General features: G+C 26.7%; 45 protein-coding genes and 1 riboswitch. Of the genes, 34 read left to right on the forward strand and 11 right to left on the reverse strand.

What is annotated here, in order from left to right; all coding sequences use genetic code 11:
- Window positions 1-96: 96 nt before the first annotated feature.
- The 3 genes from SPJ33_RS06705 to SPJ33_RS06715 form a co-directional block, all read right to left on the reverse strand.
- Window positions 97-1077, reverse strand: a complete 981-nt coding sequence (locus SPJ33_RS06705) for an SH3 domain-containing protein (RefSeq protein WP_321117194.1) — start codon at window positions 1075-1077, stop codon at window positions 97-99.
- Between the two features lie 187 nt (window positions 1078-1264).
- Entirely contained in the window at window positions 1265-1471 is a 207-nt protein-coding gene (locus tag SPJ33_RS06710) for a hypothetical protein (RefSeq protein ID WP_321117195.1), read from the reverse strand.
- 110 nt (window positions 1472-1581) lie between these two features.
- Window positions 1582-1938 (reverse strand): helix-turn-helix domain-containing protein, encoded by a 357-nt coding sequence (locus SPJ33_RS06715; RefSeq protein WP_321117196.1) that lies wholly within the window; start codon window positions 1936-1938, stop codon window positions 1582-1584.
- Window positions 1939-2140: 202 nt separating this feature from the next.
- Between SPJ33_RS06715 and SPJ33_RS06720 the strand changes: the two genes are divergently transcribed.
- Window positions 2141-2962, forward strand: a complete 822-nt coding sequence (locus SPJ33_RS06720) for a nitroreductase family protein (RefSeq protein ID WP_321117197.1) — start codon at window positions 2141-2143, stop codon at window positions 2960-2962.
- Between the two features lie 42 nt (window positions 2963-3004).
- On the opposite strand, the gene mscL is transcribed toward SPJ33_RS06720, so the two are convergent.
- Both mscL and SPJ33_RS06730 read right to left on the reverse strand, forming a co-directional pair.
- On the reverse strand, window positions 3005-3487 hold the full coding sequence (gene mscL / locus SPJ33_RS06725; RefSeq protein ID WP_321117198.1) for a large conductance mechanosensitive channel protein MscL: 483 nt from the start codon (window positions 3485-3487) through the stop codon (window positions 3005-3007).
- Between the two features lie 135 nt (window positions 3488-3622).
- The gene (locus SPJ33_RS06730; protein ID WP_321117199.1) at window positions 3623-3754 is read right to left on the reverse strand and encodes a hypothetical protein; all 132 of its coding nucleotides are present in this window, start codon (window positions 3752-3754) and stop codon (window positions 3623-3625) included.
- A 291-nt stretch (window positions 3755-4045) separates the two neighbouring features.
- Here SPJ33_RS06730 and SPJ33_RS06735 point away from each other — a divergent pair, with 291 nt between their 5' ends.
- The 5 genes from SPJ33_RS06735 to SPJ33_RS06755 all read left to right on the forward strand — a co-directional run bounded on the left by SPJ33_RS06735 (window position 4046) and on the right by SPJ33_RS06755 (window position 8729).
- A complete protein-coding gene (locus SPJ33_RS06735; RefSeq protein ID WP_321117200.1) occupies window positions 4046-4321 on the forward strand; it encodes a TipAS antibiotic-recognition domain-containing protein in 276 nt (91 codons plus the stop codon).
- A 171-nt stretch (window positions 4322-4492) separates the two neighbouring features.
- Window positions 4493-5803 carry a ClC family H(+)/Cl(-) exchange transporter gene (locus SPJ33_RS06740; RefSeq protein WP_321117201.1) on the forward strand — a complete coding sequence of 437 codons (1311 nt, stop codon included), beginning with the start codon at window positions 4493-4495 and terminating at the stop codon, window positions 5801-5803.
- A gap of 32 nt (window positions 5804-5835) precedes the next feature.
- A complete protein-coding gene (locus SPJ33_RS06745) occupies window positions 5836-6219 on the forward strand; it encodes a VOC family protein (RefSeq protein ID WP_321117202.1) in 384 nt (127 codons plus the stop codon).
- 215 nt (window positions 6220-6434) lie between these two features.
- The gene (locus tag SPJ33_RS06750) at window positions 6435-7184 is read left to right on the forward strand and encodes an FkbM family methyltransferase (RefSeq protein ID WP_321117203.1); all 750 of its coding nucleotides are present in this window, start codon (window positions 6435-6437) and stop codon (window positions 7182-7184) included.
- A gap of 87 nt (window positions 7185-7271) precedes the next feature.
- Complete coding sequence (locus SPJ33_RS06755) at window positions 7272-8729, forward strand: hypothetical protein (protein WP_321117204.1); 1458 nt, start codon at window positions 7272-7274, stop codon at window positions 8727-8729.
- Between the two features lie 175 nt (window positions 8730-8904).
- On the opposite strand, the gene SPJ33_RS06760 is transcribed toward SPJ33_RS06755, so the two are convergent.
- Together SPJ33_RS06760 and SPJ33_RS06765 are read right to left on the reverse strand one after the other, a co-directional pair.
- Complete coding sequence (locus SPJ33_RS06760; RefSeq protein ID WP_321117205.1) at window positions 8905-9378, reverse strand: hypothetical protein; 474 nt, start codon at window positions 9376-9378, stop codon at window positions 8905-8907.
- Between the two features lie 85 nt (window positions 9379-9463).
- On the reverse strand, window positions 9464-10081 hold the full coding sequence (locus SPJ33_RS06765; protein WP_321117206.1) for a hypothetical protein: 618 nt from the start codon (window positions 10079-10081) through the stop codon (window positions 9464-9466).
- Window positions 10082-10254: 173 nt separating this feature from the next.
- Here SPJ33_RS06765 and SPJ33_RS06770 point away from each other — a divergent pair, with 173 nt between their 5' ends.
- From SPJ33_RS06770 to SPJ33_RS06830, 13 genes are all read left to right on the forward strand, one after another.
- On the forward strand, window positions 10255-11046 hold the full coding sequence (locus tag SPJ33_RS06770) for a hypothetical protein (protein WP_321117207.1): 792 nt from the start codon (window positions 10255-10257) through the stop codon (window positions 11044-11046).
- A 272-nt stretch (window positions 11047-11318) separates the two neighbouring features.
- Window positions 11319-11606 carry a DUF503 domain-containing protein gene (locus SPJ33_RS06775; RefSeq protein WP_321117208.1) on the forward strand — a complete coding sequence of 96 codons (288 nt, stop codon included), beginning with the start codon at window positions 11319-11321 and terminating at the stop codon, window positions 11604-11606.
- Between the two features lie 97 nt (window positions 11607-11703).
- Window positions 11704-11879, forward strand: a riboswitch (SAM riboswitch).
- A 144-nt stretch (window positions 11880-12023) separates the two neighbouring features.
- Window positions 12024-12986: a methionine ABC transporter ATP-binding protein gene (locus tag SPJ33_RS06780; protein ID WP_321117209.1), complete on the forward strand. Its 963-nt coding sequence runs from the start codon at window positions 12024-12026 to the stop codon at window positions 12984-12986.
- Complete coding sequence (locus SPJ33_RS06785) at window positions 12987-13625, forward strand: methionine ABC transporter permease (protein ID WP_321117210.1); 639 nt, start codon at window positions 12987-12989, stop codon at window positions 13623-13625.
- Between the two features lie 43 nt (window positions 13626-13668).
- The gene (locus SPJ33_RS06790; protein ID WP_321117211.1) at window positions 13669-14481 is read left to right on the forward strand and encodes a MetQ/NlpA family ABC transporter substrate-binding protein; all 813 of its coding nucleotides are present in this window, start codon (window positions 13669-13671) and stop codon (window positions 14479-14481) included.
- Between the two features lie 167 nt (window positions 14482-14648).
- Window positions 14649-15734 (forward strand): YkvA family protein, encoded by a 1086-nt coding sequence (locus SPJ33_RS06795; RefSeq protein WP_321117212.1) that lies wholly within the window; start codon window positions 14649-14651, stop codon window positions 15732-15734.
- 12 nt (window positions 15735-15746) lie between these two features.
- Window positions 15747-16412, forward strand: a complete 666-nt coding sequence (locus SPJ33_RS06800) for a ribonuclease H family protein (RefSeq protein ID WP_321117213.1) — start codon at window positions 15747-15749, stop codon at window positions 16410-16412.
- A 102-nt stretch (window positions 16413-16514) separates the two neighbouring features.
- Complete coding sequence (locus tag SPJ33_RS06805; protein ID WP_321117214.1) at window positions 16515-16685, forward strand: YtxH domain-containing protein; 171 nt, start codon at window positions 16515-16517, stop codon at window positions 16683-16685.
- A gap of 252 nt (window positions 16686-16937) precedes the next feature.
- Complete coding sequence (locus SPJ33_RS06810) at window positions 16938-18242, forward strand: helix-turn-helix transcriptional regulator (RefSeq protein ID WP_321117215.1); 1305 nt, start codon at window positions 16938-16940, stop codon at window positions 18240-18242.
- Window positions 18243-18255: 13 nt separating this feature from the next.
- On the forward strand, window positions 18256-19518 hold the full coding sequence (locus SPJ33_RS06815; protein ID WP_321117216.1) for a helix-turn-helix transcriptional regulator: 1263 nt from the start codon (window positions 18256-18258) through the stop codon (window positions 19516-19518).
- 339 nt (window positions 19519-19857) lie between these two features.
- A complete protein-coding gene (gene clpB, locus SPJ33_RS06820; protein WP_321117217.1) occupies window positions 19858-22455 on the forward strand; it encodes an ATP-dependent chaperone ClpB in 2598 nt (865 codons plus the stop codon).
- 114 nt (window positions 22456-22569) lie between these two features.
- On the forward strand, window positions 22570-22968 hold the full coding sequence (locus tag SPJ33_RS06825) for a hypothetical protein (protein WP_321117218.1): 399 nt from the start codon (window positions 22570-22572) through the stop codon (window positions 22966-22968).
- A gap of 207 nt (window positions 22969-23175) precedes the next feature.
- On the forward strand, window positions 23176-24357 hold the full coding sequence (locus SPJ33_RS06830) for a cation:proton antiporter (protein ID WP_321117219.1): 1182 nt from the start codon (window positions 23176-23178) through the stop codon (window positions 24355-24357).
- A 93-nt stretch (window positions 24358-24450) separates the two neighbouring features.
- Here the strand turns inward: SPJ33_RS06830 and rd are convergent, their stop codons facing one another.
- Both rd and SPJ33_RS06840 read right to left on the reverse strand, forming a co-directional pair.
- Window positions 24451-24612, reverse strand: coding sequence for a rubredoxin (rd, locus tag SPJ33_RS06835; protein ID WP_321117220.1), 162 nt, complete (start codon window positions 24610-24612; stop codon window positions 24451-24453).
- A gap of 56 nt (window positions 24613-24668) precedes the next feature.
- Window positions 24669-25895, reverse strand: coding sequence for an FprA family A-type flavoprotein (locus SPJ33_RS06840; RefSeq protein ID WP_321117221.1), 1227 nt, complete (start codon window positions 25893-25895; stop codon window positions 24669-24671).
- Window positions 25896-26174: 279 nt separating this feature from the next.
- On the opposite strand from SPJ33_RS06840, the gene SPJ33_RS06845 reads away from it, so the two are divergent.
- Window positions 26175-26894, forward strand: coding sequence for a Bax inhibitor-1/YccA family protein (locus SPJ33_RS06845; RefSeq protein ID WP_321117222.1), 720 nt, complete (start codon window positions 26175-26177; stop codon window positions 26892-26894).
- A 35-nt stretch (window positions 26895-26929) separates the two neighbouring features.
- Here the strand turns inward: SPJ33_RS06845 and SPJ33_RS06850 are convergent, their stop codons facing one another.
- A complete protein-coding gene (locus tag SPJ33_RS06850; protein ID WP_321117223.1) occupies window positions 26930-27892 on the reverse strand; it encodes a TDT family transporter in 963 nt (320 codons plus the stop codon).
- Between the two features lie 363 nt (window positions 27893-28255).
- Here SPJ33_RS06850 and SPJ33_RS06855 point away from each other — a divergent pair, with 363 nt between their 5' ends.
- The 11 genes from SPJ33_RS06855 to SPJ33_RS06905 all read left to right on the forward strand — a co-directional run bounded on the left by SPJ33_RS06855 (window position 28256) and on the right by SPJ33_RS06905 (window position 37548).
- Window positions 28256-30331, forward strand: a complete 2076-nt coding sequence (locus SPJ33_RS06855; protein WP_321117224.1) for a molybdopterin oxidoreductase family protein — start codon at window positions 28256-28258, stop codon at window positions 30329-30331.
- 94 nt (window positions 30332-30425) lie between these two features.
- Entirely contained in the window at window positions 30426-31619 is a 1194-nt protein-coding gene (gene glp / locus SPJ33_RS06860) for a gephyrin-like molybdotransferase Glp (protein ID WP_321117225.1), read from the forward strand.
- A 2-nt stretch (window positions 31620-31621) separates the two neighbouring features.
- A complete protein-coding gene (locus tag SPJ33_RS06865) occupies window positions 31622-32197 on the forward strand; it encodes a molybdenum cofactor guanylyltransferase (RefSeq protein ID WP_321117226.1) in 576 nt (191 codons plus the stop codon).
- A 1-nt stretch (window position 32198) separates the two neighbouring features.
- Window positions 32199-32705 carry a molybdopterin-guanine dinucleotide biosynthesis protein B gene (gene mobB / locus SPJ33_RS06870; RefSeq protein WP_321117227.1) on the forward strand — a complete coding sequence of 169 codons (507 nt, stop codon included), beginning with the start codon at window positions 32199-32201 and terminating at the stop codon, window positions 32703-32705.
- Window positions 32706-32707: 2 nt separating this feature from the next.
- A complete protein-coding gene (locus SPJ33_RS06875; RefSeq protein WP_321117228.1) occupies window positions 32708-33199 on the forward strand; it encodes a MogA/MoaB family molybdenum cofactor biosynthesis protein in 492 nt (163 codons plus the stop codon).
- A complete protein-coding gene (modA, locus tag SPJ33_RS06880; RefSeq protein WP_321117229.1) occupies window positions 33184-33957 on the forward strand; it encodes a molybdate ABC transporter substrate-binding protein in 774 nt (257 codons plus the stop codon). The genes SPJ33_RS06875 and modA overlap by 16 nt, the downstream gene beginning before the upstream one ends.
- A gap of 2 nt (window positions 33958-33959) precedes the next feature.
- Window positions 33960-34616, forward strand: coding sequence for a molybdate ABC transporter permease subunit (gene modB / locus SPJ33_RS06885; protein WP_321117230.1), 657 nt, complete (start codon window positions 33960-33962; stop codon window positions 34614-34616).
- A gap of 12 nt (window positions 34617-34628) precedes the next feature.
- Window positions 34629-35648, forward strand: a complete 1020-nt coding sequence (locus tag SPJ33_RS06890) for a molybdopterin-binding protein (protein ID WP_321117231.1) — start codon at window positions 34629-34631, stop codon at window positions 35646-35648.
- Window positions 35649-35650: 2 nt separating this feature from the next.
- A complete protein-coding gene (gene moaC / locus SPJ33_RS06895) occupies window positions 35651-36127 on the forward strand; it encodes a cyclic pyranopterin monophosphate synthase MoaC (protein ID WP_321117232.1) in 477 nt (158 codons plus the stop codon).
- Between the two features lie 18 nt (window positions 36128-36145).
- Window positions 36146-37117 carry a GTP 3',8-cyclase MoaA gene (gene moaA / locus SPJ33_RS06900; protein WP_321117238.1) on the forward strand — a complete coding sequence of 324 codons (972 nt, stop codon included), beginning with the start codon at window positions 36146-36148 and terminating at the stop codon, window positions 37115-37117.
- A 2-nt stretch (window positions 37118-37119) separates the two neighbouring features.
- Window positions 37120-37548 (forward strand): MOSC domain-containing protein, encoded by a 429-nt coding sequence (locus tag SPJ33_RS06905; RefSeq protein WP_321117233.1) that lies wholly within the window; start codon window positions 37120-37122, stop codon window positions 37546-37548.
- 78 nt (window positions 37549-37626) lie between these two features.
- On the opposite strand, the gene yjeM is transcribed toward SPJ33_RS06905, so the two are convergent.
- Entirely contained in the window at window positions 37627-39123 is a 1497-nt protein-coding gene (yjeM, locus tag SPJ33_RS06910) for a glutamate/gamma-aminobutyrate family transporter YjeM (protein ID WP_414627217.1), read from the reverse strand.
- 268 nt (window positions 39124-39391) lie between these two features.
- Between yjeM and SPJ33_RS06915 the strand changes: the two genes are divergently transcribed.
- The 3 genes from SPJ33_RS06915 to SPJ33_RS06925 form a co-directional block, all read left to right on the forward strand.
- Window positions 39392-41572, forward strand: coding sequence for a YhgE/Pip domain-containing protein (locus SPJ33_RS06915; RefSeq protein ID WP_321117235.1), 2181 nt, complete (start codon window positions 39392-39394; stop codon window positions 41570-41572).
- Between the two features lie 18 nt (window positions 41573-41590).
- Window positions 41591-43762: a YhgE/Pip domain-containing protein gene (locus SPJ33_RS06920; protein WP_321117236.1), complete on the forward strand. Its 2172-nt coding sequence runs from the start codon at window positions 41591-41593 to the stop codon at window positions 43760-43762.
- 223 nt (window positions 43763-43985) lie between these two features.
- On the forward strand, window positions 43986-44489 hold a 504-nt coding region (locus SPJ33_RS06925), incomplete at its 3' end, for an SH3 domain-containing protein (protein WP_321117237.1).

Genomic DNA, 44489 nt, shown 5'->3' on the forward strand with positions numbered 1-44489 from the left:
ATATATTATAGTTGTACAATATAAAAATATATAACTAAAAAAAGTCGCAAAAAAAAAATAACTATACGAATTCTGTATAGTTATTTTTTTTAATAATTAATTATTTGTTATATAAATATGTCCTAAATCTCCAAAAGTAGCTTTTACATGTAAACCATCATAATCTCCTTGAAAATTTTCTCCTGTTTCAAATGACTTCTTGATTTGAGGTACAGCACTTGGAACGACTTTGCTGAAAGCTTTAAATATTTGTTCTTTTTCTTTAGGTGAAGAACTATTATCTGATATAAAATGTATACTATTAGGAGTAAAGTCAAAAGCAACTTGACCAAGCCCTAACCCATTATTATATACAGAACTCCATTTACCAACACTCTTTATAGCACCATAATAATCATAAAGATTCTTCTTCGCTTTTTGTTGAGCTTTTGGTTGAATCTTAGTTGTTCCCTTAGCTACATAATCTTTAGAAACATAACCAGTTTTACCTTTATAGTTTATTTTATACCATGAACCAGTTTGTCCAATTATATCTACCTTATCGTTTTTATAAACTTTTCCTAAGACTTTACTACTTGTTGAAGCATTACTTCTTACATTTAGATATGAAGTTATATTTACTACAATACCTTGAGCTGTTGTATTTTGTGATTCTATTTTTGGTTGAGCTTTTGATTGTGATTTTGAATTAGTATTTGTTTTAGAATTATTTTGAGATTTTTGTTGTGGTTTTGCTTTAGCAGGTTGAGTAGTTTTAGTATTATTAACTTTCTTTACATAATCTGCTGAAACATAACCAGTTTTACCTTTATAATTTATTTTATACCATGAACCAGTTTGTTCAATTATATCTACCTTATCATTTCTTCTAACTGATCCAATAACTTTTGAATGAGTTGATGCAGAACTTCTAATATTTAAATAAGAACTTACATTAACTATTCCTTGAGTTTTTGATACTTGATTTTGTGTGCTTACTTTAGTAATTGGACTTGCACTTGCTATTATAGGGGTAGAACCCATTCCAGAAAATACACAAGCTGCAATTAAAAGTGAACAAATTTTCTTTTGTTTCATTAATTTCTCTCCTTATACCTTTATGTAGTATTATTTGTAAAATTTAGATTACATAACTTATTTTACAATTTTACTTTAGATTAATAAATATTGTAAAAATTAACTTTTTTTAAATTTTTTAAATTTAATACATTAATTCTTTATGATGTAAAAAAATCCTCTCTACCTATTTAAGTAGAGAGGAGGTTTATTTTATAATATTAGAAACTTTATTCATAAGCTCTAGAAATTCAAAGTGAAATTCAAATAAATTATAAAATGCAAATAAAAAACCAAATACTGATAAAAATATACAAGACATTTTGCCTAATATATCATGTCCCATATATTTATTTATTAAATATATCGTTCCAAGAATAAATAACATAAAAATATAACATTGCATCACAGACAAAATAGAACCTCCTATTTCAAAGCTAAATTAGAAAAATATATTCTATTAATTAAATAATCAGTATAAATATATTTAACAGTTTAAAAAATTATGTAATAAATTTTTATTATCTATTTGTCTGTTATATTATTTGATTCTTTATAAACTTTATATCCCCAATCTTCAAGTGCATGAAGGACAGGGCATAATGATTTCCCAAGATCAGTTAGTGTATATTCAACTCTAGGGGGAATTTCATTGTACTGTTTTCTTGAAACAAGGTTATACTCACTAAGCTCATTTAAAGAACGAGATAGCATAATGCTAGATATACCATCTAAATTTCTTTGTAATTCATTAAATCTTACAGTTCCAAGTTTTGAAATTTCCCACATTATTTGTAGTTTCCATTTTCCATTTAATATATTTAAGGCATATTTTATCGCAAAGCTTTTTTCGCAATTTGTTTTATCATTATAGTCATACATAAATTTACCTCCATAACTAAACTTTTTGTTACCTAATTAGTAAAGTTTTAGTACTTGTATTCTAGTAATTTAGTTACTATAATAGCTTATATAAAAAAATAATTATTGTAAAGTTTATTTGTGTAAGTGTTATTTTAATATTAATCATTTATAATCTTAAAATTAAAAAAGATAAAAAATGATAAGAGGAGTGTTGAAACATATGATGAAAGTAGATAAAGAAAAATGTATAGGCTGTGGATTATGTGTAAAAGATTGTTTTGTTCGTGATATAAAATTAGTAGATAAAAAAGCTGAAATTGCTAATGAAAGATGCTTTAAATGCGGTCACTGTATAGCAATATGTCCAATGAATGCTGTATCTACAGATGAATATAATATGGATGATGTAAAAGAATATGATAAAGAAACATTTAATGTAGAAGCAGAAAATCTTCTTAACTTCATAAAGTTCAGAAGAACTGTAAGAAACTTCAAAGAAAAAGATGTTGAAAATGAAAAATTACTTAAGATTATAGAAGCAGGAAGATTTACTCAAACTGCAACTAATAGCCAAAATGTTTCTTATGTAATAGTAAAAGATAAGATAAACGAAGTAAAAGAATTAGTATTAGAAGGTCTTAAAAAATCAGGAGAGTACATCTTAAATAGTGAAGATGAAAATCTTAAGAAGTATAGAATGTATGCAGAAATGTGGATATCAATGTACAATGGATATAAAGAAGATCCAAAGGGAGCTGACAGATTATTCTTCAATGCTCCAGCAATCATAGTTACTGTTTCAGATTCACAAGTAAATGCATCACTTGCTTCTTCAAACATGGAACTTATGACAGATGCTTTAGGACTTGGAACATTCTTTAGTGGATTCTTTGTAAAGGCTGCAAATGAAAATAAAAATATTAAAGAATTCCTTGGATTAAAAGAAAGCGATCAAATAGTTACTTGTATGGTAATTGGATATCCAAATGTAACATATAAGAGAACAGTTCCTAGAAAAGATGCTGTTATATCATGGAAATAACATAGATAAAAATGCTGTAGTAATATTACTACAGCATTTTTGTTATTCTTTATGTACAATTTGATCAAAGTTAGAGTTATTATTTTCCAATATAGAGGTGCAATTAGGACATCTAGTTGCCTTTATATTAATTTCTGTAAAGCAATATTTACATACCTTTGAGGTAGGTAATTCTTCTTTTTTCTTTCTTATAGCAAAGTCTTTAAATTTGTTTGTTTGTCTTATAACTATAAATATAGAGAAAGCTATAATTAAGAAGTTTATTACATTATTTAAAAATAAACCATAATTAATAGTAGCAGCCCCTACAGCCTTTGCTTCTTTAAGTGAATTGAAATTTTCACCACTTAAATTTATATAGAGATTAGAAAAATCAACTCTTCCAACTAAACTTCCGACTATTGGCATTATAATATCATCTACAAGTGAAGTAACAATCTTGCCAAATGCACCACCTATAACTACACCAATTGCAAGATCTAGTACATTGCCTTTCATAGCAAACTTTTTAAATTCTTCCCACATATTAAAACTCCTTTTATAGTATTGTATCAATAGAGCTTTAATTTTAATGATACATAGAATATTTTTCCCATTATAAGAGATATTAATCATAAAAGAGCTTAAGTTATATTATAAAAATAACTTAAGCTCTTTTTATTATTTATTTAATTTATAATGTCTATATATTAGAAATATAACAATAATAACAAGTACAATTAGGATTAATATATCTAGATTACTAAATTCATATCCAAATACATTAAGAGATACATCTTCAGCTTTCATCATAAAGAAGGACTCCTTATATTTTCTTATATATAAAATATATGCTAAGAAATTTTATATTGAGCATAATTTATGGAAAAGATAAAAAATAATTGAATTTATTTATATTAAGATATAAAATAAAGTTAATTATAATATTAATAAATATATAAAGGAGGAGATAACTAAGAATTGTAATTGGTTATAGTTTGTGAATTAACAATCAAAGTGAAAAGGGAAGAAAATATACAAAAGTCTATTATATTAAAATAATTTTTATAGTTATGATATAATGAGGATTGAGGGGATTTTATTATGAATTTGAATTTAATGGACATGAAAGTAGAATGTGAAAGCATATATGATTCATTTGCAGAGGCAATGCCATATGGTGTGAAAAGTATAAAAACAAAGAAAGTTATGGAAGATTTTCAGAATTATATGAATGAAAAATTTTCTATATTTTCTGTAGGAGAGTTTGAAGAACTTAGTCAATTATATATTAAAGATAAAAGTTTTAACTCTTCATTAGATGAAAAGAAAATGGGACTTGGAGAATTTATAGGACAAGCTATATTATATTGGTTTTAGATAAAGTTTTTAAAAAGCATTTTTACCTAGATAGGTAAAAATGCTTTTATTATATCTAGATAAAAATTTAAAGTATTCATTAAATATTAAGCTTATATTAATAATCTAGTCTTTGAGTAAGGTATTTAATGAGATATATAATTAATTTATAAAATAAGTTAGGAGGTTATTATGGATGAAATAATAAAATCATTAAAGATAAAGACTATATTAGAAGGGGTTTTTATTGGGTGTCTTGTTGGTTTTATAGTATCTTTTTATAGGCTTTCTCTTAGATATGTTGGAAATAACTTTACTATAAAGGCATATGATTTTATGAGAATGCATAAGACATATATTATTTTAGGATTTATAATTTTACTAATTATAGGATATATAGTTGGATTAATTTTAAAACATGATCCTATGATAGGTGGTAGTGGTATTCCACAAATTGAAGGCTTATTAAAAGGCTCTCTTATTATAAAAAATCCTTTTAAAATTCTTATAGGAAAATTTGTAGGTGGTGTACTTGCAATCGGTGCAGGTTTATCCCTTGGAATAGAAGGACCATCTATTCAATTAGGAGCTAGTATTGCTCATATTTATACTGATTTAACTAAAAGGTTAAAGCTTGAAAGAGATGTATTGATATCAGCAGCAGCAGGGGCAGGACTTGCAGCGGCATTTAATGCACCGTTTGCAGGAATAATGTTTATACTTGAAGAAGTTCATAAAAGTTTTTCACCAATTTTATTTATATCAGCTATATCAGCTTGTGTATCTTCTGATTTAATTACATGGATATTTTTTGGTGGACAACCAATTTTAAATGTACATAATTCATTAAGGTTACCATATCAATATTATTTATTACTTGTATTACTTGGAGTAATAGTAGGGGTATGTGGTGTTTTTTACAATAGTGTTTTACTTAAAAGTATTCATTTATATAAGATTATAAAAGCTCCTTTAGAAATAAAAGTTATGATACCATTTGCAGTAGTAATAGTATTTGGATTATTTATTCCAGATGTTTTAGGTGGAGGAAGTAATATTATAAATAATATTTTGGTAAATGGAATCATTATAAAGCTTGCAATTATACTATTAGTTGCTAAGTTTGTACTTTCTATGATTAGTTTTGCATCAGGTGTACCAGGTGGAATATTATTTCCACTATTAACACTTGGAGCATTAGTTGGAGCGATTTTTGGAGATGTATCTGTAAGTGCAATTGGTGGAGATAGTAGATTTATTGTTAATTTTATTCTTCTTGCAATGGCAGGAATGTTTTCATCAATAGTTAGAGCACCAATAACAGGAATTATATTAGTATGTGAAATGAGTGGATCATTTACTCAGCTTGGACCATTTGCTGTAGTTTGTGGTGTTTCTTATTTAGTTGCATATTTACTTAAGAGTGAACCAATATATGATTCATTGTTAAAAATTAAAATAGAAAATCAAAGAAAAATGGAAATTAAAAATAATTCTAAATAAAAATATTAAGATAAGAGAAAGGAGAAAATATTATGAATCTTAAAAAAATACATCATGTAGCTATAATAGCTTCTGATTATGAAAAATCTAAACATTTCTATGTTAATATTCTAGGTCTTAAAATTATAAGAGAAGTATATAGAAAAGAGAGAAATTCTTATAAGCTTGATCTTAAATTAGGAGATAGTCAAATAGAACTATTTTCGTTTCCAAATCCACCTAAAAGGCCAAGTTATCCAGAGGCATGTGGGCTTAGACATTTAGCTTTTGAAGTTACTAATATAGAAGAAACTGTAGAAGAACTTAAAGAAAATGGCATAGATGTTGAAGATATAAGAGTTGATGAATATACAAATCGTAAATTTACTTTTTTTGAAGACCCAGATGGACTGCCATTAGAATTATATGAAATTTAAAAATAAAGTAACCATGATTATAAGATTTTTAGACAGTTTATATGCTGTCTTTTTTTATTTACATTATTTTATATTAGAAAAAATAGAAATATATTATGGAGAAAATATAGAAAATAGTAATTTGAAATGATATAATTATTGTAAATATATGGAAATGAAAAGGATTAAATTTAAGATGAGATAAAAATTATTATGAAAAGGAGAGTAGTAGAAGAATGATAAAGTATTTTATGTCAGAATGGAATAAATATAAGTCTGATGAAGCATTTGATAAAATAGAAGAATTAAAAAACTTATTAGAAGATGAAGAATCAAGAAAAGTATTAGAAACTCGTATTAGAACATATGAAACTGGAAATATGGAGTTATTAAAAGACATTGAAATAGATAATGATGAATATTTTGATAAAGATATAATTAACTTATCAGATAATGAATTTTTTATTGATGTAGGGGCATATATAGGGGATACAATAGAAAATTTTATATATCATGTTCAAGGTAATTATAAAAAAATAATTGCTTTTGAGCCAGATAATGAAAATATGCTTTCATTAAATAGTTATATATTAGAAAATAATATAGATAATATAGTTGTCTATAAATTAGCCGCTTGGAACAAAAAAGAAAAAGCTAAATTCTATGAAAATGGATCACTTATCTCGCAAATTTATGAAAAAGGTAATTCAATAACTGATGCAGATACATTAGATAATATATTACTTCATATTGCACCTGCTACATTTATCAAAGTAAACGTTGAAGGTGCAGAATATAAAACAATTGAAGGTGCAAAAGAGATAATAAAAAGATATAAACCTAAGCTAGCAATATGTATATATCATGGAGCAAAAGATGTATATGAAATTCCGCTTTTTATAAAAAAATTAGTGCCTGAATACAAGTTATATCTAAGGCATTATTCTGAATCGCTTTTAGATACTATATTATATGCAGTATTATAAAAACAGGGTGACCTGTTTTTTTCTTTTATATCAATAATCATCTTAAAGAATAATATGATAGTAAAATGATTTTTTTGGAGGATAAGTATGCCACAAGAAAATGAAAAAGTTATTATTGATGCTAAAGATGGAAATATAACTGATAAATTTTCACAAGATAAAGTAATACTTACTGGCGTAAAAAAATTTGAAAGTAGTGATTATTTAGATGATTTAGTTATAACCATAAATAAGGATGTTTCAGGGGATTCAATAGAAAAAAAGATATCTTATGCTGGATATGATTTAAGGTTATTTCTTGGAGATTTTAATGGAGATGGAGTATCAGAAATAATGATAAAAGGTCTACTTGAAAAAAGCATAGGATCTTATATGTTTGTTGTATATGCATTTAAAGATGATGATTTAGTTGAAATTTATAATTATAATAGGTTTAACATGATGTCTAAATTTGATTGTAAGTATCTAGATAATTATAGAGCGGAGATAATATCAGAAAAGACAAAAGAAAAGTATATAGTAGATTTATCATTAAGACCAAGAAGATATTTAGATTTAGTATATGATGATAACGGAAAGCTTAAAGAAAATTCAAATATAAAGGTAACAAATTTAAGGAATGTATATGCTATTGAAACTGATGAAATGGATATATATAATTTAGCGCTTACTCAAGTAGTGGTTGGTCAAGATAATGAAGATATTATATCAACTATTGAAAGCATAGTTAGTCTTACAAATAATATTCCAAAGATTAAAAAAATAGAAGTATTAATATCAGGGGCAAAAGAATATATAATGTCAAGAAAAGAAGTTTTAAAAGATAAATTAATTAATAATTTACCACCAGATGCTATAAATATACCACTTGGGGATATTTCAAATAATAAAATTATAAGTAAGGATTTTGACGGTGATGGACAAGAAGAGGTATTAGTTGCATATACGTTAAAAGGAAAGGCGTATGTTGGATTAAATAAAAAATATGATGGTGGAATGTATTTTATAGATGCTTTTGAAGGAAATGGACATAGTATAAAAGACTTAGATGTAGTTAATGTGAATAAAGAATTTTATATATTAGTTGGATGGATAGATAATAAGCTACAAAATAATATTGATATACTATCTTTAAAAAATGGAGAATTGAATAGAGCATTTAAATATAATTTACCACATTATGATAAGATGTTTTTAGAAGATATAAAAGGAGATGGCAAAAAGGAATTGATATTATGGGTTAAAGATATAGATAAAGCCTACAATATAGCTATTTATGAATTTTGTAAAAGTGGTATAAGAAAAACTAATAAATATGACTCTATATATTTTGAGAAGGTTATAAAATATTATGATACTTTATTAGATAATGATACAAATTCAGCAGTTTATCTATACCATTTGGCTATAGCACAATATAGGACATATGATTATAGTGGAGCTAATGACACCATAAAAAAAGCATTAAAATTAAAAGATAGATATCCATCAAATGATGAATTTAATAAATTAAGATTAAAGATAAGAAAATCGTTTAGAAAATAAAAGAGAAATTTATAGAATATTTAATTATATAAACGCATATAATAAAGTGAATAAATATTTATTTAGAAATATAAAGGGCAGTTTTGGCTTTAATTAAAATATTAAGGCTAAGATTGCCTTTTATTTTAATAAAATCTAAAAAAGAATTGCTTTAAAACTATTTAAAAACAATTCTTTATATGTTAGGAATATTATTTAATATTTCACGTCTTGCACTTATTCTAGCCATGTATGCTAATAATGATGGTATATAGCTTAATGCTATTTTTCTATAAGGATTTGTATGTTGTGGATCTTCTTGAGATTTTTCATTATATCTTAAAAATGCTGAATAAGTAAATATAAATAAAACAATAAGTCCTAATGTTTCTCCAACATCAACATAAGGAGTAGAATCTAAGCCAGAATTTATACCATTAAGTTCACTAAGAATAATTTGTTGTCCTACTAATGAAGCTTTAAGATAAAATATAGATGACAAAAAGGATAAAGAAGAAGCAAATACTTCAAGAGTAGCTATTTTTAAATCTAATTCTAAAAAATATCTTTTGCGTTTTTTAGATTCAGGATTTCCACTTTCATCGCCTAGCTTAGAGTTATTTATATATGGATTAGAAATATTATTTAAATTATCATTATTAAAACTCATATAATACCTCGCGAAATTAATTTATATAAAGGCTTTACGTTTATATTTAATATATGATTAGTATTTTTCTTAGGTGAAAATTATACTAAAAGCAAAGAGGGCTTATTGTACTTATTACAGCTTCTGGATATACTTTTTTAAATTCATTAAATATTTCTAATGAAGGGTCTATAACTTCTATTTCATCATTATCATATTTAAATGATATGTAGTTACAATCAAAATCAAATCTAATATCACCAGGAGTTTCAGCTATAGAATCATATTTATAATTTTTCATAAAATCTAAGATGATTTGTCTATTTTTATTTAATTTACAAAGCTCAATAACATACTTTTCATCAATCATAAACTTATCTTGAATTTCAGTTATGAAATGATTAAATCTTTCTAATGGACGTATTATGAAGTTTCCATTTTTATCTACGACATTATAACCATCTACTGTATCTTTAGCAAAATAATTTTCGCTTATGCTCATAAGTAATGCTTCATGCTTATTATTATCATATTCAGCATATTCAATTTTAATTTTAGAGAATTTCCAATTAAATAATTCATCTATATTTTTTTCTTTATCATATAAAAGCTTATCTAAGTTTTCTTCTTCTACATAAGGAATATCTTTTTCAATACATGCTTTATATTCATTTAATTCCTTGATAAGTTCATTGATTTTTTTAATCTTAAGTTCTTTATTCAAAGTAGCATTCCCCCTTGTTTTATTTAAACATATTATAGCATTAATCGAGAAAAAATTCTCTTCATATATATCCTAAAAAAATAATTTTATATAATTTTGAAATTAAATGGTATAATTAATGAAAAGTATACTAAAATTAATAAGAATTATAAGAAATAAAGGGGAAAATTTCTATGAAAAAAACGATGAATAAGCATCAAAAAGAAACCATATTTATTGGTGTAGGGCTTATAGTGTTATCTTTATTTTTGCATTATTTACACTATAAAATTTTTAATGATTTACATCATACTTTAATATTTTTATTTGCAGATATAGCATTTATTCCAATGGATGTATTTTTCACAGCCTTTGTTATAGAAAAGTTTATAGAAGGTAGAGAAAAAAGTCACAAGATGGAAAAATTGATGATGATAAAAGGCATATTCTTTTCAGAATTTGGAGAAGACCTTTTAGAAGAATTCTCTAAAGGTGATGCAAATGTTGAAAACATAGCAAAACAAGCTATTGTTAATAAAGAGTGGAAAAAAGAAGATTTTAATGAGCTTGAAAGAATAGTAAAAAATCATGATTTTCGTATTGATGTTAAAAAAATAGACTTAGAAAAGGTTAAAACTATTTTACATAATAAAAAGGATATGATAATTTCTTTTATAGGAAATCCAACATTGATGGAACATGAAGTATTTTCAGAATTACTTATGATGCTATTTCATTTAATACAAGAATTTGATGATAGATATTATAATGTTATATGTAACTATTGTGATGATAATCATATAGGAGAAGATATAGCTATTTGTTATAGAGAATTATCTGAAAGTTGGGTTCAATACATGAAACATTTAAAAGGAGAATACCCACAGTTATTTGTTAAAGCAATGCTTCATAATCCATTTGATAAAAGAAATGTAGATAAAAAGCTTGAAACATGTGGACTTAAGATAGTTAAAAAAGCGAATTAAAACTTAAATATGTTTTAAAACAAAAAATCAATAAATACAAAAATACTCAAAACTAATATAAGAAAAGGTTTTGAGTATTTTTATAGGCAAATGTCACTAAATTTTATAATAATTATTAATTTATTCATAAACAATATATTTAATGAATAACTTAATGATTTTTTGTAAAATTATTACTATATTAATTTATAATATTTTTAATATATATTATTATAAAGATATGTAAATCATACGGTTAGTATAAATAACTTAATGTGAAGGGAAGTTTAAACATGGATATTTTACTTATAAAAATAACAATAAGAAATTCTTGGGTAAGTTCCTTAAAAGAGAAAAGAATGATAGTTAAGAGTATTACTCAAAAATTAAGAAATAAATTTAATATATCAGTTGGAGAAGTAGATAAACAAGACAATAATAAACTTGCAGTTATTGGAATATCAGCTGTGTGTGGAAATATAAAAATAGCTCATTGTACTAAAGAAAAAATATTAAACTTTTTAGAAGATAATATTGAAGGTGAAATTATAGATATTGAAGAAGAAACAGAAGTATTTTAAAAAAAATATTGACAAGTATTTACTTTAATATTATACTAATTAAAAAGAAATTAAAAAGAAGTTTGAAAAATTTAAATATTAAAATTTAATATTAGGTTTCTTATCAAGAGTGGTGGAGGGACTGGCCCTATGAAGCCCAGCAACCTACGGATAATAAAATTATTCGATTGTAGATTCTTAAAGATTTAAGAGTTTATTTGTTATGGATATTTATATTTTATTATTACATGTGGTGCTAAATCCTGCAGCAATATTATTGCTGATAGATGAGAGAATAAATTATAGATGATTGCATTATGCACTAGAGGTTTATTCTCTAGTGCATTTTTTAGTTTTCTAAAATTTAAGATAAAGTATATAAAAATTACATAAAGATTGTAGTAGGATATCTTATCTAAATAAAAGGGGGCAACATTTATGATAGAAGTGAAAAATATAACAAAAAATTTTGGCAAATCGGAGGTGTTAAAAGATATATCATTAAGCATTAAAGAAGGTGATATATATGGAATTATTGGCCATAGTGGGGCTGGAAAATCAACTCTACTTAGATGTTTAAATGGGCTTGAAAGTTATAACTCCGGTTCAATAAAAGTAATGGGGAAAGAAATTAAAGAGTTAAATAAAAATGAAATAAGAGAGCTTAGAAAAAACTTAGGAATGATCTTTCAAAGTTTTAATCTCTTAAATAGAAAAAATGTATATGAAAATATTGCATTACCATTAGAAGTTTGGGGATTTAGCAAAGAAAAAATAGATAAAAAGGTATCAGAATTATTAAAATTAGTATCTTTAGAAAATAAAGCTAATAGTAAGCCATCAGAACTTAGTGGTGGGCAAAAGCAAAGAGTTGCAATTGCAAGGGCCTTAGCATTAGAACCTAAAATATTATTATGTGATGAAGCAACATCAGCATTAGATCCAAAAACTACAAAAGATATATTATCACTATTATTAAAAATTAATAAAGAGCTTGGAATCACAATAGTTATAGTAACGCATCAAATGGAAGTTGTTAAAGAAGTGTGTGAAAACATAACACTTTTAGAAGATGGAGTTGTTAAGGCACAAGGTAAATCATCAGAATTATTCCTAAAACCAGGCCTTTCGCTAAAAAGATTTTTAGGAGAAGATGATATGGATATATTACCGAATTATGGAGTTAACATAAAGGTATTTTTTCCAAAAGATTTTTCAGAAAATGCGCTTATAACTAAGATGGCAAAGGACACAAATAAAGATTTTTCAATAGTTTGGGGCAAACTTGAAAAATTTAGAGAGGATATACTTGGTAGTTTAATCATAAATATTGATAAAGAAGACAAAAAAGATATAGTAAATTATTTAAAAAGCAAAAGTGTTGAATGGGAGGTGGTATAAATGTTTGAAGAAATGATAAAAGCTACAGGGGAGACAGCTTATATGGTATTATTATCTACTTTTTTTGCATTAATAATAGGAATTATATTAGCTATAATTCTTACTTTAACTGCACCTGATGGATTAAAGCCAAATAAGAGTGTATATAGAGTATTAGATTTTATAGTAAATATTTTAAGAAGTTTCCCTTTTGTAATACTTATGGTAGCAGTATTTCCACTTAGTAAACTGATAGTTGGGACAACCATTGGAAAAGAAGCTATGATAGTTCCGCTTTCAATTGCAACAGCACCTTTTATTGCAAGAATAATAGAAAGTGCATTAAGAGAAGTTGATAAAGGAGTTATTGAAGCTGCAAAATCATTTGGTGCAACAGATAGGCAAATAATTTTTAAAGTAATGTTTAAAGAAGCAGTACCATCTATGGTGTCAGGATTGACACTTACAATAATAAGTGTAATTGGATATTCAGCTATGGCTGGGGCAGTAGCTGGAGGTGGACTTGGAGATGTTGCTATAAGATATGGATACCAAAGGTATCAAACAGAATACATGATAGTAACAGTAATACTTTTAATAATCATAGTGCAAGTATTACAGAGTTTAGGGGACTATTTTTATAAAAAACTTTCAAAATAGAAATTAAAATTTAGCAAAAGCAATAAATAGGGGGATTTTTAATATGAAAAAGAAAGCATTAATATCAGGAATTTTAGTAGGAATTTTATCATTAGCATTAGTAGGATGTGGAGGAAACTCTAAAGAAGATGATAAGACAATAACAATTGGTGTTACACCAGTTCCACATGAGGAAATAGTAAAACATATAAAACCTAAGTTAGAAGAAGAGGGGTATAAAGTAGTTATAAAAGAGTTTACTGATTATGTTACACCTAATAAGGCATTAGCAGAAGGTAGTTTAGATGCAAACTATTTCCAACACATACCATATTTAAATGAACAAAATAAAGCAGAAAATTTAGGATTAACTTATACAGCAAGAGTTCATTTAGAACCATTAGGGTTATACTCAAAGTCTATAAAAGATATTAAGGATTTAAAAGATGGCGCAACTATAGCAATTCCAAATGATCCATCAAACGAAGCAAGAGCACTTAAACTTTTAGAATCCCATGGACTTATAAAGGTTAAAGATGGAGAACTTGTAACAGTAAAAGATATAACAGAGAATAATAAAAATTTAAAATTTAAAGAGTTAGAAGCTGCTGCAATTCCAAGAGCATTAGATGATGTTGATGCGGCTGTTATAAATGGAAATTATGCTATAGATGCAGGATTTTCAGTTAAAGACGATGCGCTTATTGCAGAAGATAAAGATTCAGAAGCTGCAAAGCCATATGCAAATATTATAGCAGTTAGAGAAAGTGATAAGGATAGTCAAAAGATTAAAGATTTAACAAAAGCTTTAACATCAGAAGATGTTAAAAAATTTATAAATGAAAAATATGATGGATCTGTTATTCCAGTATTCTAAATAATAATTTGAAATTTTATATATGTATTTATAAAAAGCTATATCTAAAATGATATAGCTTTTTTAAAATATTTTAAAAAATTATTGATTTAAATATATAATTTACATTACAAATATAAAAAGGTAAAATTAGATGGATATTAATATTTGGGGGAGGATAAATTTTTATGAATATATCTAAGGTATGTATAAATTTAGAAGGGAAAGATATTTTAAGTATAATAAACGATTTTGTTGATGTAAAAGGATTAACATTAAATGAAGTTATTATAAATAATGAGGTTTTAATAAGAGGAAGTTTTGTTAAGGGGATAAAAATAAATTTTGAAGTAGCTATAGATAGCCTTGGAGTAGAAAATGGAAAGATAGTTGGGAAATTTTCTAGATTTAAAGTATATAAATTAGGAATATTTAAAATTTTTAGAAGTTTAACATTAAAAACACTGTTAAAAACTATTGGTAATATAGGAATAGAAGCAAATGAAGATAGATTAATAGTTGATTTAGATAAAATTTTAGAAAGTGTTCCTTTTGTTAAATTAATGGTTGAAGAAGCACATATAAAGGAAAATGTTATTATAGCTAATGTTTGTAATATATCAATAAATATGGATAAAATACTTAATGAAACTAAAGAAGAAAAAGTTTCTAATAATGAAAAAATAGATGAAAAAGAAGAGTCTTATGAAGAAGTATTTGAGTTAAGAGAAAGTATTGTAAAAGAAGAATATATAAATAATGAATCACAAGAATTGATTAAAGAAGAGGAAAGTGAAGAAATACAAGAAGTCTTAAAAGATACTAATAAAAAAGAAGATTATTATTCAAAAGGAAGGGAAACAACAAAAGAAAAGTTAGAAAGAAAGTTATCAGATAATACAAAACGATACTCGGATTATGTTTTTTTAATACCAGATTTAGTTGCATTAATATTTAGATTATTAAAAGATGATAGGGTTCCACTAAAAACTAAGCTTGCAGTTTCTGGGTCTGTAGCATATATAGTTTGTCCAACAAATATAATACCAAATAATATACCCTTTATAGGTAGAATTGATGATTTAGCTGTACTTTTCTTTGCTCTTAATAAAATAGCAAATGATGTACCATTAAAAGTAATAGTTGAAAATTGGTCAGGAAAAAATGAATTACTATTAGTTTTAAAAACTGGAATTAAGTATATATCAGATTTTACAGGTGCAGCAAATGTCGAAAAAATTTACAGTATTGTAGAGCAATTAAGTATATTATAAAAGGAGAAGGATATGGCAAAATATTATTCAGTATTTAAAGGGAAATCTGGAAAACCTAAAATATTTACAACTTGGGATGAATGTAAGGCAGAAGTTATAGGATGTAAAGGTGCTATATATAAAAGTTTTAAAACTATGGATGAAGCAAAAGAATTTATTGTTTTAAATGAAAAAAGTAGTGGAAATAAAGGTTTTAAAAAATCAAATGATATAGAAAAAATTAATGTTAAGCAAAATAATTTTGATGAATTTAATGAAGATGGATTAATTATCTATGTTGACGGAAGTTTTTCAGTTGAAAAAGGGAATTTTTCTTATGGGCTTTTAGCTATAAAAGATAAAAAAGTTATTTATGAAGATAAAGGTGTTGGATCTGATAAAAATGCAATTTCACTTAGAAATGTTTCTGGAGAAGTGCTTGGAGCAAAGAAGGCAGTTGAGTATGCTATAAAAAATAACTATAAATCTGTAACTATAGTTTTTGATTATCAAGGAATAGAATCTTGGGCAATTGGAACTTGGAAAAGAAATAATGATATAACTATTGAATATCATGAATTTATGAAAGAAAAGATGAAACAAATAGATATAAGATTTAAAAAAGTAAAAGGACATTCAGGAGAAAAATATAATGATAGAGTAGATTTTTTAGCAAAATCAGCACTGGGAATATTTTAATTAGTTGTCTAGCCATAAATTTCTTAGTTTAAAAACAGCTAAATTACATAATATATAGATAACATCACAAACAAATAAATTTTTAATAAAGAGGTGTTATTTATGGGAAGATTACTTACAGGAATGGCTGCAGGAGCTATTATAGGTTCAGCAGTAAGTATGATGATGATGCCAGAAATGAATAAAAGAACTACAAAATCAATAAGAAGAGCAGGTAGAAAAATGATGAATGCGACAGAGGGAGCAATAGGCAATATAATGTCAAAAATGTAATAAACAAAAAAAACACTTGCTAAAAATAGCAAGTGTTTTTTATTTATTTTTTAAAATATGTCGACAATCCATGATAATATATACAAAAATTAACTTTAATTAAATGTTTTTGTTAAAAAAATTAACAAAGTTTAACAAAAATATTGTATATATACAATAAATCATGTTATAATAACTTTAAATTTATACAAAATGTGAATGATATTAATAAATTGTTAATAAAATAAAAACTGAAAGAAAGAGGATAAAAACATGGAAATTCTATCTTTAGGAGAAAAAATAAAAAGAAAAAGAAAAGAATTAAATATGACATTAAAAGACCTAGCTAAAGACAGAATAACTCCTGGTCAAATAAGCTTAATTGAATCAGGAAGATCAAATCCATCAATGGATTTATTAGAATATTTAGCATTAAATTTAAATACAACAATTGAATATTTAATGGAATCGGAAGAAAGTCAAGCAAAAAATATATGCACTTACTATGAGAGAATGGCTGAAGCATATATACTAGATAAAGATTTTATAAAAGCAGAAGAATATATAGAAAAAGCATTAAATTATTCAAAAGTTTATAATCTTGAATGCAAAAAAGCAAAAATGTTATATCTAAAAGGGAATATACATGCTAAAAAAGGAGAATTTACTTTAGCTAAGCAATCATTACTATCGGCAAATATTATATTTATAAAAAATAATAAACATAAAGAGATAATTGAAACTTTTTTAAATCTTGCAAAGATAACATTAGAACTTAAGTCATATTATTCTGCAAGTAGTTATTTAAAACAAGCAGAAAAAGTATTTATAGACAATAAAATTAGTGAAGAACATCTTTTAGGAGAAATATATTTTTATTTAGCTAAAGCATATTTTTGTATGGAGAACATAGGACAAGCTATGTCTTATGCATCATTAGCTAAAGAAAGATTTGAAAAGATAAATAATAAAGAAAAATATGTAAAAGAATTACTAAGATTATCAGAAGAGTATGATAAAAATGGAGATTTAGAAAATGCTTTAAAATATTCAAAGAAAACGCTTAGAATTTATAAAGAGTTAGTTGATTTTGAGGATATGGCTGATATAGAAAATGACTTAGGAAAGCTTTTCTATGATTTTGAGAATATAGAAGAATCTTTCAAACATTATGAAGTTGCAAAGAAAATGAGATCTCAAAACAATAATGAAAAGTTAGTTCAAACTTTAATAAATATATGTGAGAACTATTTAAAGATAAAAGATATAGATAAATGTAAAGAAGTACTAGATGAAATAAATGATAAGATTACTGATGAAGATATAGAAGCAAGAATAGTATGTAATATGATAATGTATAGAATATATATAATTTATGGAAATAAGTTAGATGCAGAAAATATATTATTAGATACTTATAGATATGCAAAAAATAAAGAAGCTTTTGATAAAGCAGGAAAAATTGCTATTATGATTGCTAAATTCTATAACGATGAAAAGGATTATGAAAAAGCAGAAAAGTACTTAGATGAAGGAGTTAATATACTTAGAGATTTTGAAATATTAAACATTAATTAGATGGGTGGTTTAGATGGAGATACTTTCAACAGGAGAAAAAATAAAAAGAGCTAGGGTGTATAATGGGATTACATTAAAAGAGCTATGTGGAGATAAAATTTCTATATCTAAAATGAGTTGTATAGAAAATGGAAAAGTAAAACCAGATGAAGATATACTAAGATATATTGCAGATATAATTAAACTTGATTATGATTATTTAGAAAAAGATGTATATGAACAAATAAATGAAAATATAGAGTTTTTTGAAAATAATACAGATATATATAGTGATATAGAAAAAGATATAAAATTAAATTTAGACTATGCAATTAATTATGAGTATTATGAATTAGCATTTAAGTTAATACATAAGCTATTTAACTATTATTTAAATCAAAAAAATTTAAATGATATTTTAGATATAGTTCCTAAATATTATGATTTATATAGAAAAAATAATGTGTATCAAAATACTATAATTTACTTTAAAGATATGGCAAATTATTTATATGAAAGTAAAGAATATGGGGAAGCTAAAAACTATTATAATAGGATTGTGAATTTATTAGTTGAAAAAGATGATATAGATAGTGAATTATATCCATACATGAGCTATAAAGAAGGAATATGTCTTTTAAAATGTGCTGAATATGATGAGGCAGAAAAATGTTTAAATATAGCTAAAGAGTACTTAGATAATATAAAGTCAGATGAAATTAAAGGCGATATATATCATGCTAATTTTATTATAGGTATACTTAATAATAGGGAAGAATATATTGATTATGTTAAAAAATCTAATGAACTGCTTAAAAATAATAATTTAAAGATTGCAGAATTAAAGTTTGATTATGCTGCAGCTTATTTTAGTGTTAATAAAGAAGAAAAAGCTATAAAGCAAATAAGTGAAGCAGTAGAGATTTTACCAAAAGATCAATTATATAATGTTGGAAATTTATATATAAAAGGTGCAAGATTATTTAATAGAAATAACAAGTTAGATTTAGCAGATGAATTTGCAGATAAGGCTTTAAATATTGCTATAGAAATAGATAATATAGAATTAATTGAAGAAGCATATTATCTAAAAGGGATGTTACTTCAAAAACAAGGAAGATTTAGAGAAGCAGAACTTTACATGAATTTATCATTAGATTCTCTTATGAAATTTGGAAATAAAAAAGATTTATATACTAGATATGTAGATATGGCAAATATGTATCATAAAACTAAATCAGTTGAAGAGTCAATTAAATATTTTATGTTAGCAATTTCTATGAAAGATAAGATATAGAAAAAGACACTCTATTTATAAATAGAGTGTCTTTTTATTTTTGTAATTAGTCATAAATAAAAATTTAATAAATAAATTTAACAATATTGTAGAAAATAATGAACAAAATAAATTAATGATATGCATATATTATGCTTTAAAAGATTTTGATACAAAATTTAAAGAAATAATTAGAGATTATTAGAAAAATGAAGTATTATAGATATTATTTTAATAAGATATATAAAAATAAATAAGAATTAAAGTATTTAAAGAAAAAATACACTTTGACTTTCTTTGACTAATATAATATCATGAAAATATAAAATGAATTAATGGATTTGAGAGGTGAATTAAAAGATGGATGTAGAAAGAATGACTTTAAGAGTACAAAATGCTCTAAACGAAGCTAATTTAATAGCAGTTAAAAATAGTAACCAACAAATGGATGTAATTCATCTTTTTTTAAGTTTAGTTGAACAACAAGATGGATTAATACCAAATATATTTACAAAAATGGGAGTGCAAGTAAAAGCACTTGAAAATACAATAAATAAAGCAATATCAGCATTACCTAAGGTAACATCAAATACAGAAACAAATGTTTATATAACTAATAAGATACAACAAGTTTTAATAAAATCAGATGAAATTTCAAAAAAGTTTGAGGATTCTTATATAAGTGTAGAACACTTAATGCTTGCAATAATGGAAGTGGACAAGAACGGTACTGTAGGAGAAATCCTTAGAACTTATGGAATAACAGAAGATAAGTTTATGGAAGTTTTAAAACAAGTTCGTGGAAGTCAAAGAGTAGATACTCAAGATCCAGAAGGAACTTATGATGCATTAGCTAAGTACGGAACAAATTTAAATGATTTAGTAAAAAGCCATAAATTAGATCCTGTTATTGGAAGAGATGAAGAAATAAGAAGAACTGTTAGAATTCTTTCAAGAAGAACAAAGAATAACCCAGTCTTAATTGGTGAACCTGGTGTTGGTAAGACAGCTATAGTTGAAGGACTTGCTCAAAGAATAGTTAATGGAGATGTACCAGAAGGCTTAAAAGATAAGGTAATATTCTCATTAGATATGGGCTCATTAATAGCAGGTGCAAAGTACAGAGGAGAATTTGAAGAAAGATTAAAGGCTGTACTTAAAGAAGTTCAAAATAGTGAAGGAAGATTAATACTATTTATTGATGAAATTCATACAATAGTTGGTGCAGGTAAAACAGATGGTGCAATGGATGCAGGTAACTTAATTAAGCCATTACTTGCAAGAGGTGAGTTACATTGTATTGGTGCTACAACTTTTGATGAATACAGACAATATATTGAAAAAGATAAAGCATTAGAAAGAAGATTCCAACCTGTAATTGTAAATGAACCTTCAGTTGAAGATGCTATATCAATTTTAAGAGGATTGAAAGAAAGATTCGAAATTCACCATGGAGTAAGAATTCACGATTCTGCTATAGTTGCAGCAGTTAAGCTTTCAGATAGATATATACAAGATAGATACTTACCAGATAAAGCTATAGATTTAATTGATGAAGCTGGAGCTATGATAAGATCAGAAGTAGATTCACTTCCAACTGAACTTGATGCAGTTAGAAGAAAGATATTCCAATTAGAAACTGAAAAAGAAGCTTTATCTAGAGAAAAAGATGAAAATTCTAAGAAGAGACTAGATATAATAGAAAAAGAACTTGCAGAACTTAGAGAACAAAATGATGAAATGACTGCTAAGTATGAAAAGGAAAAAGAACATATCGTAGACCTTAGACAATTAAAAGAAAAAATGGATGAAGCTAAGGGTGAACTTGAAAGATATGAAAGAAATTATGACTATAATAAAGTTGCAGAAATTAGATATAGCGTAATTCCAGATTTAGAAGAAAAGATAAAAGAAAAAGAAGAAGCAGTTAAAGAAAATTCAGAAGGTGCTTTATTAAAAGAAGAAGTAACAGAAGAAGAAGTATCAGAAGTTCTTTCAAAATGGACTGGAATTCCAGTGTCAAAATTATTAGAAGGAGAACGTGAAAAACTTCTAAGATTAGATGAAGAGTTACAAGCAAGAGTAATAGATCAAGATGAAGCAATAGAATCAGTATCTAATGCTATTTTAAGAGCAAGAGCTGGACTTAAAGATGAAAACAAACCAATAGGTTCATTTATATTCTTAGGACCAACTGGTGTTGGTAAGACAGAACTTGCAAAAACTTTAGCTAGAACATTGTTTGATAGCGAAGAAAGCATGATTAGAATTGATATGTCTGAATATATGGAAAAGCAATCAGTATCTAGATTAGTTGGACCACCTCCAGGATATGTTGGATATGAAGAAGGAGGACAATTAACAGAAGCTGTTAGAAGACATCCATATTCAGTAGTATTATTTGATGAAATTGAAAAAGCTCATCCAGATGTATTTAATATATTCTTACAAATATTAGATGATGGTAGACTTACAGATAATAAAGGTAAGACTGTAGACTTTAAAAATACTATAATAATCATGACATCAAATATAGGATCTCATTTCTTATTAGAAGGTTCAAAAGATGGCGAAATTTCAGAAGAATCTAGAGAACTTGTAATGGGAGAAATGAAATCAAGATTTAAACCAGAATTCTTAAACAGAGTTGATGATATAATAATGTTTAGACCATTATCACAAAATGGTATCAAGAAGATTATTGATATATTCTTAAGAGATGTTGAAAAGAGATTAGTTGAAAAGAATATATCATTAGAAATAACTGATGGTGCTAAAGAAATATTAGCAAGAGAAGGTTATGACTCAATATATGGTGCAAGACCACTTAAGAGATATATACAAAATACTTTAGAAAATCAATTAGCAAGAATGATAATTAAAGGAACTATTGGATATGGTTCAAATGTAAAAATTGATGGTAATGGGGATAACTTAACAATTAACCCTACTAATTAAAAGTATACAACCTTACAATATTACAAAAAATAATTACAAATAAAATAAGTAGGATAAGAGAATATTTCTTTTAATCCTACTTTTTTTATAAATAATATTTTAGGAGGAATTGTTATGGAATATATAACTCCAGAAGATAATTATTTAGTAGTATTTCCAGATGGAAGAGGTGTTACTTTTAAAGATATCGAAGGTAGTGATGCATATATAAATAGATATTATGAAGAAAGAATAAGACTTCATGCAATAGAAAGTATATATGAGGATTATGATTTATCAAAAGAGGATTCAAGAGAAAGAATATCAACTATACTTGGTGCTGAAGAAGGAGATCCTAAAATATATTATTTAGATGATGTATTTGAAGCCATACAAAATTCAGGAGCATTTATAGAAGAGCAAGAAGAAATAATAGGACATCTTTTAAATAGAAATTCAAAGATAAATATTACTCATTATGGACTAGATAAGATATTAGTAAATGTACAAGACATAATAGAAGGAAGATTTTAATTATAATTAAGATTTAACTTATATAAGTAATTTAAAATTCAGTATATAATTAAGAAATTATATACTGAATTTTTTTATTTTAAAGATAATTTATTCATAAATTATAAAAAACATTATTAATATATAATAAGGCAATAATTATGCCTAAAAAAATTAATTATAATAATTGGATTTTTATTTAAAAGAAAGGGATATAGGTATATAAAAATGTTATCACATAAGTTTTTATTGGATATAGCAATTATTCTGCTAAGTACTAAATTACTAGGATTAATAACTAAAAAATTTAACATGCCTCAAGTAGTTGGTGCATTACTTGCAGGAGTAGTTCTTGGACCAGCAATGTTAAATATATTACATGAAACAGAATTTATTCAGCAACTTGCATCGTTAGGTGTAATAGTATTAATGTTTACGGCTGGTCTTGAAACGAATATAAAAGAATTAAAGAAAACAGGAAAGGCATCAGCATTAGTTGCGCTTCTTGGGGTTATAGTACCCTTAGTTGGAGGTTTTATAGTAGCTTATATATTTAATAAACAAGATGTTTCTAATGTTAATCAGAATCATTTATTACAAAATATATTTATAGGAGTAATAATTACAGCGACATCTGTTAGTATAACAGTTGAGACATTAAAAGAAATTGGGAAATTAAATACAAGAGCAGGAAATACTATATTAGGAGCTGCACTTATTGATGACATATTAGGGGTTATTGCACTTACTATAATAACTAGTATGGCAGATTCATCAGTAAAAATAGGAATTGTATTATTAAAGATATTATTATTCTTTATTTTTTCTAGTGCTATAGGATATTTATTTTATATATGTTTTATTAAGTGGATTAGAAGATATCATAAAGATATGAGAAGATTTGTAATTGTATCTTTTGTTTTTTGTTTATTATTATCATTTACAGCAGAAGAGTTATTTGGAGTAGCAGATATTACAGGAGCATTTATAGCAGGGCTTATAATATCAAATACAGAAAGAACAAAATATATAAATTCTAAATTTGAAACATTATCTTATATATTGCTATCACCAATATTTTTTGCAAGCATCGGAATAAAGGTTGAACTTTCTAATATGTCAATGCATATTTTATTGTTTACAGTAGTATTAACAATAGTGGCTTTACTAAGCAAAATATATGGTTGTGCATTAGGTGCAAGAATGTGTGGATATGATAAATATGAGTCACTTGAAGTTGGCATAGGAATGATATCTAGGGGAGAAGTTGCATTAATAGTTGCAAATAAAGGTGTAGCAGTTGGACTTATGAAATCTACATTTTTAGCGCCTGTTATAATAGTAGTTACATTTACAACAATTATAACCCCAATACTTTTAAAAATTATATGTAAAAAAAGTACAGTATAGATTGAAGAAATAAAAAAAGAGAAACATTCAATATATGAATATTTCTCTTTTGTATTTTTACAACAAAAAATTTAAGAAATGTGTTCTATAATATTATTCTACTTCTGAGAATTGATCCTTACCAACTCCGCATAATGGGCAAAGCCAATCTTCTGGAACGTCTTGGAAGCTAGTTCCTGGATTTACTCCGTTATCTGGGTCTCCTAATTCTGGGTCATAGATGTAACCACATACATCACAAATATATTTTTTCATAATTGTATCCTCCTAAATATCTTTTAATTTTTTTATTTATATTTAAATTTTAAAATTTAACTTAATAATAAATCTACGATATAATAAGCTGCTCTTCTAATCTTTTCAGCTTCACTATCATTTATTGAGAATCTTACTCTAACTGGGAATTCAACATCATTCATACCAGTAGATTTGATTATACTTGAAGTATTTAATACAGTCATATTAGTTTTATTTAAGTAGTCTTGTATTATTTCAATACCTTCACCACTCCAACCAAATGAACCAAATGCTCCAGCAATTTTGCCTTTTAAGTCTTTTCCTTCAAGTAATTTAAGTAATACTTCCATGTTTCCAACCATATCACCATATCTTGTTGAAGTACCAAATAAAGCAACATCAGCATCTTCAATAGCCTTTATAATTTCATCTGCAGGAGTTTTATCAGCATTGAATAATAAAACTTCTATATTGTTGTTTGAAATTAAATCTCTAAACATTTCAGCTATTTTCTTAGTGTTTTGTCTAAGAGTAGTATATGCAATGACTACTTTTTTATTACTATTATTTACTTGGCTTAAATCATCATATATTTTAATGAACTTATCAGCATCTTTTCTAATTATAAATCCATGTGATGGACAAATCATTTTAATATCTAAATCTTTTATAGCATTTAACATATATCTTACATAAGATGCATGAGGTTTCATTATTGCATTGTAATATCCTATGAAATCTTCTGTTATATCAAATCCACATGTATCGTTAAAGTAATCTTTAACAGCAACGTGTGTACTGAAGATATCACATGAGAATAAAGCTTTATCTTCTACACAATAAGTAACCATTGTTTCTTTAGTATGTAAGTAAGGTGTTAACTTAAATATTAAAGTTTTACCTCCAATATCTAGTTTATCTCCATCTTTCACAACTAAGAAATTTCTGTTTTGTAATTTATACATTTCTTTAAGTTCATATACAGCAGGTTCTGTGCATACTATAGTTGCATTTTTAGCTCTTAATGCAAGTGAACCTAATGCACCAGAATGATCTGGTTCTGTATGGTTAATAACTATGTATTGAATATCTTCTAAATTTATTAGTTCTGAAAGCTTTTCTATATAAGATCTTCCAAACATCATGTCAACAGTATCAATGATTGTTGGTTTCTTAGTTTTTAATAAGTAACTATTATATGTAGTTCCTTTTTCTAAAATAAGTCTGTGAAATGGAACGCCTCTATCATCTATCTTTCCAACACAGTAAGCATCATTATTTAATTGTTCTACTTTTATCATCAAGTATGTCCTCCTTGTTGCGAATTTCAAATCATGTTTATGTGTATATTGTAGCTAATACGGAAAAATAAAAATGTGATTCTAATTACAAAAGTTTTTAATATAAGGTTAAGAAAGTTAATAAAATAAATATAGTAAAACTAGGAAAATGAATTTATAATAAAGTATAAAGAAAATTATAATAATGAAAATATACATAAAATTATGACAAATTGGTAGATTTAAAATGTATAATAATGATAGAAAGAGAAAAAATTAAATTTGAAGGGAGATATTTATATGCGTATTGGGGAAACTAATCCAGCATTAGCAAAGGGATTTAAATCAGTAACAAATGATGGAACAACTATGAGTATTGCAGGAACAATATCAAAGATTTTTATTTTACTTGCAATAGTTGCAGCTGCATTTTTATATAGTTGGTTTTACATACCTTATAGTAGTAAAGTAATATCAGGGGTTGCAGTTGTAACATTTATAGTTGCAATGATAACAAGTTTTTTTCCAAAGTCTGCTCAATTTACATCTATAATTTATGCAGCTTTTGAAGGATTGCTTTTAGGAAATATATCAAGATTATTTAACTATATATATCCAGGTATAGTATTGCCGGCAATTGCTTTAACAATAGTAGCAGTTATAGTGACTGTTATAGTATATGGAAAAAAGCCTAGTTTAGCTAATAGAACTAGTAAAGGGGTTATGATAGCACTTTTAACAATAGTAATTACATCATTAATATCAATGTTACTTAGTAGATTTGGAATAATATTACCAATATATAATAATAGTCCTATAGGAATTATATTTAGTTTAGCAGTTGTAATTATTGCTACAATAAGCTTAATGCAAGACTATGATTTTATATTAAGAGGAAGTCAAAGTGGAGCACCAAAATATATGGAATGGTATGGAGCTTTTGGATTAATGGTAACATTAATTTGGTTATATATGGAGATAATACAATTATTGTCTAAGTTACTTTCAGATAGAGATTAAAATAAAAAAAGCTACCACCTTTGTGGTAGCAGTTTTTATTTAGTAAATTTCTTAATAGGTATATTAAATAAATGGTTAAATATAAAATTATATAATACAAAACCTATAATTGCAGTTGTTACAAATAATTCAATAGCAAGTATTTGATTTACTATATTTGAAGCAGCAGTATAACCTAAACCTAATAAATAAGCTTTTACCTTAAGTGATGCTACGCATGAAATAGCAAGTGGGAAGGTAAGTGCTGCAAAAGTTACATTAAATTTTAGAGATAAAATTTTTCTAAAATTAATATAAACATATAGTGTTGTAAGTAATGTTATTATGAAGAAGAACATTACTATATATGTATTAGCATTTTTAAATAATGTTATATAACTTATAGTACAAAGACTTGCAGGTGCTGCAATAATTGCAATTAAAGGATACTGAGCATCTGGAACCTCTAGTGTAGCAAGTCTATATATAACTACTGGTAAAAATGTGAAGAATGTAATTACTACAAAGTAGAAAATTGGTGTAACTAATTTAACTGCATTTACTTGAGTACTAGTTGTGCAAGAAACAGAAATACCAACTAATAATGCATACCAACATGGAAGTACAAACTTCATATTAAACCCAATTAAAACGTGTCTTATTAAGAAAAATAAAACAAAGAAAACATTTATTATTAATCCTATAAACCAAATTGTTCTTCCTAAAGTATAGTTAAACTTAAGGAAATAAACACCTATGTTCATAAGTAACATAGTTGAAGTTGGATATAGTGCCATTAAAATTGTATTATTCATTTCATTCCATACCACATCAGGATGTTTAATTACCTTAAAAACTCCGACTAATAATGCTAAGCAACCTATTATAACAAAAATTGGTTTTATTATTGTAAGTTGAAGGGCGTCATATACATTAGAAAGAGTTACAGCTCCAAGACATGCGCCAATAAATCCTATAGGATATTCTTTTAATTTAATATTAAAAATACTATTGTTCAAAAAACCACCTCTTAATTATTTAGAATATAATTTTTGTTCTGATAAACTATAAAACTTGAGTTAGATAAATAATTAACAAAGAAAAGCAAAATCCAATTAATGCTAAAATTTTAACTAAAAAACTAGTTTTAGGTGTATCTAAGTTACTCCCTTTCAAATAAATCCCTCTCTTTCCTATTTTAAACTACAAATAGTACACTTTTATTATAACGATAAGTTAAACTTAAAAACGTGATGATTATCACGAAAAAAGCAAAAAAATTATTAAAATAGTAAAAATTCGTGATAATGGTCACATTGTAAAAAGTTAAAAAATGTTAAAATAATAACTAAGTTAGTGTACAAATGAGGAGATGATTAGTAATGGAAGTAAAACAATCTGTATGCAATTATTGTGCTACAGGATGTAATCTTAAATTTACAGTAGAAGATGGTAAGATAACAAAAATACTAGGAGCAAAAGATTACCCAGTAAATGAAGGTAGTGCATGTATAAAAGGATTAAATTTAGATAAACAATGCACTAAGTATGGAAAGCAAAGATTACCTCTACTTAGAGGAGAAGACGGAAAAATGCATGAAATATCATGGGATGAAGCGTTTAAAGTTTTTGCAGAAAGAATGACTTCAATACAAAAAAAGTATGGAAAAGAAAGTGCAGCTTATATAAGTACTGGACAATTACCTTTAGAAGAGATGGCTTTACTTGGATTAGTAGGTAGAGGATTTATGGGAATGCATGGAGATGGTAATACAAGACTTTGTATGGCAACATCAGTTGTAGCATATAAGCAAAGCTTTGGCTTTGATGCACCACCATATACTTTAAATGATTTATCACTTTCAGATACTCTTATATTTATAGGAGCAAATCCAGCAGTAGCCCATCCAGTATCATGGATGAGAATAAGAAAAAATAAAGATGCTAAAATGATAGTAATAGATCCTAGAAAATCAGAAACAGCAAAATTTGCAGATGAATGGTACCCAATAAGACCAAAGGCTGATTTAGTATTCCTTTATACTTTATCTAATGTTCTTATACAAAAAGGATATATCGATGAAGAATATATTGAAAAATATACAGAAGACTTTGAAGGATACAAAAAGCATGTTAGTAAGTATAAATTAGAAGATGTTTTTGAAAAGACAGGAATAACAATAGAACAAACAGAAGCTTTAGCTGAAACTATACACAATGGAAAGAGAGTTTCATTCTGGTGGACTATGGGAGTTAACCAAGGTTATGAAGCAGTAAGAACAGCACAAGCAATAATAAATATATCAGTAATGACTGGAAATATAGGAAGAGAAGGAACAGGCCCAAATTCAATGACTGGTCAATGTAATGCTATGGGTTCAAGATTATTTAGTAATACTACATGTCTTTATGCTGGAAGAGATTTTGCAAATAAAGAAGACAGAAAGTTTATAAGTGATGTTATGGGAATTAAAGATGAATATATTCCAACTAAGCCAACAATGGCATATCCAGAAATAATACAAGGTGCATTAGATGGAACTATGAAAGCTCTTTGGATAGTTTCAACAAACCCGGCAGATTCTTGGGCTAACAATAGTAAATTTAAAGAAGCAGCAGAAAAACTTGATTTTTTAGTAGTACAAGATTTATATGATGATACAGATACTGCAAAAATGTGTGATTTATTCTTACCAGCAATTCCAGGAATAAAGAAAAATGGAACATATATAAATACAGAACGTAGAATCTCAGCATTAGTACCAATGATTGAAAAAGATGAAAATGAACTTACAGACTTTGAAATAATAACTGGAATAGCTAAAGCATTAGGAAAAGAAAAAGAATTAGAAAAATGGAAAACACCTAGAGATGTATTTGAAATTATTAAAAAATCTACAGAAGGAATGCCTTGTGATATAACTGGTGTTGATTATGAAATGATTAGAGAAAGCAAAGGTGTGCAATGGCCATTTAGAAAAGGTGAAAAATTAGAACAAGATCAAAGAAGACTTTTTGAAGATGGAAAATACTATACACCAAGCGGTAAAATGAAGTTTATTTATGAAGATGTCATGGAAAATAAGGATAAAGAAACTGAAAAATATCCTTATATATTAAATACAGGAAGAGGCACTGTAGGACAATGGCATACTCAAACTAGAACAAGAGAAATACCATTAGTTGAAAAGTCAGTTCCAGCTGAAGCTTATATAGAAATAAGTGAAGAAATAGCAAAAACTCATGATATAAAAGATGGAGAGATAATTGAAGTATCATCATCAAATGGAAAATCTGTTAAGGTAAAAGCTAAAATAAATGCAGGACTTGAGCCAGATGAAGCATATGGCCCAATGCACTATATTGAAATCAATGCTTTAACACCAAGCATTTTTGATACTTATTCAAGAGAGCCATCATATAAGTATGTAACTATTAATATAAAAAAGATAAAGTAGTTATATAATATCATTTTAAAATTTTAATGCTCATTCTATTTTAGGGTGAGCGTTAAAATTAAGAATTACTATTAGTTTTAAGAGGTGTATATTTATGATAAGTTTAGAGGATGCTAGAGAGTTATTATTAGGTAAGACTAAAAAGATGACATATGAAGAAGTACACATTGAAGATGCACTAGGGAGAGTGCTTTATGAAGACATATATTCTGAAATTGATAACCCACCTTTTCCACGTTCACCATTAGATGGTTATGCTGTAAAAGGAAATGATACTAAGGGTGCAAGCAATGAAAATCCAATAAGTTTAAGTGTTATAGATAAAGTATATGCAGGTCATGTATCAGAAAAGCATCTAAATAAAGGTGAAGCAATAAGAATAATGACTGGAGCACCAATACCAAATGGAGCTGATTGTGTTGTAAGACAAGAAGATACATTAGAAGAAAATTCAATAGTTAAAATATATAAAGAACATAAGCCTTATGATAACTATTGTTATGAAGGAGAAGATTTTAAAATTGGAACAAAACTTCTAGATAAAGACACATTAATAACATCATCAGAAATAATGTGTATAGCAGCGCTTGGGCTTGAAAAAATAAAGGTTTATAAACAGCCAAAAGTTGGAATAATAAATACTGGAGATGAAATTCAAAACCCAGGAAGTAAATTAAAATATGGGAAAATTTATAATAGTAATGGATATTTCTTAAAAAGTAGGTTACAAGAACTAGGTTGTGATAGCATAATTTATGATCTTATATGTGATGATGATTTAGAAATTATAAAAGCAATAGAAACATTAGAAAAGGATTGTGATATTATAATTTCAACAGGGGGAGTATCTGTTGGTGAAAAAGATAGAGTTAGAATAAGTGCTGAGAAGGCAGGTTATGAAATTTTATTCTGGAAAATAAACATGAAGCCAGGCTCACCAATGTTTGGTGCGCATAAAGATGGTAAGTTATATATAGGTTTATCAGGAACACCGGTAGCTGCAGCGACAAGCTTTGAACTTACTTGTAGAGGGGTTTTAAGCAAGATGATATCTTCAGATAAAATAGGTCTTAAAGAAAGAAAAGCTGTTGTTATGGATGATTATAACAAAGTATCAAAAAAGAGAAGATTTTTAAGAGTTAATATAAATGAAGAAGGCGAAGTTTACATAAATAATGTTTACCAAACTCCAGGGCAAGTACACACTATGATAAATAGTAATGCAATACTTGAAGTAAAGCCAAATACAGTATTAAAGAAAGGTGACATTGTTAAAGTGTTAGTGTAGATATGATTGAAAAGAGTGCAGTAATTCTATCTGGTGGAAAAAATACAAGAATGAATTATAAAACAAAAGCTTTTTTAGAATATAAGGGTAATACTTTTATAGAAAGAACTTTAGATGCAATTTCAGATTATGAAGAAAAGATAATTTCTTGTAATGATGTAGAAAAATATAAAGAATTTAAAGATAAAGCTTTAATAGTTTTAGACCACTTTAAAGAAATAGGTCCAATTGGAGGAATATATTCATCTTTAAAAGAGAGTAAGTTTCAATATTGTTTAGTAATTGCTTCAGATATGCCTTTTTTAAATAAAGAAGTTTTAAATTATTTAGGCAATTATGATTTTCATAATGATGCATTAATTCCAGTTGTTGATGGGCGTATACAACCTCTTTGTGGAATATATAAAAAAGATATTTTAAGTACAATTGAAAAAATGATAAGTGAAAAAGATTATAGAATTAAAAATTTATTATGTAATATAGATACAAAATATATTAATATAGATGATAAATATAATTTCTCAAATATTAATACTGTAGAAGAATATGAGAAATTAATAAGAAGAGATGGTGAGTAACATGGCATTTGTAGTAAATATTGTTAGTGAAGTTTCAAATGTTGGTAAAACAACAGTAATTGAAGGAATCATAAAGGAACTTAAAAATAGGGGATATTCAGTAGGAACAATAAAGCATGATGCACATGAATTTGACATAGATAAAAAAGGAAAAGATACTTATAGGCATAGAGAGGCTGGATCTGAAACTGTAATAATATCATCTAAAAATAGGATGGCTATGATAAAAGAAGTTGAAAATGAAATGCCTCTTGAAGAATTGCTTGATATGGTATCAGATAAAGATTTTATAATAGTTGAAGGATATAAAAAAAGTCCTTTAAGAAAGATTGAAGTATTTAGAAGTGGTGTAAGTAAAAATATTATTACTCCAAAAGATAAGCTTATATGTTTAGCAACAGATACAAAACTTGATATAGAAGGCATCGAGCAGGTTTCAATTAATGATTACAGAAAATTAACAGATTGCCTAGAAAAATTGAAATATAATGATGAAAGGAGGTGTTAAATATGTATACATTAGGCATAATAACTAGTAGTGATAAAGGATCAAGAGGCGAAAGATACGATAAAAGCGGAGAAGTAATAAAAAATATAACGGAAAAATGTGGATTTAAAGTAGAGAGATATATAGTTATTCCAGATGAAAGAGAAATGCTTTCAAATGAGATGAAATACATGAGTGATGAATTAGGTGTAGATCTTATTCTTACAACTGGGGGAACTGGTTTTAGTGAAAGAGACGTAACACCAGAAGCAACTAAAGATGTGATACACAAAGAAGCTTTAGGAATAGCAGAAGCTATCAGAAATTATAGCTTCACTATAACTAAAAGAGCTATGTTATCTAGAGGAACAGCTGGCATTAGAAATAAAACATTAATTGTAAATATGCCAGGAAGTCCAAAAGCATGTGAAGAGATATTAGATTACATATTAAATGACTTAAAACATGGGTTAGATATAATGAAAGGAAGTGCATCGGAATGCGCAAGAAAGTAATAGCAGGTTTATTAGTCGGGGTTGCTATGGTGTCATTAGTCTTAACGGGATGTGGAAATAAAAAAGAAGCAAATAAAGAAATCACTGTAAGTATAGCGGCAAGCTTACAACAGCCAATGGATAAGATTAAAGATGAATTTAAAAAAGAAACTGGAATAGATGTTAATTATAATAGTGGTGGATCAGGTACATTAAAAAAGCAAATAAGTCAAGGTGCAAATGTTGATTTATTCTTATCAGCTAATACTAAATATGTAGATGAATTAGTAAATGAAGGTTTAGTAAATAAAGATAATGTAGAAGATTTATTAACAAATTCTTTAGTGGTAATAGGAAATAAAGAAAATGAAAAAAAGTTAAATAACTTAGATGAATTAAAGAATACAAATGGCAAAATTGGAGTTGGAGAAATATCAACAGTTCCAGCAGGACAATATACTAAACAAACTTTAGAAAATCTAAAGCTTTGGGATTCTTTAAAAGATAAGTTTATTTATGCAAAGAGTGTAACAAATGTATTAAACTATGTTGAAAACGGAGATGTTAATTATGGTTTTGTTTATAAAACAGATGCCATGAATTTAAAAAATAGCAAGATAGTTTATGAAGTTCCAAATGATTATCACCAAAGTATAGAATATTCTTTATGTTTAATAAAGGATAGTAAAAATAAAAAAGAAAGTAAAGAGTTCTTTGATTTTCTAAACAGTGATACAAGTAAGAAAATATTTAAAGAATATGGTTTTGGAGTACAATAAAAATGATATTAAGTCCATTTTTAATATCATTTAAGGTTGTAGTTATTTCAGTTGCTATAAGCTTAATTATATCTATAATAGGATGTTATTTTTTAATTGAAAAAGAAATGAGAGGGAAGAGCATTATAGAAACTATAATACTCTTTCCAATGTTTCTTCCACCTTCAGCTATAGGATATTTAATATTAATAGCTTTAGGAAAAAGAGGTTTTATTGGTGAGCTTCTTTTACAAAACTTTAATATAACAATAATATTCACATGGATTGCGGCAGTAGTTTCTGGTGTTGTTGTTTCTCTTCCTGTAATGTATCAAAGTATAAAGACACCACTTTTAGGCGTAAATGAAGATATAAAAAATGCAGGAAGAGAAATGGGAGCAAAAGATAGACAAGTATTTAGAATGATTAGTTTGCCACTTTGTAAAAAAGGAATTCTTACAGGTGTAATATTAAGTATTGCTAGGGTATTTGGCGAATTTGGTGCAACTATTTTAGTTGCAGGTAATATCCCAGGTAAAACTCAAACAGTTCCTATGGCTATGTATTATGCTATAGAGAACAATGATGAGATGCTTGCAAAAACAATACTTATTATAATTGTTATTATCTCTATGGTTTTAACAATGTCATATAATAAGATACTAAAAAAAATAGCTTAAGGGGAGAAGTATATGAAAAGTGTTAGAGTACAAGATGCTGTAGGTATGGTATTATGTCATGATATAACAAAAATAGTTCCAGGAGAATTTAAAGGAAGAGCATTTAAAAAAGGACATATAATAAGAGAAGAAGATATAGAAGAATTATTATCAATAGGAAAAGAACATATATATGTTTGGGAAAATAAAGAAGGTGTTCTTCATGAAAATGAAGCTGCGGAAAGATTAAAAGACTTAGTATGTGGAGAAGGATTAGAATTTGGAGAAATAAAAGAAGGTAAAATTAATTTTATGGCTGCAAAGGATGGTCTTTTAAAGATAGATAAAGAAAAGCTATTACAAATAAATATGCTAGGAGAAATAATGGTTTCAACAATACAAAACAATACTCCTCTAAAAAAGGGAGAACTTGTTGGAGGTACAAGAGTAATTCCATTAGTTATTGATGAACAAAAAATAATAGAAGCAGAGAAATTAATTACAGAAAAAATAATAAAGGTTGTAGACATTAAGCCTAAGAAAGTACACATGATAACTACTGGAAGTGAAGTGTATCACGGAAGAATAAAGGATGCATTTGGACCAGCTGTAAAGAAGAAGATAGAGTATTATGGATGTACTTTAGAAAATCAAGTCATACTTCCAGATGATAAAGATAAAATAGTTTCAGAAATCAAAAAAGCAATAGATGCTGGAGCTGAAATGATTATATGTACAGGAGGAATGTCTGTAGATCCAGATGATGTAACTCCAACTGCAATAAAAGAATCAGGAGCAGAATTAGTAACTTATGGAGCACCAGTACTTCCAGGAGCGATGTTTTTATTAGCATATAATGGAGACATACCAATACTAGGGCTTCCAGGATGCGTAATGTATTCTAAGAGAACTGTATTTGACTTAGTATTACCTAGAGTATTAAGTGATGAAAAATTAACTCTTAGAGATATCGCTGCATATGGACATGGTGGATTCTGTTTAGATTGTAAAGTCTGCACATTCCCACATTGTTCTTTTGGAAAAGGAGAATAATTATGAAAGAAAAGTTTACTCATTTTGATAGCCAAGGAAATGCAGTTATGGTAGATGTAACTGAAAAAAATAAAACTGAGAGAGTTGCAACTGCAACTGGAAAAGTTATAGCTAGTAAAGAAACTATTGATCTTATAAAAGAAGGAAAAATAGGAAAAGGTGATGTTTTAGGAGTAGCAAGAGTTGCAGGTATTATGGCTATTAAGAAAACATCAGATTTAATTCCCATGTGCCATCCAATAATGATAAATGGATGTAGCATTGATTTTGAAATAGATGAAGAAAATTCACAAATAATAATTAATTCTACAGTAAAGATATTTGAAAAAACAGGAGTTGAAATGGAAGCTTTAACAGGAGTTTCTGTTGCAGCATTAACTATTTATGATATGTGTAAGGCTGTAGATAAGAGAATGAAAATAGATGGAATACACTTAGTTAAAAAAACTGGTGGAAAGAGCGGTGAATTTAATTATTAATATTTTGAGGTGAGAACAATACAAGATAGATTTGGAAGAAATGTAGATTACCTTAGAATTTCTATTACCGATAAATGTAATTTAAGATGTGTATATTGTATGCCTGAAAAAGGCAATATATTTTGTCAAGAAGATAAAAGACTTTCAAGTGAAGAAATTTATAGAATTGCAAAAGAAGCATCAAAGCTTGGTATTAGAAAAATAAGATTTACAGGAGGAGAACCTCTTGTATATGATGGAATAGTTGATTTAATCAAAAAAATAAATTCTATAGATGGAATAGAAGAGATTGCGCTTACGACAAATGGAATATTATTAGATGATATAGCAGATGATTTAATCGATAATGGATTAAAAAAGGTAAACATAAGTTTAGATACGTTAGATAAAGATAAATACTATAAAATAACAAGAGGTGGAGACTTAGATAAAGTTTTATCCGCTATTGATAAATGTTTAAATAAAGGCACAAAAGTTAAATTAAATGTAGTTATAATTAAAGGAACAAATGATGACGAGATACTTGATCTAATAAATTTAACATTAAAGAAAAATATAGATGTTAGATTTATAGAGCTTATGCCAATTGGAGAAGGTAAAAATTATACTGGATTATCAAATAAAGATATAATTAAATTTTTAGAGGATACGGGCCTTAAATTTAAAGAAGAGAAAAGAAATGTACATGATGGGCCAGCAGAGTATATAAAGTTAGAAAATGCAATTGGCAGAGTTGGGTTTATAAGTGCAATGAGTAATTGTTTTTGTGATAACTGTAATAGAATAAGAATCACAACAGATGGATTACTTAAACAATGTTTAAATTGGAAAAGTGGAATCAATCTTAAAACGCTTTTAAAAAATGGAGCAAGTGATGAAAAGCTTAGAGAAACAATAAAAGAAGGCATATATAATAAACCACAAAAGTATCTATTTAAAGTTGAAGATGAAAACAAAGAAAAGAAGTTTATGAACGAAATAGGAGGATAATTATGGCGAAAGTGGTTGCAATTTGCACAAGCCCTAAAAAAGGAACTGTAAAAAATAAAGTAGAAGAGGCTATTTTAATTGAGGATTTTGGGATAAAAGATGATGCTCATGCAGGTAAGTGGCATAGACAAGTAAGTTTATTAGAACTTAAAAAGATTGATGAATTTAATAGACAAGGTGGAAATGTTAAGTTTGGAGATTTTGGAGAAAATATAGTTATAGATGGAATAGAAGTTGATAAACTTCCAGTTGGTCAAAAGATCAAAGTAGGAGAAGCTATATTAGAAATAACACAAATAGGAAAAAAATGTCACAATGAATGTGAAATATTCCATAGAGTAGGAAAGTGTATAATGCCTATTTATGGAGTGTTTAGTAAAGTATTAAAAGGCGGAAAAGTTGCTATTAATGATAAAGCTGAATTAATATAAATATTGTTAAATAAAAGAAGATATATAATTTTAAAATTATATATCTTCTTTCTTTTTATTATAGTAATTATATTTTACTTATTTAAGTTTTTGCTTTTTTTCATATCTATCATAAAGTATTAATGCTATAGCACCAAAGATTATTGGTCCTGCGATTTGGAAAATTGTTGATACGTAATCTCCAGAATCTAATGCTGGCTTTATGATAGTGAATATATTTGCAAATATAACAGTTATCATTACAATAACAGTCCAAACTTTTATTGTAACAGGGTTCTTATACATAACAAATGGTTTATGAATTTCTTCTTTTTTCTTGAATGAAATAAATGCAAAAGCAATAAATGCATAAGGAATTGTCATAGCAACATTACTCATTAATATTAAGTAATTTAAGAAAGCTGAAGCTGTATCTCCACCAAATGAAGATACTAATATAATAAGTACGACTACAAGACATTGAATCCACATTGCATTTTTTGGCATATTATTTTTATCAACTTTAACCCATGATTTTGGCCATATTTCTTTAGGTGTACCTTCAATAAGTTGTTTTATTGGAGCGTAAGTTAATGTAAAGAATGAACCTAGTAATGCTAAGAACATTGATAAACCGACAAATCTTGAGAAGCAAGTACCTAAGAATAGAGCCTTTTGTGTTCCAAGATTAAATGCAAGTCCTAATGTATAACCTAAGTTTTGCATAACAACATATCCAGCATTAGCCATGTTAACTGTATCTTTACCTAATGTAACACTCCAGTTTGTAAAGAATCCCACAAATAATATTCCTATTGAATAACCAACTGCAATTATTATAGCACCAGTCTTGATTGCTCTTGGGAAAGTTTTTTCAGGATTTTCAGTTTGGTCAACTAATCCTCCAACAGCTTCAAGTCCACCATATGCAAATATTGCAAACACTACAAATCCTAAAACAGCAATTGGTGATTGATATGTAGGGTTTGGTGAATTAACAAATGCTGAGGCAGATATTGGTTGTGCTAATTGGAACTTATTTGCCACAAGAACTACAACAGCTCCAACTAATAAAACTATATTTAAAAGAGCTATAAATGTTCCACCAATAGATGTAACTTTTGTAATTCCGCTTAATCCTTTTGAAGTAGCAAATGTAATTAATATAAATAATATTATTGCAAGAAGCGCCATAGTATGTGCTCCACTTAGACCAAATAAAGACCAAGTAGAAGTTCTATCTTCCCCAAATATCATATTAGAAAGTGGAACCCAAATAGAAGATGATGTAGTAACCATCCAGATGATATAAGAAGTGTACCACATGAATGTAACTATAAATGCATATTTAGGGCCAACTGATTTATCCATCCATGAATAGATACCACCTTTTTCGTTTTTAAATGCAGCACCGTATTCTGCTAACATGAATGAATATGGAATAAAGAATGTTATTGCTGATAATATATACCAAGGTATTGCGCTATAACCCATAAGCAAGAAAGCTCTAGCTATATTTGTAAAACCAAATACTGATGTGAAAATCATTAATATCAATGGTATAAGTTTCAGTTTTTTGTTATTTTCGCTCATTATTATCCTCCTATACTTATTATTTTTTAGTTATTCATAATTAACTCACTTTAATATAGTGAATTTATTATTTGACTAAAATTTTGTGAATATTTGATTATTATTATAATTATAATAGTATTTATGTAACATTACAAGAAAATTAATAAAGAATTATACTGTATATTGTGATTTCATGAAAGAAATATGCAAAAAATTAATAAAAAGTTTCAAAAAAATACATATTAAAACAATAAAATTATAATATTATTAAAATATTTGGAGGTGAATTATGAAAGGGATTCTTTCTATATTTAAGAGAGATATGAAAGCAATTATTAAAAATCCAGTTGCGTTTTTAATAATAACTGGATTATGTATTATTCCTTCGCTTTATGCATGGGTAAACATAGCAGCTTCTTGGGATGTTTATGAAAATACAGGAACAATTCCAATAGCTGTAGTTAATAATGATAAGGGGACAAAATTACTGTCTCAAGATATTAACATGGGGGATGAGGTAATTTCTGAACTTAAAAAGAATAAATCTATAGGATGGGAATTTGTTGATTCTAAACAAGCAGATATAGGAGTAATAGATGGGAAATACTATGCTGCTATAGAAATTCCAGAAGACTTCTCAAAGGATCTTGCAAGTCTTACAACAGATGACCCAGTAAAACCAAATATTGTTTATAAAGTTGATACTAAAGCAAATCCAGTTGCAGGAAAAATAACTAATGCTGCACAAGAAAAATTAATAGATAATATAAAGTCAAATTTTGTATCAACAGTAAATAAAACAGTATTCTCTTCACTTAATGAATTAGGTGATAAAGTTGAAAAGAATAAACAAAAGATTCTTGAACTTAAAAATGGAATACTAACAATGAATAAAAATATGGATCTTGTTTTAAATGCACTACAAAGCACAAATAATAATGCAAATAATCTAAATACATATTTAAATGGTATAAAAGATACAATCCCTCAAATAACAAGTGGAATTGATCAAATACAAGATAGCAATGAAGAATCAAAGAAATTAGCTACTTATACAAAAAATACAATGAATAATTCTTTCGATAGCTTAAATATTAATTTAGATCAAATAAATTCTTCACAAAAAAGAATGGCTACTTTATTAGAAAACTTAAATAAGTCAGTATCATCTGGAAATTCTAAACAAGTAAGTACAGCTATATCAATAATGAAGCAAGAAATTACTTATATGAATGGCAGTATTGATAATGTCTTAAAATTCTTAGAAGGATTAAACAAAAAAGTAACTTTAACTATAAATGGTGAATCAAATACTCAAATTATTAACATGATTACACTATTAAATGATTTAAAATCATCTTTAAATAGTGAAAGTGATAAGTTAAATGATTTAGAGAAGTCATATCAATCAACAAAAGATTTAAATAGTGATATATTAAGACAATTAAACCAAATGAACTCTTCAATTAGTGATGAAGTAAGTTCATCTATGAGTCAATATAACAATAATACTAAACAAGCACTTACAAAGATTTATAATAATTATATTAAATCAACAGAAGATGCAAATGAATTACTTGGAGACTCAAAAGAAATGGTTGAAAATGTAAATAAGCTTATAGAATCAGCAATGCAAGGAACAAAAGTAACAGCAGATGTTTCAATTGATTTAAAAAAACAATTAGAAAGCTTTGAATCTGGAATAGGTAAGTTAAGCGATAAACTTGAAAAAGTTAATGACAATGACTTAACTCAAATTTTAACTATACTTCAAAGTAATCCAGATGTAATGGGTGGATATATTTCACAACCATTTAATATTAAGGATGAATCAATTTATAAGGTCGCAAATTATGGATCAGGAATGGCGCCAATATATTCAGTACTTGCAACTTGGGTAGGAGCTTTAATGTTAACATCTCTTTTAACAACAAAAGTAGCTGAATTTGAAGGAAGTGAAAATCTTACAGTAAGACAAAAGTATTTAGGAAAGCTTCTTTCATTCTTAACATATGCCTTAATTCAAGCGCTTATACTTACTATAGGTGACAAGTATATAATAGGAGTTCAAACTGTAAATACTCCATTATTTATATTATTTGGAGTTCTATGTTCACTAACATTCTGTACAATAGTATTTACTTTAGTATCATTATTTGGAAACATAGGTAAGGGAATTGCTATAATACTTATGGTAATTCAAATTGCAGGTTCTGGAGGAAGTTACCCAATACAAGTTGATCCAAAATTCTTTAGGGTACTTCAACCATTCTTCCCATTTACGTATGGACTTGAAGGATTTAGAGAAGCAATAGCAGGACCGCTTGCAAGTAAGGTATTACTTGATATTGGAGTATTGGTTTCAATTATTGTAGTAACATTACTTATAGGAATATTATTTAAACAAAAATTATCTAAACAAGTAGAAAAATTTGATGAAAAATTTGAAAAATCAGGAATAGCAGAATAGAAGGATTAGGAGGAAAACATGAGAAAGATATTCAAGGTTTTTAAGAGAGATATAAAAAATATCGTTAAAAATCCAGCTGCTATAGTTATTATAACTGGTCTATGTTTTATTCCTTCACTTTATGCATGGGTTAATATAAAGGCATGTTGGGATCCTTATGTAAATACAGGAGCAATTCCAGTTGCTGTTGTAAATAATGATACAGGTGCTAAGATTAATGGAAAAGATATTAATGTAGGAAATGAAATTGTTGAGCAATTAAAGAAAAATAAATCAATAGGATGGAAAATCGTTGGAGATTGGCAAGGTAATTATGGATTAAATGAAGGTAAATATTATGCATTAATAGAAATACCACAGAATTTCTCTAGTGACTTAGCCACTTTATTAACTGATAATCCTAAAAAACCAGATATAATATACAAAGCAAACGAAAAGGTAAATGCAATAGCAACTAAGATAACAAATGTTGCTAAGACTAAGTTAACAGAAGAAATAACGAGTAAATTTGTAGATATAGTAAACGAAGAAGCATTTAAGTATTTAAATGAATTTGGAGGAGAAATTGAAAAAAATAAATCAACTATCCTAGATTTTAAATCAGCTTTAAATGATGCACAAGATAATTTAGATCAAGTATCAAATCAATTAAATGCTTCAACTCAAGATATAAGTGATGTTCAAGATTATTTAGCTAAAACAAAAACTCAATTACCAACTATTACAAATTCAATAAATTCTCTTCAAGGAATGATAGAAGGAAGTAAGGATTTGATAACAAGTACTCAAATGAGTGTTCAAAACTTAAGTAGTGGAATAAAAAATGACTTAATGCAAATACAGTCAATAAATAATCAGTATAATGAACTTTTAAGTAATCTTAAGGATACTTACAATAACACTATTGGTGATTCTAAAGATAATGCAAAGCTAGATAAAACAATAGAGGATATGCAAACAACACTTGATACATCAAATAACTATATTACAACTGCTAAGCAAATCTTAGGAAATATAAACGGAATTTTTGGAAGTAGTATAATTGAAACTCAAATAAGTACTCTATCAAATTTACAAGATATAATATCACAAGATAAGAATAATTTAACTAAATTAAAGAGTATTATTGATTCAGGAAAAAACACAGATGATGTAAATAATACTATTAATACACTAAGCAATTTAAATACAGACTTTACAAATAGATTAACTAATTCAAGTAATAATTTCTATAATAATGTAGTTCCAGTATTAAATGCAGTAGGAGATAATCTATCACAAGGGGCTACAAGTGCTAGTAATGTATTAGAAGGAAGTAAGATTATAGTTCCTCAATTAAATACTTTAGCAAACTTTGGTATAGCAAGTGGAGATGTAGCATCATCACAAATAGCAAATGTAAGCACTAAATTAGATGAATTTAAGAGTAAATTAAGTAAAGTTCAAGATAAGACAAAAAATATTACAAATAGTAATATTGATGAAGTAATAAGCATGCTAGAAAAGAATCCAGAAAAAATAGCATCATTTATGTCATCACCTATAGAAGTTACAACTGTAGAAGTTTATGATACAGGAATATTTGGTGTTGCACTTTCACCATTCTATACAGTATTAGGTATATGGGTAGGAATACTTCTAATGGCAGCTATTTTAACAACTGAATGTGAAGATTTCGAAGATGGTGAAAAAATTTCATTAGTACAAAAACATTTTGGTAGGATGTTATTATTTCTAACAGTAGGTATCATCCAAACTATTATTGTATTAGTTGGGGATATTAAAATTTTAGGAATAAAACCTGAAAATACAAAACTATTATTTTTCATGGGACTTTTAGCCTGTGTAGTATTTACTTTAATAATATTCACACTTATATCACTATTTGGAAATGTTGGTAAGGCATTAGCTGTAGTAATTATGGTATTCCAAATAGCTGGAGCTGGAGGAATATATCCTATTCAAACAAATCCAAAGATATTTGGAGTATTACAACCATTATGGCCATTTACTTATGCAATTGATGGATTTAGAGAAGCAATTGCAGGACCAATATGGAGTGATACAATTCATGACATAAAAATGCTTTGTTTATTTGGGCTAGTATTCTTAGTACTTGGATTCATAAAGAGACTTGTATATAAAGGAACTATGTTCATGGAACACAAATTTAAAGAATCAGGATTATAAAAAATACTGTATTAGATGAATTAAAACCTCATCTAATGCAGTTTTTTGATTTATAATATATTTTTAATATTGTGAATTAACATTATTATATCTTTACTTTTTAATTATTATGTAGATAATTTTTATATTTAGAATGGAATAAATTGGTTTAATAAAAAGTAGTAATGTTTTCATTAGCTTTTTAATATTTTATTAAAGTATAATAATTTTTTTAGGAGATTTTATGAAAAATTTATCTAAAATAGTGTCTATTGTAGCAATAGTGACATCAGTTGTATCAACATCAGCTGAAGCAGCAATGTCAATAGCTAGATTAAATTCAGATCAAGTATTGCTAACAAAAGCAACAATAAATAAGAGTGAGTTTGGAGTAACAAATACAGGAAATCAAAACCTTAATGTAAGAAAATCAGCATCAACAAATTCTGAACTTTTAGGAAAATTACCAACTGGAAGCAAGGTTGAAATAGTTGATAAGCTAGCAAATGGATGGTATAGAATAAAATACAAATCAAGTTATGGATATGTTGACAGTAAATATATTGATAGTAAAATTCCTGTATCAGTAACAGGAGTTAAACTAAATAAGGCAACATTAAGTTTAGAAAAAGGAAAGAGCGAAACATTAAAAGCAACAATATCGCCAAGTAATGCAAGTAATAAAGGAGTAACTTGGACAAGTAGCAATAGTAAAGTAGCAACAGTAGATAAAAATGGAAAAGTAAAA

Origin of the sequence: Clostridium sp., from assembly GCF_034179595.1 — a bacterium.
Taxonomy (GTDB): domain Bacteria; phylum Bacillota; class Clostridia; order Clostridiales; family Clostridiaceae; genus Clostridium.

Coding starts and splice junctions, on each gene's coding strand:
- SPJ33_RS06705 (WP_321117194.1), bottom strand. CDS start 1,077: ATGAAACAAAAGAAAATTTGTTCACTTTTAATTGCAGCTTGTGTATTT.
- SPJ33_RS06715 (WP_321117196.1), bottom strand. CDS start 1,938: ATGTATGACTATAATGATAAAACAAATTGCGAAAAAAGCTTTGCGATA.
- SPJ33_RS06720 (WP_321117197.1), top strand. CDS start 2,141: ATGATGAAAGTAGATAAAGAAAAATGTATAGGCTGTGGATTATGTGTA.
- mscL (WP_321117198.1), bottom strand. CDS start 3,487: ATGTGGGAAGAATTTAAAAAGTTTGCTATGAAAGGCAATGTACTAGAT.
- SPJ33_RS06730 (WP_321117199.1), bottom strand. CDS start 3,754: ATGATGAAAGCTGAAGATGTATCTCTTAATGTATTTGGATATGAATTT.
- SPJ33_RS06735 (WP_321117200.1), top strand. CDS start 4,046: ATGAATTTGAATTTAATGGACATGAAAGTAGAATGTGAAAGCATATAT.
- SPJ33_RS06740 (WP_321117201.1), top strand. CDS start 4,493: ATGGATGAAATAATAAAATCATTAAAGATAAAGACTATATTAGAAGGG.
- SPJ33_RS06745 (WP_321117202.1), top strand. CDS start 5,836: ATGAATCTTAAAAAAATACATCATGTAGCTATAATAGCTTCTGATTAT.
- SPJ33_RS06750 (WP_321117203.1), top strand. CDS start 6,435: ATGATAAAGTATTTTATGTCAGAATGGAATAAATATAAGTCTGATGAA.
- SPJ33_RS06755 (WP_321117204.1), top strand. CDS start 7,272: ATGCCACAAGAAAATGAAAAAGTTATTATTGATGCTAAAGATGGAAAT.
- SPJ33_RS06760 (WP_321117205.1), bottom strand. CDS start 9,378: ATGAGTTTTAATAATGATAATTTAAATAATATTTCTAATCCATATATA.
- SPJ33_RS06770 (WP_321117207.1), top strand. CDS start 10,255: ATGAAAAAAACGATGAATAAGCATCAAAAAGAAACCATATTTATTGGT.
- SPJ33_RS06775 (WP_321117208.1), top strand. CDS start 11,319: ATGGATATTTTACTTATAAAAATAACAATAAGAAATTCTTGGGTAAGT.
- SPJ33_RS06780 (WP_321117209.1), top strand. CDS start 12,024: ATGATAGAAGTGAAAAATATAACAAAAAATTTTGGCAAATCGGAGGTG.
- SPJ33_RS06785 (WP_321117210.1), top strand. CDS start 12,987: ATGTTTGAAGAAATGATAAAAGCTACAGGGGAGACAGCTTATATGGTA.
- SPJ33_RS06790 (WP_321117211.1), top strand. CDS start 13,669: ATGAAAAAGAAAGCATTAATATCAGGAATTTTAGTAGGAATTTTATCA.
- SPJ33_RS06795 (WP_321117212.1), top strand. CDS start 14,649: ATGAATATATCTAAGGTATGTATAAATTTAGAAGGGAAAGATATTTTA.
- SPJ33_RS06800 (WP_321117213.1), top strand. CDS start 15,747: ATGGCAAAATATTATTCAGTATTTAAAGGGAAATCTGGAAAACCTAAA.
- SPJ33_RS06805 (WP_321117214.1), top strand. CDS start 16,515: ATGGGAAGATTACTTACAGGAATGGCTGCAGGAGCTATTATAGGTTCA.
- SPJ33_RS06810 (WP_321117215.1), top strand. CDS start 16,938: ATGGAAATTCTATCTTTAGGAGAAAAAATAAAAAGAAAAAGAAAAGAA.
- SPJ33_RS06815 (WP_321117216.1), top strand. CDS start 18,256: ATGGAGATACTTTCAACAGGAGAAAAAATAAAAAGAGCTAGGGTGTAT.
- clpB (WP_321117217.1), top strand. CDS start 19,858: ATGGATGTAGAAAGAATGACTTTAAGAGTACAAAATGCTCTAAACGAA.
- SPJ33_RS06825 (WP_321117218.1), top strand. CDS start 22,570: ATGGAATATATAACTCCAGAAGATAATTATTTAGTAGTATTTCCAGAT.
- SPJ33_RS06830 (WP_321117219.1), top strand. CDS start 23,176: ATGTTATCACATAAGTTTTTATTGGATATAGCAATTATTCTGCTAAGT.
- rd (WP_321117220.1), bottom strand. CDS start 24,612: ATGAAAAAATATATTTGTGATGTATGTGGTTACATCTATGACCCAGAA.
- SPJ33_RS06840 (WP_321117221.1), bottom strand. CDS start 25,895: ATGATAAAAGTAGAACAATTAAATAATGATGCTTACTGTGTTGGAAAG.
- SPJ33_RS06845 (WP_321117222.1), top strand. CDS start 26,175: ATGCGTATTGGGGAAACTAATCCAGCATTAGCAAAGGGATTTAAATCA.
- SPJ33_RS06855 (WP_321117224.1), top strand. CDS start 28,256: ATGGAAGTAAAACAATCTGTATGCAATTATTGTGCTACAGGATGTAAT.
- glp (WP_321117225.1), top strand. CDS start 30,426: ATGATAAGTTTAGAGGATGCTAGAGAGTTATTATTAGGTAAGACTAAA.
- SPJ33_RS06865 (WP_321117226.1), top strand. CDS start 31,622: ATGATTGAAAAGAGTGCAGTAATTCTATCTGGTGGAAAAAATACAAGA.
- mobB (WP_321117227.1), top strand. CDS start 32,199: ATGGCATTTGTAGTAAATATTGTTAGTGAAGTTTCAAATGTTGGTAAA.
- SPJ33_RS06875 (WP_321117228.1), top strand. CDS start 32,708: ATGTATACATTAGGCATAATAACTAGTAGTGATAAAGGATCAAGAGGC.
- modA (WP_321117229.1), top strand. CDS start 33,184: ATGCGCAAGAAAGTAATAGCAGGTTTATTAGTCGGGGTTGCTATGGTG.
- modB (WP_321117230.1), top strand. CDS start 33,960: ATGATATTAAGTCCATTTTTAATATCATTTAAGGTTGTAGTTATTTCA.
- SPJ33_RS06890 (WP_321117231.1), top strand. CDS start 34,629: ATGAAAAGTGTTAGAGTACAAGATGCTGTAGGTATGGTATTATGTCAT.
- moaC (WP_321117232.1), top strand. CDS start 35,651: ATGAAAGAAAAGTTTACTCATTTTGATAGCCAAGGAAATGCAGTTATG.
- SPJ33_RS06905 (WP_321117233.1), top strand. CDS start 37,120: ATGGCGAAAGTGGTTGCAATTTGCACAAGCCCTAAAAAAGGAACTGTA.
- SPJ33_RS06915 (WP_321117235.1), top strand. CDS start 39,392: ATGAAAGGGATTCTTTCTATATTTAAGAGAGATATGAAAGCAATTATT.
- SPJ33_RS06920 (WP_321117236.1), top strand. CDS start 41,591: ATGAGAAAGATATTCAAGGTTTTTAAGAGAGATATAAAAAATATCGTT.